The following is a 56,650-nucleotide window of genomic DNA, read 5'->3' as shown; positions in this document are numbered from 1 at the left end:
CCGCGTCGGCCGCCCCGCGCACCACCACCGTGCGGGCCGCCGCCGGCCCCGAACTCGCCTACGTCGTCAACACCAGGACGGACCGTCACACGATCTCCGCGGTGCAGCGGGCCATCACCGCGGCCGGCGGCACGGTCGTGGTGACGTACGACAGGATCGGCGTGATCGTCGTCCACTCCTCGAACCCCGGGTTCGCACAGACCCTGCGCGCGGTCCGCGGGGTGCAGTCCGCGGGTGCGACCCGGACCGCGCCGCTGACCCCGGCGGGAACGACGGACGAGGGCGCCGCGCAGTATCTGACGAAGACCCAGGCGGCGAAGGCCCGGAGCGCCTCCGCCGCCGCGGGCGAGAGCGAGCCCCTCGAGGCCGACCAGTGGGACCTGCGGGCGATCGGCGCCGACAGGGCCGCGAAGATCGACCCGGGCAGCCGGAGCGTCACGGTCGCCGTCATCGACACGGGCGTCGACGACACCCACCCCGACCTCGCCCCGAACTTCTCCGCGGCGCAGTCCGCGAACTGCGTCGGCGGCAAGGCGGACACCTCGTACGGCGCCTGGCGCCCCGCGAACCCGGACCACTACCACGGCACCCATGTCGCCGGAGAGATCGCCGCGGCCCGCAACGGGATCGGCGTCGCCGGCGTCGCCCCGGGCGTCAAGGTCTCCGCCATCAAGGTCGCCGACCCGGTCAGCGAGCTCTTCTACCCCGAGAGCGTCGTCTGTGCGTTCGTGTTCGCCGCCGACCACGGCGTGGAGGTCACGAACAACAGCTACTACGTGGACCCGTGGCTGTACAACTGCATGGACGACCCCGATCAGCGGGCCATCGTCGACGCGGTCGACCGGGCCCAGCGGTACGCCCAGCGCAAGGGGACCCTCAACGTCGCCTCGGCGGGCAACTCCAACGACGACCTCGACTCCCACGCCCTCGTCGACGCCTCCAGTCCCGACGACTCGACCGCGGTCACCCGCACCGTCGACCCGCACGAGTGCTTCGACGTACCGACGCAGTTGCCGGGCGTCGTGACGGTCGGCGCGACGGGCGTCACCAAGGCCAAGTCGTACTACTCCAGCTACGGCGACGGCGTGATCGATGTCGTGGCGCCGGGCGGCGACAAGTTCCGGATCCCGGACACGCCCTCGAAGAACGGCCGCATCCTGTCCACGATGCCGAACGGCCAGTACGGCTTCCTGCAGGGCACGTCCATGGCGTCCCCGCACGTCGCCGGCGTGGCGGCGCTGCTGAAGTCCGCGCACCCCTGGGCCGGCCCCGCCGTCCTCACGGCGCTGCTGAAGGCGCAGGCGGACAACCCCGGCTGCCCCACGGCTCCCTACGACGGTGACGGCGACGGGGTCGCGGACGCTACCTGTGTGGGCGGCAAGCGCGTGAACGGCTTCTACGGCTTCGGCATCGTCAACGCGTTGCGAGCGGTCAAGTAGCCGTGGTGTACCGCCTGTTGACGCACGGCCTGGATCGAACCGCTCGTACCGCGAACGGAATTGGAGACATAATGACCGCACCTCTGAAGCGCTCCCGCCGGCTGGTCGCCCTTCCCCTCGGGATGGCGACGGCGACCGCCCTCGCCTTCCTGCCGAACGTCACCGCGTCCGCCGCGGAGACGGCCCCCAGAGCCACGGCGGCCGACACCGTCCCGCTCAGCTATGTCGTCAACGTCCGCCCCGGGCACGGCGTCTCGTCACATGTGAAGCGGGCCGTCGCCGAGGCGGGCGGCACGATCGTGGTCGCCTACGACAAGATCGGCGTGATCGTCGTCCACTCCTCGAACCCCGACTTCGCCAGGACCCTGCGCAGGGTGCCCGGAGTGCAGTCGGCGGGTGCCACCCGCAACGCGCCGCTTCCCGCGCAGTCGACCACCGATGTCGGAACGCCCAAGGTGCTCACCTCCGAGGAGGTGGCGGGCGCCCGGGCGGCCGGCGGACAGGACCCGCTGGAGCCGTTGCAGTGGGACCTGCCCGCCATCAAGGCGGACAAGGCGCACGAGAAGACGCTCGGCAGCCGCGACGTCACCGTGGCCGTCATCGACACGGGGGTGGACGACACCCACCCGGACATAGCACCCAACTTCGACCGCGGCGCCTCGGTCAACTGCGTGTCCGGCAAGCCCGACACGGCCGACGGAGCCTGGCGGCCGAGCGCGGCGGAGAGCCCGCACGGCACACATGTCGCCGGTGAGATCGCGGGCGCCAAGAACGGCGTCGGCATCACCGGTGTCGCGCCCGGCGTGAAGGTCGCCGGCATCAAGGTCGCCACGACGGCGGGCTACTTCTACACCGAGGCCGTGGTCTGCGGTTTCGTCTGGGCCGCCGAGCACCACGTCGACGTCACCAACAACAGCTATTACACCGACCCCTGGTACTTCAACTGCACCGGCGACCCGGACCAGAGGGCGCTCGTCGACGCCATCACCCGCGCCTCGCAGTACGCGGAGCGCAAGGGCACCGTCAATGTCGCCGCCGCGGGCAACGAGAACTACGACCTGGACGCGGACTCGATCACCGACCCGGTCTCCCCGAACGACGGCACGCCCAGCGACCGGGTGGTCGACCCGCACAAGTGCTTCGACATCCCGACCCAGCTGCCGGGCGTGGTCACCGTCTCCGCGACCGGGGCGAAGGGCATCAAGTCCTCGTTCTCCAACTACGGCCTCGGCGTCATCGACGTCGCCGCTCCCGGCGGCGACTCCACGGCCTACCAGACCCCCGCCCCGCCGGCCACCAGCGGTCTGATCCTCGGGCCGCTGCCGGGTGGCAAGTGGGGCTACATGGCGGGTACGTCGATGGCGACCCCGCACGTCGTGGGGGTGGCAGCCCTCATCAAGTCGACACACCCGCACGCACCCGCCGCCCTCGTCAAGGCGCTGCTGTACGCCGAGGCCGACGCCACGCCGTGCACGGACCCGTACGACATCGACTCGGACGGCAAGATCGACGCCGTGTGCAAGGGGTCGAAGAACCGCAACGGGTTCTACGGGTGGGGCACCGTCAACGCGCTGAAGGCCGTGACCCGGTAGCCGTTCCGGTGTGAGGCCGCACAGGGAGGGGCCGGGCTTCGCCGGGCCCCTCCCCCATGTTGATCCGGTACACGCTGCATAGTGCCCCCATGACGGACATGGACGTGGCATGGGCGGCACTGGGCGGCGACCCCGCACTGGTGCCGAAGGTCTCGGCCGTCGTGCGGGACGGGGCGCTGCCCTCGCGCCTGCCCGTGCGGGAGGTGGCACGGGCCTGTGTCGGGGTGTGTGCGCTGGCCGCGGCCGAGTGGGGGGCACGGCGGGCCGGACTGACCTCCGTGCCCGAGGTCCGGGTGGACGACGGGGCGGTCGCCACCGCCTTCCGCAGCGAACGGCACCTTCGGGTGGACGGCCGGGAACCGGTCTCCTTCGCACCGCTCTCCCGTTTCTGGCGCACCGCGGACGGCTGGGTGCGCACCCACGCGAACTATCCCCACCACCGAAAGAGGCTGCTCGCCGCGCTCGGCCTGCCGGCCGGGGCGTCCGCGGACAGCGTGGCCGGCGCGCTCGGCGAGCGGTCGGCCGTGGAGGTGGAGGAGAGCGTGTACGCGACCGGAGGGCTCGCCGTCGCGCTGCGCACGCCCGAGGAGTGGGCCGCCCACCGGCAGGGACGCGCCCTCGCCGCACACCCGCTGGTGGAGCGCGAACGGCTCGGCACGGCGCCCGGCCGACCGCTCCTGCCACTCGCCGGTGACCCCCTGCGGCCCGCGGCGGGCATCCGCGTCCTGGACCTCACCCGGGTCATCGCGGGCCCGGTCGCCACCCGCACCCTGGCGCTGCTGGGCGCGGACGTGCTGCGGATCGACAGCCCGCGTCTGCCCGAACTCCCCGACCAGCACGCCGACATGGACTTCGGAAAGCGGTCCGCAACGCTCGATCTGACGGCGGCCGAGGACCGGCGGACCCTCGAGGATCTACTGGCGACGGCGGACGTGGTCGTCACGGGCTATCGGCCCGGCGCGCTGGACCGCTGGGGGCTGGCCGCCGAGGAACTGGCCGGGCGGCGGCCCGGTCTTGTGGTGGCGCAGTTGTCCGCGTGGGGCGCCTACGGGCCATGGGGTGAGCGGCGGGGCTTCGACAGCCTGGTCCAGGTCGCCACCGGGATCGCGGCGACCGAGGGGGAGGCCGAACGACCCGGGGCACTGCCCGCCCAGGCCCTGGACCACGGCACGGGGTATCTGCTGGCCGCGGCGGTGCTGAGGGCCCTCACCGAGCAGACGGAGCAGGGCGGCAGCCGTGTCGTGCGGCTGGCGCTGGCCCGGACGGCGGCCTGGCTGACGGAGGGGACCGCACGGGAGGCCGGGCAAGCGCACGCTCCGTACGAGGGCCCCGACCCCTGGCTGACCGAGACCACCGGCGCACTCGGCCGGCTGCGGTACGCCCTGCCGCCGATCCGGTTCGCGGGCGGACCCGTGGACTGGGCCCGACCGCCGGGGCGGTGGGGCGGTGATCCGGCGCGTTGGGCGCCGGCTGCCGGCAGGGGCTGAGCCGCTCGCCGGGCCCGCTCGGCCCATGGCGTGATGCTGCACCGGGGGCGGAATGGCGCTCCCTCAGTTGTTTTCGGGTGGTTGCCCGTTCTGTCATGACTGGCGAAGATCGTGAGGTGAGTTCGAGCGGATCCACGGCCGGGACGGACGGCGACGCGGCGGACGCAGCCCGCATACCCTTGGCGGTCGCCCCGCCCCGCGGCCCCTCGGCCCGCCGGGCCGTCGCCCTGCTCGCCCTTGTGACGGCCGCCGCCCTGATCCCTTCGCTCGGCGCCCCGGCCACGCTGCACGGCACGGGTGAGGCGGCCGCGCCGGGGGCCGGAGGCATCGGCCTGATGCGTGCCGTGCTGTTCGCGGCGCTGTGCATACCCGCCGGCGAGTTCTTCGTGGCCCGGCTCGTCCGCAGGGTGCCGGGCGCACCGGTCGCGGACCTTCCGCGCAGCCTGGCGCCCCATGCGGCGGGCGCGGGCTTCGTCGCCGCGCTGGTGCTCGCCTCGGTCGTGGCCACCGGCAATCTGGTCCCCCACCGGCTCTCCGAGATCGACCCGGGCGGGCTGTACCGAACCCGGGACGGCGCGCTGGCCCTCCTGGAGGTCAACGGGTTCCTCGCGGCCGGACTCTGTGCTCTCTCCCGCCGTCCCGCCTGCCGGATGTGGCCACCGGCCGCGGTGGCCGTCGCGGAGGCGCTGCGCGCCCACCCCGCGACGGAGCACTCCCCCGCGCTCGGCTCGGCTCTGACGCTCGTGCACCTCGTCTGCGCCTCCCTGTGGGCGGGCGGGCTGCTGCACGTCCTGCGCACAGTGCGGCACTGGCGCACTGACCCCCGGGCGGGCGGAGCGCTGCTGGGGCTGTACGCGCGCGGAGCGGCCGTGCTGCTGGCCCTGATCACCGCCACGGGGCTGTGGAGCTCGCTGCGCCGCATGCCCGCGCACACGGTCCTCGACCAGCTGACCACGACGGCCTACGGCCGCACCCTGCTCGCCAAGGTGCTGCTCGTGGCCGTCGTCGCCCTGCTCGCGCTGATCGCGCGGATACGGCTGCGGCGCGCCGCCGACCCGCTCGCCGCCTGCGCCCCCGCCCGCGCCGAGGTGGCGCTGCTGGGCCTGGTCGTCGCCGCGTCGGGGCTGCTGACGGCGCTGCCGTTGCCGATCCGCTGGTCCTGATCAGCCGTGGGTGACGAGCACCTTGAGGGCCGTGCGCTCGTCCATCGCCCGGTATCCGTCGGGCACGCCCTCGAGGCCGACCGTGCGGTCGAAGACCGGCGAGGGGTCGATGGTGCCGTCGAGGATGTCGGGCAGCAGCTCCGGGATGTACGTGCGCACCGGGGCCACACCGCCGCGCAGGGCGATGTTCCGGTCGAACATGACGCCGAGGTCGAGTCCGGTGCTGCTGCCGTGCGGGACACCGACAAAACCGATGGCGCCGCCGTCCCGGGTGGCGTTCACGGCGGTGCGCATCGACTGCTCGGTGCCGACGGCCTCGACGACGGCGTGCGCGCCCCGGCCGCGGGTGAGTTCGCGGACGGCCTCGACGGCCGCTTCCCCGCGCTCCGCGACGACGTCCGTGGCCCCGAAGCGCCGGGCGATGTCCGTACGGGCCTCATGGCGCCCCAGGGCGATGATCCGCTCGGCGCCGAGCCGCTTGGCCGCCAGGACGGCGCACAGTCCGACGGCCCCGTCACCGACCACGGCGACGGTGGCGCCGGGGCGGACTCCCGCGCCGAGGGCGGCGTGGTGACCGGTGCCCAGCACGTCGGAGAGCGTCAGCAAGGCGGACAGCAGCCGGCCGTCGGAGAGTGCCTCCTTCGGCAGCCGGACCAGGGTGGCGTCGGCGAAGGGCACGCGCACGGCCTCGCCCTGCCCGCCGTCGGAGCCGACCGAGCCCCAGAAGCCGCCGTGCTCGCAGGAGGTGGTGAGCCCCTCGCGGCAGTAGTCGCAGACGCCGTCGGACCACACGAAGGGCGCGACGACCAGGTCGCCGCGCCGGACGCCGGTCACCTCGGAGCCGGTCTCCTCGATCGTGCCGAGGAACTCGTGCCCGATGCGCTGCCCGGGCTTCCGGGACGACTCACCGCGGTACGCCCACAGGTCGCTGCCGCATATACAGGCCTGCACCACCCGCACGACCGCGTCGGTGGGCACCTGGACGACGGGGTCGGGCACGTCCTCCACCCGCATGTCGAAGGGGGCGTGGATGGTGGTGGCGCGCATGTGAGGGTCCTTCTCCTGCGAACGGTCGTACGAGTGCTCAGGGGGTGGTCGAGCACACCTCACCGTACGTCGCCGCCGGTGCGTCACTCGTCGAGGGGCCCCGGCCGACGCCGTCTGCGCAGCTCCGGCGCCCACCGCCGGCTCTCAGGCGGCGGGCTCCTCGGCGGGCCGCGCCGCCGCGAGCGGCGCCGCGGCCACCGGCTGCCAGCCCGGCCCGCGGAACATCCGTCCGGCCCGCTCGCCCCAGCTGCCCGCCGCCCTGACGTCCCTGGCGATGGCCGCGTACTCGTGGGTGGCGACCTTCAGCGGGTTGTGGGTGCCGATGTTCTTCGTCAGCCCGTACACGGGCCGCTCCGTCTCGGCGACGAACGAGCCGAGCATCCGGTCCCAGAGGATCAGGATGCCGCCGAAGTTGCGGTCCAGGTAGCCGCCCTGGGAGGCGTGGTGCACCCGGTGGTGCGACGGCGTGTTGAACACGAACTCGAACCACCGGGGCATCCTGTCGATCCGCTCGGTGTGGATCCAGAACTGGTAGACCAGGTTCACCGAGGAGCAGAACGCCAGCGCGGCCGGATGGACTCCGGCCGCGATCAGGGGCAGGTAGAAGGGCCAGGAGGTGACGGACGTCCAGGGCTGGCGCAGCGCGGTGCTGAGGTTGAACTTCCGGCTCGAGTGGTGGACGACGTGACAGGCCCACAGGATCCGGATGACGTGGTGCCCGCGATGGGACCAGTAGTAGAAGAAGTCCTGCGCGAGGAGCATGAGGAGGACGGTCCACCACAGCAGGGGGACGCGCAGCGGCGTGAGTGCGTAGAGCGCCGCGTAGACCGCGACGATCGGTGTCTTCCACAGGAAGTCGAAGAAGAGGCTGCCCAGTCCCATGCCGATGCTGGTCGCCGCGTCCTTGGCGTCGTAGCCCGCCGCGTCCTCGTCGGGATGTATGCGTACGCTCACCGTCTCGATCACGGTGAGCAGCACGAAGGCGGGTATCGACCACATCACGACATCGGGCAGGTTCGGCATGGGTGCACCGTAGAACCGCGCGCCGCCTACGGCCAGGGGTTGTTACCGACAAGTATCGGCGAATCCGCGCGGCCGTCCGCCGGTGCCGCCGCCCACGGGCCGGGCACAGGCGGATCGCGGGAGCCGGTCTCCTCCTGCCGGGAGCGTCATGTCCTCGGTCCGGTGCCCCTCACACCCCCGCCGCCCCCAGCAGCGTCCCGGCGGCGTAGGTGACCCCCATGGCCAGCGCCCCGCCCACCACGTTCCGCAGTACGGCCCGTCTCGGCGCGGCCGCGCCGAGACGGGCACTGGTCCAGCCGGTGAAGACCAGGGCCGCGAGGACGGAGAGCACCGTCACCCAGAGCCTCAGCGAGGCGGGAGGAAGCACGATCGCCAGCAGCGGGAGCAGTGCGCCCACCGTGAACGCCAGGAAGCTCGCCGACGCCGCGTGCCAGGGGTTGGTGAGCGCGTCGGGGTCGATGCCGAGCTCCACCCGGGCGTGGGCGCGCAGCGCGTCCCGGGCCGTCAGCTGGACCGCCGCCTCGCGGGCCACCTCCCGGGACAGGCCCCGGTCCTCCAGCAGCCCCGTCAGCTCCTCCAGCTCGGCCTCCGGCTGCTCACGCAGCTCCCGCCTCTCCATGGCCAGCGCCGCCTTCTCCGAGTCGCGTTGGGTCGACACCGACACGTACTCGCCGGCCGCCATCGACATCGACCCGGCCAGCAGACCGGCCAGACCGGCCGTCAGAAGGGTCGCGCGGGCCGTCGTCGCGCCGGCCACGCCGACCACGAGCCCCGCCGTGGAGACGATGCCGTCGTTCGCGCCTAGGACCGCGGCCCGCAGCCAGTTCAGGCGGGAGCCGAGGGCGCCCGCGTGGGCCTCGTCGTGCGTGGGTTCCGTCACACCCGGAGGATGACACCTGCGGCACGGCCCGTGCCGCACCGACCCTCACCGCCGGAACTCCCCGCTCGCCGCGCCCGCCTGAGACCGTGGCAGGCTCGGGGGCCCGCGTGAGCGCCGGGCCGTCCCCGGCGGGGTCCGTGAACAGGGCGTGCCGGAACCCGTGTTCGTGCGCGCCCGGGGAGCGAACGCGCGCGAGACGCACACGGCGGGGCACGGACGACGTCGCACGCCCCGGCGAACTCACCTGGGGGCACACCGCGTTGTGCACGCCCCCGAGCGAGGGCGCCGCGCTCCGACTGCCGGACGCGGGCGCGCTCGGGACTGTCGGTCACGCCCCGTATCCTCAGTGACCATGCTCGAAGACCGTACGACCACAGCGTTCCCGGCCCCTTGGCCGGCCGCGTATCCCGAGGGGTACGCGGTCGTGGACGTGGAGACCACCGGCCTGGCCCGGCACGACCGGATCATCTCGGCCGCCGTCTACCGGGTGGACGCACGCGGTGAGGTCGAGGACCACTGGTACACGCTGGTCAACCCGCAGCGCGACCCGGGCCCCGTGTGGATCCACGGCCTCGACAGCGAAGCACTCGAAGGGGCGCCGCTCTTCGGGGACATCGCGGACGAGTTCGCCGACCGGCTCGCCGGCCGGGTCCTCGTCGCGCACAACGCGGTCTTCGACTGGTCGATGATCGCCCGCGAGTACGCGCGCGCCGAGCGCGAGGCGCCGGTCCGTCAGCGGCTGTGCACCATCGCGCTCTCCAAGGAGCTGGGCCTGCCGCTGGCCAACCACAAGCTGGAGACGCTGGCGGCGCACTTCGGTGTCGTCCAGCAGCGCGCCCACCACGCGCTGGACGACGCGCGCGTGCTGGCCGAGGCGTTCCGGCCCAGCCTGCACGCCGCGGCGCGGGGCGGCGTTCGGCTGCCACTGCTGGAGTGCCGCCCGCTCACCGAGTGGTCCGCCTCCCCGACGATCGGCAGGCAGTCCTCGGTGGGCTACCGGCCCGGCACATGGCGCCCCTCCCGCAGGCGCCCGGCCTGCCCGTATCCCAATCCGGGGCGCTACGAGGACGGCGAACGCCTCAAGCAGGGCATGCGGGTGGCGTTCTCCGGCGACACCTCGGTCGAGCGGGACCTGCTGGAGGACCGGGCCGTCGAGGCGGGCCTGCACGTGGCCACGAGCCTGTCCCGGCTCACCAGTCTGCTGGTCACCAACGACCCCGACTCGGGCACCTCGAAGACGGTCAAGGCCCGCCAGTACGGGACGCCGGTGGTGGACGAGGCCGCCTTCGGACAGCTGCTGCGGGACGTGGCACCCGCGGACCCGCAGCCGGCGGGGAGAACGGGGTCCCCGGCGCCGGAGCGGCGCTGACGGACGTACGGGTGATTGCCGGGCGACTCGCCTCGCGCCCGCTCGCCCGCGCGGCGGCGACGGCACACGCTGTGGCGCATGGCGAGATGTGAAGTTTGCGGCAACGACTACGGAATGACCTTCGAGGTGCACGCGCAGGGCGCGGTGCACGTCTTCGACTGCTTCTCCTGCGCCATCCACCGTATGGCGCCCATCTGCGAACACTGCCGTGTCCAGATCATCGGCCAGGGAGTCGAGGTCGACGGTCACTGGTACTGCGGAGCCCACTGCTCCCGCGCCGAGGGGAGGGTGGGGATCGTCGACAACGCGTGAGCCGGTACCCGCCTGAATGCACCCCACGACCGAGTTGTACGGTCGTGGGGTGTACCGCTTCCTGTTGACCCGCCAGTGGGTGATCCTCACCCTCGTGGCCCTCTTGCTCATCCCGACGATGATCAGGCTGGGTGTCTGGCAGCTGCACCGCCATGACCACAGGCAAGCGCTGAACAAGGTGATCGACGACTCGCTGGCGGCGCAGCCCGTGTCCGCGGAGTCCCTCACCTCGGTCGGCGGATCGGTCCGGCACGAGGACCTCTACCGCCGGGTGACCGCGAAGGGCCGCTTCGACACGGCGCACGAACTGGTCGTGCGCCGTCGTACGAGCACGGACGACCAGGTCGGCTACCACGTCCTCACGCCGTTCGTGCTGGACGACGGCAGGACTCTGCTCGTCAACCGGGGCTGGATCCCCTCCCCCGGCTCGCAGACCGCCTTCCCGAAGATCCCCGCGCCCGTCGAGGGCGAGATCACCGTCACCGGCCGGCTGATGCAGGACGAGACGACGGCCGCGAGCGGCATCAAGAACGTCAAGGGGCTGCCGGACCGCCAGATCATGCTGATCAACAGCGGGCAGATCGGCACACTCCTGCGCGACGGGGGCGACGGCTCCGCCAAGGACGTGCTCGGCGGCTACATCGAACTGACCTCCCCCGCCCCCAAGGGCGGCAGCCCGGAGCTGATCCCGTCGCCCAAGGAGGACAGCAGCTGGATCGGCCTCGGCGACATCAACCTGCCGTACGCGGTCCAGTGGTGGCTGTTCGCGGCGGCGGTCCCGATCGGCTGGGTGATCCTGGTCCGCCGTGAGGCCCGGGAGCGGTCCAGGCGCACCGAGGAGCGGCACGAGGAACCGGCACCCGCCGCGGTGGGCTGACCTCGACCCGGCGCGCCACCGTCCGGCGACCCGGAGGAACAGGGTCCGGGCGACGGGAGGATGTGCGAGACGCACAAAACAGGGAAGACGGACAACCTGCGGGGCGGGCGCGGACGTCGGGGCTGGGCGACGCGCCCGTCCCGCGGCCCCGGTGCCGGGCTGCGGGACCGCCCCGGTCCTCCGGCCGGCACGGCCCGTCGGGTACCGCACTCGCCCTTCCGGGTGACGAGACGGCAGGATAGGGGCCATGGATCTTGGACTGAAGGACCGTGTGTACGTCGTCACCGGCGCCACTCGCGGGCTGGGCAACGCTGCCGCGCGGGAACTCGTCGCCGACGGGGCGAAGGTGGTCGTCACCGGCCGCGACGAGAAGCGGACCGCCGATGCCGCCGCCGAACTGGGTGCCAACGCCGTGGGCGTGGCCGTCGACAACTCCGACCCCGGGGCGCCTGCCCGGCTGATCGCCACGGCACGTGAGCACTTCGGCGGTTTCGACGGCGTCCTGATCAGCGTCGGCGGCCCGCCGCCGGGCCGGCTCGCCGACAACACGGACGAGCAGTGGACGGCCGCCTTCCAGTCCGTCTTCCTCGGTGCGGTACGGCTGGCCCGCGCCGCCGCCGCGGAACTGGCCGAGGGCGGTGTCATCGGCTTCGTCCTGTCCGGTTCCGTGTACGAGCCCATCCAGGGCCTGACCATCTCCAACGGTCTGCGGCCCGGACTCGCGGGCTTCGCCAAGTCCCTCGCGAACGAGCTGGGCCCGCGCGGCATTCGCACCGTCGGGCTCCTCCCGGCCCGGATCGACACGGACCGGGTGCGCGAGCTGGACGCCCTCGCCGCCGATCCGGACGCGGCCCGGACGGCCAACGAGGCCTCCATCCCGCTGCGCCGCTACGGCACCCCGGAGGAGTTCGGCCGCACGGCCGCCTTCCTGCTCTCACCGGCGGCGTCGTATCTGACCGGGATCATGGTTCCGGTGGACGGCGGGGCCCTGCACGGCTTCTGACCCCTGGGCACGGTCCCGGGGGCCGTCCGTTCACGGCATCAGCTCACGCGCCCCGCGCGGTACTTGGCTCCACGCAGCCGTACCTCGGTGGGCAGTGCGGCGAGTCCCGCCGACTCGCGGGCGTGGGCCAGGGACCCGGTGGTGAGCCGGTGCAGCGCGTCCGCGGGATCCACGTACGGTTCGAGCAGGAGCCGTACCCGTGCCCGAGGCGCGCTGCGTCGCCCGGTCAGCAGCACCCGGGCCTCCTGGACGCCGTCCAGCCGCCCCGCGTCCTCGGCGAGGACGCCCTCCATGGCGCGCCCGCGCAACAGGGCGCCCGCACCGTCCCCGGTGTCGACGAGGACCTCGCTGAGCCGGCGGCGTCTGAGCACTGCCGACAGCCACCACACGGCGAGCAGCACAAGGACGGTGAGGGCGCCGATGACGGTCGGCCACCACCAGCCCTCCTGACGCCACCGGGTCCGTTCGGCATCGCTGAGCAGGACGTCGTGCGGCCCGTGATGGACCCACCACGAGGGCGGAGCCGTCCCCAGGCCGACGGCGAGGACGGAACCGCCGAGGACGACGAGGCCGAGTCCGGCCAGCCCGATCAGTACACGGTTGATGATCCGCAGCACCGCGCCTCACCCCTTCCGTCCGGTTCGCCGTACATGCACCGACAGACCGGGCCTGCGGTCGAGCCCGAGGCCCCGCACGGCGTCGGCGAGGGTGGCGTCCAGGTCGGCCCGCACCTCGTCGAGTTCCCGGAAGTGCGAGACCGCCCGCACGTCCGCCCTCCCGCGTCCCATACGGACGCGCACGGACTGCACACCGGACACCTCCATGGCACGGTCGCGCAGCACGCTCGCGGCGGCGGCACGGTGCAGCCCGGCCTCCACGTCGGCGTGAGTCGGACGCATCGTCAGCACGCCGCGCAGACCGGGCGTCACGGCGAGCGCCAGCAGCCACAGGCCGAGGACCACGGCCACGGCGGCTCCGGCCAGCACCCAGATGTCGTCGAGGGGCCGTCCGGCGAGCTCCCGGACGAGGACCCTGCGCGCGTGCAGGGCGGACCTGTCGGCCCTCACGGCCGTGATGTCGTACAGCAGCAGGACCGCGCCGGTCAGTACGACCAGCGCCACGACGCCCGCCGGGACGCGGCGCGCGGACCAGAAGCGGCCGCCGCTTCCATGCGCACCGTCCACGGGCTCGTACGCCGCGGCGGACGCGGACTGGCCCAGCCCGCCCTCCGCGGCCTTCTCGATGACCGGGAGCCTCTGCGTACTCTCGCGGCCCTGGGCCTCGCTCATTGCGTCCTCCCCTGTGCCGGGCCTGGATGCAGCCGCTCCACCTGGACGGCGACCTCGTGCACCTCCATCCCCGCCAAGGCGCCTACCCGCTCGACGACCCGGCGACGCACCGCACCGCACCGGCCGCCGATGTCGCAGGGGTAGCCCAGTTCGAGGCTGATGCCGACGCGCGCCGTACCGGTCGGGCTCGCCCCTCCCCCGGCGGTGTCGGTGGCGTGGTGCAGTACGACGACCGTCGCGTGCGGAGGTGCGGCCTCCGGTGGCAGCGTGCCGAGCGCCTCCTGCGCCGCCTGTGCGGCGATCTTCGCGACGACCAGGTCGGCGATCACGGTGGCGCCGCGCTCGGCCGGAGCCACCGCTCCTGCCGCCCTCCGGCTCCCTCCGCTCCGCTCACCCTCCACGGTCCGGTCACTCACGCGTTCACCGCTCCCGGTCTTCGCGGGTGCGGAAGAAGTCGTCGACGTCCAGATCCCCTTCCAGGAAGCGGCCGACGACAAAGCCGACGGCGCCGAGGGCCGCCACGAGCAGGAACGCGCCGAAGCCTCCGAAGTACCCGGCGAAGCCCAGCGCCATCCCGGCGATCATGCCGATCACGGCCAACCCCATGCTGCGCTCCTCAGCTCACGGCGACCCGGCTACTGGAGCCGCGTCTCCGGCTCGTCGTCCCGTTCGTCGGGCAGTTTCACATCGCCGACCGCGATGTTGACCTCGACGACCTCCAGCCCGGTCATCCGCTCGACCGCCGCGATGACGTTCTCGCGCACGGCGCGCGCCACATCCGCGATGGACACCCCGTACTCCACGACGATCTCCAGGTCGAGCGCGGTCTGCACCTCGCCGACCTCGGCCTTCACGCCCCGGGTCGCCTTCGAGCCGCCGGGGACCCGGTCGCGGACGGCGCCGAAGGTGCGGCTCAGGCCGCCGCCCAGGTCGTGCACGCCGGGCATGTCACGCGCCGCGAGTGCGGCGATCTTCTCGACCACGCCGTCCGCGATGGTCGTCCTTCCCCGCGTGGCGGGATCGCCGCCGCCCCGCCGGGTGGGCTTGCGGGTCTGTATCGGCTCCGCACCCCCGGAGGCCGCCGCCGGCCTGTTCCGCTCGGTCATCTCGGTCATCGCCGCGTGTGCCCTTTCGGTCGCCCTCCCTCACCCACCGTAAGGGCGCGGACACGGCTGCGCCCGTGGACGGGACGGGCTGGATCGATGGCGGCGGACGCACGGCCGGTGACGGCGCGGAGCCCCGGCGCGGCTGCCGTACGACGGCGCCCGGATCACCTGGCGGGCGGCTCGGCGGCGGGGGCCCCGGATCACGCTCGTGGCTCCGGCCGCGTGCGGGTGCACGCGGCCGCCCTGGCCGTTGCGGATCGGTACGGAGCGCGCGGTCGTGGCACCCCACCGCGCGGGACGCCGAACCGGTCACCTGGCAGCCGCCCGCCTCCGCCGGTCGCGGAGCCACGGCCGGAACCCGATCCGCTCCTCGCAGCCGACGACGAGTCGGGCGTGGTCCGGTCCGCGCAAGGAACCGGCACCCAGGGGTGTGCCGGGCACGTCCACGAGCGGCGGGGCGGCACGTCCCTGCCCCGCCGCGATGTCCGGGTGCGGCCAGCGGTCGCGCCGGCCCCACGGGCGCAGCATGGCCCGGGCCGTCCGGGCCGCGGCAGCGCAGGCGGCGCTGCCCGGGCCGTCCGTCGGTCGCCGTCCTCGTGACGGCCGCCGAGCGCGACCCGGGTCCCGACGGTCCGACGTCCGCTACTCGCCCACTCCGGCCAGGTCCCGGATCCGGCGGGCCTGGGCGGCCCGCTCGGCGGCACGCTGCTCGTCGTACGTCCGCCCCGACGCCCCGACCAGCAGTGCCTTGGTCTCGATCACGGCGTCCCGGGGGGCGGCCAGCAACGCGGACGCCAGGTCCCGCACCGTGTCGTCGAGCTGCTCGCGCGGCACGGAGATGTTCGCGAGCCCCGTGCTCACGGCCTCCTCGGCCGCAACGAACCGGCCCGTCGCACAGATCTCCAGTGCGCGGGCACGGCCGACGAGGCCCACCAGCGGATGCGTGCCGGCCAGGTCCGGAACCAGGCCGAGGCTCGTCTCGCGCATGGCGAACTGCACGTCGTCCGCGACGACGCGCAGATCACAGGCGAGGGCGAGCTGGAACCCGGCTCCGATCGCATGCCCTTGGACGGCGGCGATGGACACGATGTCGTTGCGCCGCCACCAGGTGAACGCCTCCTGGAATCCGGCGATGGCGGCGTCCAGCTTCGCATCGCTGCCACGCGCGAGGTCGGTGAAGGACGGTTCGCCTTCGATGCCCTCGGGCGTGAACATCCGTCGGTCGAGCCCCGCCGAGAACGACTTGCCCTCGGCACGCAGCACGACCACACGGACCGAACCGGGCAGCGCGCTCCCGGCCTCCGCCAACGCCCGCCACAGAGCGGGACTCTGGGCGTTGAGCTTGGCCGGATTGGTCAGCGTCACCGTGGCGATCGTCTCGTCCACGGTGAGCCGTACGCCGTCCTTGTCGAGTACCGGGTCGAGCGAAGCCATGGGGCGCCTCCGATAGGTGCGGTCAGAAAAGGACACCGTGCGACGGCGTCCGTAAGTGACTGCACAGTAACCACCCAGCCGGTCAACCGACCGACCGGGTGGCCACCATCGAATCCGAGGGGCCGCCCGGCGTCAGGCCGACGTGGCCTTCTTGCCCCGCGTCGCCCCGCCACGCCCTCGAAGCGTGACGCCCGACTCGCTGAGCATCCGGTGGACGAAGCCATACGAGCGGCCGGTCTCCTCGGCCAGTGCCCGGATGCTCGCACCGGAGTCGTACTTCTTCTTCAGGTCTGCCGCGAGCTTGTCGCGCGCGGCGCCGGTCACCCGGCTGCCCTTCTTCAGAGTCTCGGCCACCCGTGCCTCCTCATGGGAAGTGCGCTCTGGTCTCCTCATGATCACCCCTCGGAGGCGCGATGGCCACCCATTCGGCAAGGTCCGTGCGACACGGTTCTGACGACGGGAGCACATCCCCACGAGTGGAATTCCGCATTCCGCCCTGCGCCGTCCGTACGGCCGAACGGGTTCTTCCGGGAAGGGCCAGGTCAGCGACGCACAACGGCCGAGCCCTTGAGGCGAAAGGGCTCGGCCGGGAAATCGGTGTATGACACACCCCGGTACGAGGAGATCTCACACAGATGATGGATCACGGATCGGCCGAATGATCCATACGCAGTGGATCAGTCATTCGATCAACCGGCGCTGACGGCTCGGCGCACGGGAGTGCTCAGGCGAGGGTGACGAGGTCCGCGTAGTCCGCGCCCCACAGGTCCTCGACGCCGTCGGGCAGCAGGATGATCCGCTCCGGCTGGAGCGCCTCGACCGCGCCCTCGTCGTGCGTGACCAGGACGACCGCACCGGTGTAGGTGCGCAGCGCGCCGAGGATCTCCTCGCGGCTGGCCGGGTCGAGGTTGTTGGTCGGCTCGTCCAGCAGCAGCACGTTCGCGGACGACACCACGAGGGTGGCGAGGGCGAGACGGGTCTTCTCACCGCCGGACAGCACACCGGCCGGCTTGTCCGCGTCGTCCCCGGAGAACAGGAACGAGCCGAGCACCTTGCGAACCTCGACCAGGTCCATGTCGGGCGCCGCGGAGCGCATGTTCTCCAGGACCGTGCGGTCCGGGTCGAGGGTCTCGTGCTCCTGCGCGTAGTAGCCGAGCTTGAGGCCGTGACCGGGGACGACGGAGCCGGTGTCGGGCTGCTCGGCGCCCGCCAGCAGCCGCAGCAGGGTGGTCTTGCCGGCGCCGTTGAGGCCGAGGATGACGACCCTCGAGCCCTTGTCGATGGCCAGGTCGACGTCGGTGAAGATCTCCAGGGAGCCGTACGACTTCGACAGGCCCTCGGCCGTCAGCGGGGTCTTGCCGCAGGGCGCGGGCTGCGGGAAGCGAAGCTTGGCGACCTTGTCGGACTGGCGCACCGCGTCCAGGCCGGAGAGCAGCTTCTCGGCACGGCGGGCCATGTTCTGCGCCGCGACCGTCTTGGTGGCCTTGGCGCGCATCTTGTCGGCCTGGGCGTTGAGCGCGGCGGCCTTCTTCTCGGCGTTGGCGCGCTCCCGCTTGCGGCGCTTCTCGTCGGCCTCGCGCTGCTGCTGGTAAAGCCGCCAGCTCATGTTGTAGATGTCGATCGCGGAACGGTTCGCGTCCAGGTAGAACACCTTGTTGACGACCGTGTCGACCAGGTCGACGTCGTGCGAGATGACGATGAAGCCGCCGCGGTAGGACTTGAGGTAGTCGCGCAGCCAGACGATCGAGTCGGCGTCGAGGTGGTTGGTCGGCTCGTCGAGCAGCAGCGTGTCCGCGTCGGAGAAGAGGATGCGGGCCAGCTCGATACGGCGGCGCTGACCGCCGGAGAGCGTGTGCAGGGGCTGGCCCAGCACCCGGTCGGGCAGGTTGAGCGCGGCGGCGATGGTGGCCGCCTCGGCCTCGGCGGCGTACCCGCCCTTGGTGAGGAACTCCGTCTCCTGGCGCTCGTACTGCTTCATCGCCTTGTCGCGGGTGGAGCCCTTGCCGTTGGCGATGCGCTGTTCGTTCTCGCGCATCTTGCGGATCAGGACGTCCAGGCCGCGCGCGGACAGGACGCGGTCGCGGGCGAGCACGTCCAGATCGCCGGTGCGCGGGTCCTGCGGGAGGTAGCCGACCTCGCCGGAGCGGGTGACGGTGCCCGCGGCGGGCATGCCCTCGCCGGCGAGGACCTTCGTGAGGGTCGTCTTGCCGGCGCCGTTGCGGCCGACCAGACCGATGCGGTCGCCCTTGGCGACGCGGAAACTGGCGTTCTCGATGAGGATGCGGGCACCGGCGCGCAGCTCGATACCGGAGGCGGAGATCACGGACAGACTCCAGGGCGGAGGAAGGGCGGGATGGACGGCTGAGGGCGTTCCCGCCGTCTAATGCGCGAGGAGAATGGCCATGGAGCCAGTCTAACGGGGTCGTGCAAGCGCTTTTTCGATGTGCGGACGTTCGGCACTGTGATGCTCGTTGCCCTCGCCGGTCGCCCCGGCCGTGCGGTCCGGCGCAGCGCAGTGGTGGCAACGGGTCGCCGCCCGGCTGTCCCTCGTTCGTGGAAGAGCCGGGCGCGGCGGCCCGGGTCGGTACGAGGATGTCTCCCGCGGACGGCGCACGTCGCGTCCGGGGCCGCGCCCCATGACACCGTGGTACCTCGTCCGTCCGCTCGGTGCCGGGACCGTTGTCAGTGGCGGGTGCGAGACTGCACGGCGGCCGAGGTTCCGGCCGGGACACCGGAGGGAGTGATCGGAATGGCGGGCATGGACGGCAGGCGTCCGAGCATCTACCCCACTCTGCTGTACGCGGACGCCAAGGCGGCGATCAGGCAGCTGACGGAGGCGTTCGGCTTCACGGAGCTGTCGGTGTACGAGGGGGAGGACGGCTCGGTGCTGCACGCCGAGCTCGTGCAGGGCAACGGCGCGGTGATGCTCGGCTCGAAGGGCCGGGGAGGACTCTTCGACGAGGCGATGAAGGGCGCGGGCCCCTGCGGGGTGTACATCGTCGTGGACGACGTCGACGCACACCACCAGCGGGCCGTGGAGCACGGTGCGGACATCCTGATGCCGCCGACGGACCAGGACTACGGCTCTCGGGACTACATGGCCCGGGACGCCGAGGGCAACATCTGGAGCTTCGGCACGTACGCCCCCGAGACAGCGGGCTGACCGGCGGTCAGCTGCCTCCCGTGTGGACATGGAACGCGGCGCGGCGCACGGCCTTGGCCAGCGCCGGGTCCGGGTGGGCGGCGGCGAGCGCGACCAGTACCTGCACCGTGCGCGGATGCCCGACCGCGCGCACCTCGTCGAGGAGCGCCGGGATGGTGGGCTGCACGGCGGACTCCAAATGGCGCACGAGCAGCGGGGCTTCGCCGTGGTCGGCGACGGCCGCGGCGGTGTCGACCCACAGCCAGGTGGCCTCTTCGCGGGTGAGCACCTCGTGGGCGTCGTCCGGATCGGTGCCGTCGTGTTCGGCGAGCCAGAGCAGCGCATAGGGGCGCAGCGGGGTCTCCTCCGCTGCGGCCCGCACCTCGGCCTCGGCGGCGGCGCCGACCACGCGCAGCGCCTCGAAGGCCAGGCCGCGCAGGAGGGCGTCCTCACCGCCGGCGGCCGCGAGCAGCTCGGTGACGGCGCTGCCCACGGTGCGGGCCGCGAGCCAGGCGCGGTACTCGGCGCGCGCCGCGTTCGGGCGGAGCTGGGCGCAGCCGCGGAGCATGTCCTCGGCGTTCTGCTCGATGTTCCCGGCGGGGCTCTGCGCGGCGACGCAGATCTGCTCGAGTTTGACCCAGACCGCCCAGCTGCCGATCGGGGTGAGGGTGGCCTGCCCGTCGGCGCAGGTGAGGGCGCCGACATAGGCGAGCGCGTCCAGGGCCCAGTCGAGCAGGGGGGCGAGGTCGGCGTCCTCCGCGACGGCGTGGACGGGGGCCTCCACCGGGGCCGGCTGCGGCCCGTAGGGGACCTCGCAGCGCTCGGTACGCAGTTCGGTGACCCGTTGTCCGAGGAGGTCGAGAAGCTGCTCGACGGGGACGGGTCCCGCGGACAGCTGCAGGAAGGAGAGCACCTGCGGCATGGCCGAGACGACCTCGGCGACGGCAGCGTGCTCCCGGTCCGCGGGCTCGGGACAGGCGAGCGACCAGGCGTCGAAGAGGGCGACCCAGCCGCGCAGCACGGCGGAGTCGTCACGGTTCCAGGCACGCAGCCGCCAACCGGGGCGGGCGCTGTCGCCGTGCACCTCGACGAGACCCGCCAGCCGCGCGGTGTCCCAGTCGGCACGGGCCTGAGCGACGGTCAGACCGAGGTCGGCTGCCGCCTGTTCGGCGGTTGCGTCCGCAAGCGTGCCCCGGCCCTGGGCGGTCGCGCCGTCGCGGCCCGGACGGAGCGCGGTGTCGGCCCAGCGGGCCACGCGGGCCGCGCCGGCCAGTCGGGCGCGGGCCATCCTCGCCAGTTCCGCGGGCGGAGGTGTGCCCTCGGGCGGCCTGGGCGCGGGGCGGCGCGAGTGGTGCTGGGTCACCGCCCGGGGAGCGGCGGCGAGCGGCCGCGGGCGGACGAGTCGGAGCCTGGAGTCGCGCGGGGTACGGGACGTCACGGGTGCAGTCTTCCGGTTGACGGTCCGAAAACCCAAACGGAATGTCACGGCGAGCGACGGGCCCCGCCAACGCATGGGTCCCGGAAAGGGCGTGCGCACACGGAAAGGGCTTGTCAAAGCCGCTAACCGGAAGGGTCCGGACGCGCGGGGCGCGGGGCCGGCCCGACGGTGCCGAGCCGGCCGCCCCGGATGCCGTCCCGCTACATGAGCGGGGTGAGGAAACGCCGCATCGCCTCTTCGTAGGTCCCCGGGTCCACGTTCCACATCGCGCCGTGCGGGGCGTTCCGCACGGTGTGCAGGGTGACCAGGTCACGGCGGCGTTCGGCGAGGCGCCGTGAGGGACCCCAGGGGGCGACCGTGTCGTCGGGGCCGTGGAAGATCAGGGTCGGCACCCGCAGCAGGCCCGCTTCCGCGGCGTCCCGGACACCGTCGCCGTACAGACCGGTGCGGCCCTGGGCGGCGCGAACCGCCAGCGGCAGCAGGGCGCCGGGGGTGCGGCGGGCCGCGGCGAGGGCGCGCAGCGTGGCCTCCCAGCTGAGCACCGGCGAGTCGAGGACGAGCCCCGAGATCCGCTCGCGCAGCGGCGAATGCGTGGCGGCGCGCAGCGCCATGGTGGCGCCGGTGGACCAGCCGTGCAGGACGACGCGCTCGGCCCCGTGGCGCACGGCGTAGCGGATGGCGGCGTCCACGTCCCGCCACTCGGTCTCGCCGAGGTGGTTCAGCCCGTCCGGGGGCCGGGGCGCGCCGCGGTCGCCGCGGTAGGTGATGTCGAGGACCGGGAACCGGAGCCGCCGGAGGAATCCCAGAACGTTCATGGGGTGTTCCCGGGTGGCACCGAGCCCGTGCACGGTGATCACCCAGGTGTCCCGGATACCCGAGAGGAACCAGGCCGGCATGGCTCCGAGTTCCCCGGGGACGTCGACGTCGGCGTGATCCAGACCGAGGGCGGTCCTCGGATCGCCGATGTGCAGGGTCGGGGTGAGCCAGGCCTTGTCGCCGGGTTCGAGCGTGCCATGGGTGACCCGTTCCAGGCGGCGGACGACGCTGTCGGGGGAATGGGGCGCCGTCTCGAGCACGGGGCCCACGACCGCGTGCGAGCCGTGTCCGGAGAGGCCGTAGGTGCCGGGGCGCCGGGAGGCCAGATCGCGGGTGAGCACGATCCGGCCTGCCGCCAGGGAGTGCACGGTGAGGCGGGGTTCGGTGGGCAGCGGGCGGCCCGGGGGCGCCTTGAGCGCGGCATCGCTGGCGAAGCGGCCCGCGACGACGCCTGCCGCGCCCGCTGCTATGGCTACGGTGACGGCCGCGGCCGCCGCTTTGACAGTGCGCACCCGTCCAGTCTCCCGGTGGAGCCCACGCCCGGCCAGTGGACCGGCTCCGCCCGTGTGGGCGAGGGGGGCGCACGGCGGTCCGCACCCGCACTTCGAGCCGGCCGGCTACGCGCGGCCCTGTCCGTACCCCCGCAAGCGCTCCGCCACCTCGGACACCTGCTCGGGGGTGAGCAGCGCGGGCGACAGGCCCGGCACCGACGACGCCGTCAGCCACAGGCGGCACATCCACTCCAACTGGGCCGTGCGGTCGTAGGCCTGGGTCAGCGAGGACCCATGGGCGACCGTGCCGTGGTTCTGCAGCAGGCACGCGGTGCGGTCGGTCAGGGCGCGCAGCATGTTCTCGGCCAACTCCGCGGTGCCGTACGTGGCGTACGGGGCGACCCGGACCGCGCCGCCGAGCGCCGCGGCCATGTAGTGGACCAGGGGCAGTTCCGCCACCAGCGTGGAGACGGCCGTGGCGTGCACGGCGTGCGTGTGGACGACTGCCCGCGCCGTCGTCGTGCGGTAGACCGCCAGGTGCATCGGCAGCTCGCTGGTCGGCCGCAGTGTGCCGAGCACCTGCCGCCCGTCGGGATCGACCCCGACCGCGTCACCCGGCTCCAGCCGCTCGTACGGCACACCCGTGGGCGTCACCAGCACGATGTCGCCGACCCGTACGGAGACATTGCCGGACGTGCCTACGACCAGGCCGTCGGCCACGGTCCGGCGTGCGGTGGCGACGAGTTCGTCCCACGCGCGCGCGACCTCGCCCGCCGCCTCGGGTCCGCCCCGCCCCCGTCCGTCCCGTCCGGCATCTTCCGCGTCCCGTGCGCCGCCTCGCTGTTCAGCCATGCCGCGATCCTGCCAGGCGGGTGACCGGCCGACCGGTGACCGGCGCGAGCAGGGCGGAGGACACACACCCACCGCGGTCCAAATATGGGCATACCGACCGCCTCACAAACAACCGGCTCGCATTCGACCAAGTCCCACCCTCCCTTCGTAACCCTTGGTCGAAATGCCCGATTCATTGACACTCGAGAAGAAAAGGGGTGTATGGCAACGAACCACATCACGGTCATACCCGCACCGCAGGCCGTGCGTTGAGCGTGACGGCGCTCACCCCCGAGTGGGGTGACCGCCGGGTGACCAAAGTCTCTCCGGCGGCCCATGAGCCGGCCGCCGAGGTCCACGAAGGACCGGTGGGGACCCCTAGAGGGCATACGGAGCCCGGAATTCCGCCTTCGTTCGAAGACTTGACTGCCATCGGCCCGCCGCGCACGGCGTCACATCAGGCCGTTTGATACACCCTCAAGACCTCCTCAGTTCACCTTCCGTTCATTCAGGTTTCCTACGTTCAACGCGCCACTGACCTCCCACAGAAGCCTGGGTAAATGGAACACATCACGCTCCTCCTCGGAATCGTGATCGTCACCGCTCTCGTGTTCGATTTCACGAACGGTTTCCACGACACTGCCAACGCGATGGCTACGACCATCTCGACCGGCGCCCTGAAGCCCAAGGTGGCGGTGGCGATGTCCGCCACGCTGAACCTCGTCGGCGCCTTCCTCTCCGTCGAGGTCGCCAAGACCATCTCCGGCGGCATCATCAACGAGCAGGGCATACGCGTCGAAGTGATCTTCGCGGCGCTGGTGGGGGCCATCCTGTGGAACCTGCTCACCTGGCTCCTCGGTCTGCCCTCCAGTTCCTCCCACGCCCTGTTCGGCGGTCTGATCGGCGCCGCCGTCTCCTCCGCCGGATGGTCCGCGGTGAACGGCTCGACGGTCGTCACCAAGGTCCTGATCCCAGCCGTCGCCGCGCCGATCGTGGCGGGCCTGGCGGCCATGCTCGCGACGCGCCTGTCCTACGTCATCGGCAGCCGCACCGACGACAGGGCCACGGCGAAGGGCTACCGGGCCGGCTCGATCGCCTCGGCCGGACTGGTGTCCCTCGCCCACGGCACCAACGACGCCCAGAAGACGATGGGCATCATCACCCTGGCGCTGGTCACCGGTGGCGTCATCGCCCCCGGCTCCAACCCTCCCACCTGGGTCATCGTCTCGGCCGGCCTGGCCATCGCCCTCGGCACCTATTTCGGCGGCTGGCGCATCATCCGCACCCTGGGCAAGGGGCTGACCGACCTCGCGCCGCAGCAGGGCTTCGCCGCCCAGACCAGCGCGGCGGCCGCGATCCTCGCGTCCTCGCACATCGGCTTCTCGCTCTCCACCACCCAGGTCTGCTCGGGCGCCGTCATGGGCGCCGGCCTCGGCCGCAAGGGCGGCGTGGTCCGCTGGTCCACCGCGACCCGGATGTTCGTCGCCTGGGGCCTGACGCTCCCGGCGGCCGGCCTCGTCGGTGCGGGCGCCGAATCCCTCACCAAGCAGGGCACGTGGGGCACGATCACCACGGGGGTGCTGCTTGTGGCGGGCGCCGGCGTCATCTGGACGCTGTCCCGGCGCCGGCCGGTCACGGTCGACAACGTCAACGACGTAGAGAGCGAGTCCGCGGGCGTCGTCACGACGGCGATCGCCGCGGTGATCCCCCCGCCGGCGGGCCCGGTCGTGACGGCCCCCGCCCCGGACCGGAACTCCGGCCCCACCGCCGAACCGACCAGCCACGCCACGGTTTAAGGAAACGCGTTCATGAACATCGACTGGGCAGCACTCGGCTCCGTCTTCGGCGTCAGCCTCGTGGTCACCGTGGCCCTGGTGGGCCTGTTCACCCTGGGCGTCGTGAGCCTGACGAAGAAGGAATCGGCCCGGGGCGGTACGGCCGCCCTGGCGGTCACCGGCGCGTACGCCTGTTTCGCGGCGTGCGCGGCGGCGGTCGGATACGGGATCTTTCTGATCGTCTCCTGACCCCACGCACCTCATCCGCCCGCTCGGGCCCGTACGGGTCGGACCCTCGCAGTGAACTTCACTGCGAGGGTCCGATTTTTTGTTGGGCATATGGCGGTTTGCTACGTTCTACACCGCATCGCGACCACGTCGAAAAGACAGGTGGCAGACAGCGAGCGGTCTGGCCGCCCTCCTCCAACTCACCTAGTCTATTGGGTGAGTTGCTGCTCGACGTCGGCCGCCCGACCTGACGAAGACGACGTGTGGCAGGGAGCGACATGGCCAGGGACATCGATCCGAGCCTGAACCGACGCAGGCTCCGCATCGAGTTGCGCAAGGCGCGCGAGGACGCCGGCCTCACACAGCGGGAGGCCGCCGACGCGCTGGAGTGGTCCCTGTCGAAGCTGATCCGGCTGGAGGCCGGGACGGTGAGCCTGAGTGTCACCGATCTGCGGGCCCTGCTCCAGCTCTACACCGTCACCGATCCCGCGCTGGTGGCCGAACTCGAGGAGGCCGCGCGCGGCTCCAAGGGGCCGTCCTGGTGGGCGGCGTACAGCGACATGGTGCGGCCGCAGTTCGCCCAGTACCTGGGGTACGAGAGCGCCGCGACCTCGATCCGCTTCTACCACCCGTCGGTCGTCTACTCGCTGCTGCAGATCGAGGACTACACCATGGCCCAGCTCGCACCGCGTGAGGCGGGCGAGCGCACCCGGCGCTCGGCGGAGCTGCGCGCCACCCGGCAGGAACGGATCTTCGACGGCGAGCACGGGCCGGACGTGAGCATCGTCCTGGACGAGGCGGTCCTGCGACGGGTGGTCGGTGGCCCGGGAGTGATGCGCCGGCAGCTGGAGCACCTCAAGACGATGTCCCGGCACCCCAGAGTCACCCTGTGCGTACTGCCGTTCAGGGCCGGCGCGCACTACAGCATGGGCGGCTCGTTCACGCTGCTCGGCTTCACGGACGGCGACGACCTGCTCTATCTGGAGGGCGCCACCGGCAGCGTGGCCAACCGTGACGACCTCGCTCTCACGGCCCGCTACCAGGAGTGCTTCGAGGACATCAGCAACAAGGCGTACGACGGCGACCGGCTCGTCGAGCTGATCGACGCGGTCAAGGAGAGTCTCGACAACGGCTGACACCCGGGACGGACGGCCCGGGCGGACAACGGGGAGGAAGACCGATGGCGGTCCTCGGGTTCCTTGAGTGGTGCAGGCAGTTGCGTGCGCTCCGCTTCGCGGCGGCGGGCGATCCGCCGCAGACCCCTCCGGAGCCCGCCCCCGCGGAGGACGCGGACACCCCGACCGCTGCGGCCGGCCCCCACGACCGGGACCAGGGTGCGGGGCCGGCGACCCGTCTGCTGCTGGGCACCACGTGCGGCAGCGTCCTGCTGTTCGCCGTCGCCCTGTCGGCCCGGGTGGCGGCCGGCCTCGGTCTGGGGGTCCCGTCCCCCCTGACCGTGTCCGTGCTGGGGGTGCTGGGGGCAGCGGTCGTCACCGCCCTGGCGGCGGGTGTCGGCCGTGCCCTGCGCCGCCGCTCGGCGGCGGCACGCCTCACCGGGATCAGCGGGATTCCGAACCCCGTGGACGAACCGTCGCCACGGCCCGGTCGAGAGCACGGAGACGCTCCGGGACCGGGGTGAGGCCCCACCACAGGCCCGCACAGGACGCCGCGGCGATCGTCACCACCAGCCAGACCAGGGCCCGCGCCAGGGACCCCGGGACGAGCAGTGCGGCGAGCGCACCGACGCCCACCGCGAACACCCCCGTGGTGAGGGAGAAGAGCGCCAGCGGGGCCGCCGCCGACAGCACGTTCCGTGGAGTGCGGGGGCCTCCCGCACGCGCCGATGCTTCCCTGGCCCCGTCCCCCATGTGGGTCCCTCCCGTCCCTCGGACGGACCGTCAGAAACCGTCCACCGCCGGGTCCTCGAGTCCAGCCAGCAAACCACACCAGGCGGTACGGCGAAAGACGAGCACCGGGCCGGTGCGCCGTTTCGAGTCACGCACCAGAATGCGCGCCCCCTCCACGGCGACCTCGACACAGTCGTTGTTGTCGTCGCCCGAGTAACTGCTCTTGCGCCAGAACCGCGCAGCCCTGCCGATCACACCGGCCCTCCGTCCCACCCCGTCAGCGAAACCGGCCCGGCTTCCCCGGCGCAGCGCCCCGGAGCGCCGAGCCACCACCGCTGCCGCATGCAACAGAGGCCCGGCCGCACCGGGTTCGTCTCCCCGCGACGAATCACCCGTTGCCGCTCGTCGGCGCTCTCCGCGTTCTTCGTGCCGTATCCGCTTGTTCTGCCGTTCCCTAGTCTTCCCAGGTTCCCCGCCCGGAAAGAGCACAGAAGGCGCCGATTCGGGCGGCTGACGATATTTCAGCGGTGTGGGCCTCCGCACACCGCAGCTTCGCAGGTCAAGAGCAAGTTGACGGGTGTTCCGGGGCCGTGGTGGACTGCCGGGGCCAGTACGGCGGCAGGAGAGGAAGCCGGTGCGAATCCGGCGCGGTCCCGCCACTGTCACCGGGGAGGAAACCCCGGGAGCCAGGAACTCTCGCCGCCGATCTCGTCGAACCAGGGCGTGGACACCCTGAGTGAGGACATATCGCCATGCGCGGCTGCCGTTCGAGGTTCAGCAACCGGATCCTGCCCCGCCCCGCGGTCGGCTGAGCCGGTGGGTGCCGATCGCCACTTCGCGTACGGCGCCGCCGCCGGCCTCCTCGGTGACCACCTCTTCGGCGATCCGCGCCGAGGGCATCCGGTCGCCGTTTTCGGGCGGGCCGCCGGCGCCGTGGAACGGATGCTGTGGCGGGACCACCGCGGGTGGGGCGCGCTGCACACCGCCCTGTGCGTGGGGGGCGCCGTCTCGCTCGCGGCCCTCGCCGCCGCGGCCGTACGCCGGTCTGCCGCCGCCTCCGTCGCCCTGACCGCCGCCACCACCTGGACGGTCGTCGGGGGGACCTCGCTCGCCCGCGAGGCCCGCGCCGTCGGGCGCGCCCTGGAGGCGGGGGACGTCGAGGCCGCCCGTGCCCGGCTGCCCCGTCTGTGCGGGCGGGATCCGCAGGCGCTGGACGCCGACGGGATCGCCCGGGCCGTGGTCGAGTCCGTCGCCGAGAACACCTCGGACGCCGTGGTGGGCGCGCTGGTGTGGGGCGCGGTGGGCAACGTGCCCGGGCTCGTCGGCTTCCGGGCCGTCAACACGCTCGACGCCATGGTCGGCCACAGGTCGCCCCGCCATCTGCGCTACGGATGGGCCTCGGCCCGCCTCGACGATCTCGCGGGATGGCCGGGCGCACGCCTGACCGCCGCCCTCGCTGCGGTGTCGGGTCCGGATCCGCGGGGGGCCGTGCGCGCCTGGCGCGCGGACGCCACCCGGCACCCGAGCCCCAACGCCGGCCCCGTGGAGGCCTCGTTCGCGGGAGCCCTCGGGGTGCGGCTGGGCGGGACGCTGTCCTACGGGGGACGGGTGGAGCACCGGCCGGTGCTGAACGGTGCGGGACGCCAGGTCCGCACCGACGACGTCGAGCGGGCCGTACGGCTCTCCCGTCGTGTCTCCGTGCTCGCGCTCGGCGTCACCGTCGCCGGGCGGGTGCTCGGCCGAAGGCTTCTCGCGAAGGGACGTACGTCATGAACGGCGGACTGCTCGTCGCCGGTACCACCTCCGACGCCGGCAAGAGCGTGGTGACCGCCGGGATCTGCCGCTGGCTCGTACGCCAGGGCGTGAAGGTCGCGCCCTTCAAGGCGCAGAACATGTCGCTGAACTCCTTCGTCACCCGGGAAGGTGCCGAGATCGGGCGGGCACAGGCCATGCAGGCCCAGGCGTGCCGCATCGAACCGACCGCGCTGATGAACCCCGTCCTGCTCAAGCCGGGCGGCGAGCAGAGCAGTCAGGTCGTGCTGCTGGGCAAACCGGTCGGCGAACTGAGCGCGCGCGGGTACCACGGAGGGCGGCAGCAGCGGCTCCTCGGCACCGTCCTCGACTGTCTCGCCGAGTTGCGGGGCACATATGACGCGGTGATCTGTGAGGGGGCCGGCAGTCCCGCCGAGATCAATCTGCGGCGGACCGACATCGTCAACATGGGGATCGCGCGGGGCGCGCGCCTGCCCGTGCTCGTCGTGGGCGACATCGATCGCGGCGGAGTGTTCGCCTCGTTCTTCGGCACGGTCGCCCTGCTCTCGCGTGGGGACCAGGAACTCGTCGCCGGCTTCCTGGTGAACAAGTTCCGCGGTGACGTCTCCCTGCTGGAGCCGGGGCTGGACATGCTGCACGGCCTCACCGGGCGCCGGACGTACGGGGTCCTGCCCTTCCGGCACGGACTCGGGATCGACGAGGAGGACGGGCTGCGGGTGTCCCTGCGGGGCGCCGTACGCGAGTCGGAGGTCTCGGCCCCCGTCGGTGCGGACGTGCTGCGCGTCGCCGTCTGCGCCGTCCCCCTCATGTCCAACTTCACCGATGTGGACGCCCTCGCCGCCGAACCCGGGGTCGTGGTCCGGTTCGTGGACCGGCCGGAGGAGCTGGCCGACGCGGATCTGGTGGTGGTCCCGGGCACGCGCGGCACCGTGCGGGCCCTCGACTGGCTGCGCGCACGCGGTCTCGCGGACGCGCTCGTCCGGAGAGCGGCCGAGGGACGCCCGACGCTCGGTATCTGCGGCGGCTTCCAGATCCTCGGCGAGCACATCGAGGACGAGGTGGAGAGCCGCCGGGGCCGCGTCGACGGACTCGGGGTCCTGCCCGTCAGGGTGCGGTTCGCCCGGGAGAAGACCCTGACGAGGCCCGTCGGACGGGCCCTCGGCGAGCCGGTGCGGGGCTATGAGATCCACCACGGGGTCGCCGAGGTGACCGGCGGAGAGCCCTTCCTGGACGGCTGCCGGGTCGGAGCGGTGTGGGGCACCCACTGGCACGGCTCCCTCGAGTCGGACGGTTTCCGACGGGCGTTCCTGCGCGAGGTGGCGGCCGCCGCGGGCCGCCGATTCGTGCCGGCCCCCGGCACGTCGTTCGCCGCGCTGCGCGAGGAGCAGCTCGACCGGCTCGGCGATCTGATCGAACAGCACGCGGACACGGACGCGCTCTGGCGGCTCATCGAGTCGGGCGCGCCGCAAGGACTGCCTTTCATTCCACCGGGAGCGCCCGCATGAGCACAGTGTTGTTGTTGTCGACCGCCGACACCGATCTCCTGGCGGCGCGTGCCTCCGGTGCGCCCTACCGGATCGGCAACCCGACCCGCGTGGACGTCGCGGAGGAGCTCGGATCGCTGATCGCGGGCGCGGACATCGCCGTCGTGCGGCTGCTGGGCGGAAAGCGCGCCTGGGAGGACGGGCTCGCCGCCCTCAAGGCCGCCGGCGTCCCGACCGTGCTGCTCGGCGGGGAGGCGGTGCCGGACGCGGAGTTGATGGCCGAATCGTCGGTGCCCGCGGGTGTCGTGGCGGAGGCCCTGCGCTACCTCGTCGAGGGCGGACCCGCCAACCTCACCGAGCTGGCGCGCTTCCTGTCCGACACCGTGCTGCTGACCGGCGAGGGGTTCGCGGAGCCGCAGAAGATGCCCGAGTACGGCATCCACGGGGAACGGGAGTTCGTCGAGGGCCGCCCCACCGTGGGCGTGCTCTTCTACCGGGCCCATGAACTCAGCGGCAACACCGCCTTCGTGGACACCCTGTGCGACGCGATCGAGGAGCGGGGCGCCAACGCCCTCCCGGTGTACTGCGGTTCCCTGCGCGGCGCCGACCCCGCGCTGTACGCGATGCTCTCGAAGGCCGACACACTCGTCGCCACCGTCCTCGCCGCGGGCGGCACGCACGCCTCGCACGCGTCGGCGGGTGGGGAGGAGGAGTCGTGGGACATCGGCGCGCTCGCCGACCTGGACGTCCCGGTGCTGCAGGGTCTCTGCCTCACCTCGTCGCGGTCCGCGTGGGACGCGTCCGACGCGGCCCTGACCCCCATGGACGCGGCGATGCAGGTGGCCATCCCGGAGTTCGACGGCCGTCTCGTCACGGTCCCGTTCTCCTTCAAGGAGCAGGGCCCGGACGACGTCCCGGTGTACGTGGCCGACCCGGAGCGGTCCGCGCGTGTCGCCGGGATCGCCGTGCGCCACGCCCTGCTGAGGCACAAGCCGAACGCGGAGAAGCGGCTCGCGCTCGTCTTCACCGCCTACCCGACGAAGCACTCGAGGGTCGGCAACGCTGTCGGTCTCGACACCCCCGCTTCGGCCGTACGGGTCCTGGACGCGCTGCGGGACGCGGGATACGGGCTGACCGAGTACCCCGGGGGCGGCGACGAGCTCATCCACCGGCTCATCGAGGCCGGCGGCCACGACGTCGAGTGGCTGACCGAGGAGCAGTTGGCGTCCGCACCCGCGCGGGTGCCGCTGGCCGACTACCGGGCGTGGTTCGACGCGCTGGACCCGGAGCTCAGGGACGCGATGCTGGAGGCCTGGGGGGAGCCGCCGGGCGGTCTGTACGTCGACGGGGACGACATCGTGCTCGCCTCGCTCCGCTTCGGCAACGTCGTCGTGATGATCCAGCCGCCGCGCGGCTTCGGCGAGAACCCCATCGCGATCTACCACGACCCCGACATGCCGCCCTCGCACCACTACATGGCGGCCTACCGGTGGCTGGAGAACACCTTCAGGGCCGACGCGATCGTGCACATGGGCAAGCACGGCACGATGGAGTGGCTGCCGGGCAAGGGGCTCGGGCTGAGCCGGGGCTGCGCACCGGACGCCGTCCTCGGCGACCTCCCGCTGATCTACCCCTTCATCGTCAACGACCCCGGCGAGGGCACCCAGGCCAAACGGCGCGGGCACGCCACGGTCGTCGACCACCTCGTACCGCCGATGGCGCGCGCCGACACCTACGGCGACCTGGCGAAGCTGGAGCAGCTGCTCGACGAGTACGCGCTGGTCTCCGACCTGGACCCGGCCAAGGCACCCGCGGTGCGTGCGCAGATCTGGACCCTCGTCAAGGCCGCCGAGCTGCACCACGACCTGCACGTGGACGACCAGCCGGACGACGAGGCCTTCGACGCGTTCGTCATGCACATCGACGGCTATCTGTGCGAGATCAAGGACGTCCAGATCAGGGACGGCCTGCACATCCTGGGCGGTGGTCCGGTCGGCGAGCCGCGCGTGAACCTCGTACTCGCTGTGCTGCGCTCCGCGCAGGTGTGGGGCGGGCAGGCGAACGCGATCCCGGGGCTGAGGGCGTCACTGGCCGAGCACTTCGGCCTGGTGGAGAAGGAGCTGCTCGCCGAACCGGGCGCGCCGGTGAAGGTGCCCGCGGAACTGACGGATCTGGTGGAGGGCCCCGCACGGAGCGCCGCCGACGCCGTCGACCTGCTGGAGCAGCTGTGCCGGCGGATGGCGGAGGGCATGGAGGAGCGTGCCTGGGCCGCGGCCGCCGTCCCCGCCCTGGTACGGGACGTCCTGGGTACCGAACTGCCCGCCGCCGTGGCCGTCCTGGAGTTCGCCTGCACGCAGGTCGTACCCCGGCTCGCCCGGACCACCGACGAGATCGGCCACATCCTCAAGGCGCTCGACGGCGGTTACGTCCCGGCCGGTCCCTCCGGTTCCCCGACCCGCGGGCTCGTCAACGTCCTGCCGACGGGCCGCAACTTCTACTCCGTCGACCCCAAGGCCATTCCCTCGCGGCTGAGTTGGGAGGTCGGGCAGTCGCTCGCCGACTCGCTGGTCGCGCGGTATCTGAGCGACACCGGCGAGTACCCGAAGTCCGTCGGCCTGACCGTCTGGGGCACGTCCGCCATGCGCACCCAGGGCGACGACATCGCCGAGATCCTCGCGCTGCTGGGCTGCCGCCCGGTCTGGGACGACGCCTCCCGGCGCGTGACCGGTTTCGCGATCGTGCCCCCGGCCGAACTCGGCCGCCCGCGCATCGACGTCACGGTCCGTATCTCGGGCTTCTTCCGGGACGCGTTCCCGCATGTCGTCGCGCTCATCGACGACGCCGTGCGCGCCGTCGCCGAGCTGGACGAGCCGGTCGAGCAGAACTTCGTCCGCGCGCACGCCGACGAGGACACCGCCGAACACGGCGACCGGCGGCGCGCGACGGCCCGTATCTTCGGCTCCAAGCCGGGTGCGTACGGCGCCGGGCTGCTGCCGCTGATCGACGCCCGCAACTGGCGCAGCGACGCGGACCTCGCGGAGGTGTACGCGGTGTGGGGCGGCTACGCGTACGGACGCGGGCTCGACGGGCGGGCGGCGCGCGGGGACATGGAGACCGCCTTCCGGCGGATCGCCGTCGCCGCCAAGAACGTCGACACCCGCGAGCACGACCTCGTCGACGCCGACGACTACTTCCAGTACCACGGCGGAATGGTCGCCATGGTCCGGCACCTGACCGGCGACTCCCCCGAGGCGTACGTCGGCGACTCGGCCGTGCCCGACCAGGTCAAGACCCGCACGCTGGGCGAGGAGACCCACCGGGTGTTCCGCGCGCGTGTCGTCAACCCGCGCTGGATGGCGGCCATGCGGCGTCACGGCTACAAGGGCGCCTTCGAGATGGCGGCGACCGTGGACTACCTCTTCGGCTACGACGCCACGGCCGGCGTGGTCGACGACTGGATGTACGAGAAGCTCAGCGCCGAGTACGTCTTCGACGCCGAGAACCGGGACTTCATGAAGAAGTCCAACCCCTGGGCGCTGCGCGGCATCACCGAGCGGCTGCTGGAGGCCGCCGAGCGCGGCCTGTGGGCGGAGCCGGACGCGGACACGCTGGAGCGGCTGCGCGCCACCTATCTGGAGCTCGAAGGCGACTTGGAGGGCGACGAGAAGTGAGTACCCCCTTTCCGTTCACGGCGGTCGTCGGCCAGGACGACCTGCGGCTGGCACTGCTGCTGAACGCCGTGTCCCCGGCGGTCGGCGGTGTGCTGGTGCGCGGCGAGAAGGGCACCGCCAAGTCCACGGCCGTACGGGCGCTCTCGGCGCTGCTTCCGGCGGTGGACGTAGTCCCCGGCTGCCGTTTCTCCTGCGCCCCCGCGGCACCGGACCCGGGCTGCCCGGACGGTCCCCACGAGCCGGGGGCCGGCGCACGGCGGCCGGCCCGCATGGTGGAGCTGCCGGTCGGCGCCTCCGAGGACCGGCTCGTCGGCGCCCTCGACATCGAACGGGCGCTCGCCGAGGGCGTGAAGGCCTTCGAGCCGGGCCTGCTCGCCGAGGCGCACCGCGGGATCCTGTACGTCGACGAGGTCAACCTCCTCCACGACCACCTCGTCGATCTGCTGCTGGACGCGGCCGCGATGGGCGCCTCGTACGTCGAGCGCGAGGGTGTCTCCGTGCGCCACGCGGCCCGCTTCCTGCTCGTCGGCACCATGAACCCCGAGGAGGGCGAGCTGCGGCCGCAGCTGCTCGACCGCTTCGGGCTGACCGTCGAGGTGTCCGCCTCGCGGGAGCCCGATCAGCGGGTGGAGGTCGTCCGGCGGCGGCTCGCCCACGACGACGACCCCGAGGCGTTCGCGGCGCGCTGGGCCGAGGAGGAGGCGGCCGTCCGGACCCGGATCGTGGCCGCGCGCGAACTGCTGCCCTCCGTGCGGCTCGGGGACGGGGCGCTCCGGCAGATCGCGGCGACCTGTGCCGCGTTCGAGGTGGACGGTATGCGGGCCGACATCGTGATGGCCCGTACGGCCACCGCGCTGGCGGCCTGGGCCGGGCGCACCGACGTGCTCGCCGAGGATGTGCGGCAGGCCGCGCTGCTCGCCCTGCCGCACCGGCGGCGGCGCAACCCCTTCGACGCTCCGGGACTCGACGAGGACAAGCTCGACGAGACGCTGGAGGAGTTCGGCGACCCGGACGACGACCCGGATCCGGATCCCGGTGGTCCCGGCGGCGGTGGCGGTGACGGGCAGCCGTCTCCGGACGACGCCCCGCAGGGCGGTGACACGGCCGCACGGCCCGAGGCCGGGGAGAGCGGGCAGCCGGCGGCCTCCGGTGCCGGGGAGCAGCAGGCCGTTCGGGCCGCCCAGCCGTTCCGCACGAAGGTGCTGACGGTGCCCGGACTCGGCGACGGCGCGGCGGGGCGAAGGTCCCGGGCGCGCACCGAACACGGCCGGACCACCGGGGCCCGCCGGCCCCGGGGCGCGCTCACCAAGCTGCATCTGGCGGCGACGGTGCAGGCGGCGGCGCCGCACCAGCGGGCGCGCGGCCGGTCGGGCCGCGGACTCGTGGTGCGGCGGGACGATCTGCGGCAGGCGACGCGGGAGGGCCGCGAGGGAAACCTCGTCCTGTTCGTGGTCGACGCCTCCGGTTCGATGGCGGCGCGGCAGCGGATGGCCGCCGTCAAGGGCGCCGTGCTGTCGCTGCTGCTCGACGCCTACCAGCGCCGGGACAAGGTGGGGCTCGTGACCTTCCGGGGTTCGGCCGCCGAGGTCGCGCTGCCGCCGACGTCGTCGGTGGACGCCGCGGCGGCCCGGCTCGAGTCGCTGCCGACGGGTGGCAGGACACCGCTGGCCGCCGGGCTGCTCAAGGCCCATGACGTGCTGCGGATCGAACGGCTGCGGGATCCCGCGCGACGGGCCCTGGTCGTGGTGGTGACCGACGGGCGGGCCACGGGAGGTGCCGAACCGGTGGTGCTCGCGGGCCGGGCCGCGGGGCTGCTGGCCGCCGAGGGCGTCGCGTCCGTGGTCGTGGACTGCGAGTCGGGGCCCGTGCGGCTGGGACTCGCCGGGCGGCTCGCCGAAGAACTGGGCGCTGCGGCGGTGACGCTGGACGAGTTGCGCGCCGACAACATCACCGGACTCGTACGGGACGTGCAGGGGACGCAGAGGACCGCGAGGAGGGCCGCCTGATGCCGCAGGGACAGCCGAGCGTCGTGCCGGACGACGGACTGACGACCCGTCAGCGCCGCAACCGCCCCCTCGTCGTCGTGCACACGGGCGTGGGCAAGGGCAAGTCGACCGCCGCCTTCGGGCTCGCGCTGCGCGCCTGGAACCAGGGCTGGCCGATCGGGGTGTTCCAGTTCGTCAAGTCGGCCAAGTGGAAGGTCGGCGAGGAGAACGCGCTGCGGGTGCTCGGGGCCTCGGGCCAGGGCGGGACCGTCGACTGGCACAAGATGGGCGAGGGCTGGTCGTGGGTCCAGCGCGACCTCCAGGGTGACAACACGACGAACGAGGAGAAGGCCCGGGAGGGCTGGGAGCAGGTCAAACGGGACCTCGCCGCCGAGACGTACCGGCTGTACGTGCTCGACGAGTTCGCCTACCCGCTGCACTGGGGCTGGGTCGACATCGACGAGGTCGTGGACGTCCTGCGCAACCGGCCGGGGACCCAGCATGTCGTGATCACCGGCCGCAACGCGCCCGCGAAGCTCGTCGACCTCGCCGACCTCGTGACCGACATGTCCAAGGTCAAGCACCCGATGGACGCGGGGCAGAAGGGCCAGAAGGGCATCGAGTGGTGACGTCCTCCCCGTCGTCCGTCCCCCGGCTGGTCATCGCCGCGCCCTCCTCGGGCAGCGGCAAGACGACCGTGGCCACGGGGTTGATGGCGGCCTTCGCCGGGCGGGGACTCACCGTGTCGCCGCACAAGGTGGGGCCGGACTACATCGACCCGGGGTACCACGCGCTCGCCACCGGGCGCCCGGGGCGGAACCTCGACGCCTACCTGTGCGGGCCGGAGCTGATCGCACCGCTGTTCCTGCACGGGGCGCGCGGCTGCGACCTCGCCGTCGTCGAGGGCGTCATGGGGATGTTCGACGGGGCCGCGGGCGAGGGCGAACTGGCGTCCACCGCGCACGTGGCGAAGCTGCTGCGGGCCCCCGTGGTACTCGTGGTCGACGCCTCGTCGCAGTCGAGGTCGGTCGCCGCCCTGGTGCACGGTTTCGCCTCCTGGGATCCGCAGGTACGCCTCGGGGGCGTCATCCTGAACAAGGTCGCCTCGGACCGGCACGAGGAGTTGCTGCGCGAGGCGCTGGACTCGGCCGGGACGCCGGTGCTGGGCGTGCTGCGCCGGGTGGCACAGGTGGACACGCCGTCGCGCCACCTCGGGCTGGTACCGGTCGCCGAGCGTCGGACGGAGGCGGTGGAGGCCGTCGCCGCCATGGCCGCACAGGTGCGCGAGGGGTGCGATCTCGAAGCGTTGCTGGGGCTGGCGCGAAGCGCGGCGGCGCTGCCCGGTCCGGCCTGGGAGCCGCCCGTCACCGGCGCCCGCGAACGCCCGGTGGTCGCCGTGGCCGGTGGCCCGGCCTTCACCTTCTCCTACGCGGAGCACACCGAACTGCTCACCGCCGCCGGGGCCGAGGTCGTCACCTTCGACCCCCTGCGCGAGGAGCGGCTCCCCGACGGAACGGGAGGGCTGGTGATCGGGGGCGGGTTCCCTGAGGTGTACGCGCCGGAGCTGTCCGCCAACGAACCCCTCCGCGAAGCCGTCGCCGCTCTCGCACGGGACGGAGCGCCGGTCGCGGCCGAGTGCGCCGGACTGCTGTACCTGTGCCGCGAACTGGACGGACGGCCGATGTGCGGGGTGCTCGAGGCGGACGCCCGGATGAGCGAGCGGCTCACCCTCGGCTACCGGGACGCCGTGGCTCTCGGCGACAGCGTCCTCGCGGCGGCCGGGACCCGGATGCGCGGGCACGAGTTCCACCGCACCGTCGTGGAGCCCGGCGCGGGGACGGCTCCCGCCTGGGGGGTACGCGCTCCGCGGCGGCGCGTCGAAGGTTTCGTTCAACAGGGTGTGCACGCGAGTTATCTGCACACGCACTGGGCCGCCGAGCCCGGTGCGGCCCGTCGGTTCGTGGAGAGGTGCCGGACGTCATGAGCAGCAGGCTGATCGGAGTCGGGGTGGGCCCCGGCGACCCCGAACTGGTGACCGTCAAGGGCGTCAACGCGCTGCGCGCCGCCGACGTCGTCGTCGTACCCGTGATGGACACCCTGGAGCGCGGGCGCGCGGAGGCGACCGTGCTGCACTACGCGCCCGAGGAGAAGGTCGTGCGGGTGGTGTTCGCACTGAACGAGCGCAGCGACCACGCACGGCGCGAGGCGGCCTGGGACGCCGCCGGGGAGCGTGTCGCCGGGCTGCTGGAGCGGCACGGTGCCGTCGCCTTCGCCACCATCGGCGATCCCAACGTGTACTCGACGTTCACCTATCTGGCGCAGACCGTCCAGCACCTCTTGCCCGGGACGGTCGTCGAGACGGTGCCCGGCATCACCGCCATGCAGGACCTCGCCGCCCGGTCGGGCGCCGTCCTGACCGAGGGCACCGAACCGCTCACGCTGGTTCCCGTGACCGCCGGCTCCGCCGTGCTCAAGGAAGCGCTCGGCGGACCCGGAACGGTCGTCGCCTACAAGTTCGGCCGGCAGGCGCAGGAGGTCGCCCGGGCACTGCGGGAGACCGGGCGCCTGGAAGACGCGGTGTGGGGATCCGCACTCGGACTGCCCGGGGAGTCCATCCGGCCGGCCGCCGACCTCGAGGACGGTCCGCTCCCCTATCTGTCCACCCTCATCGCTCCCGCCCGCCGCGACGGCACCCGCGGCGGCAAGCTGTGACCAGCGGCAGATCAGCCCGCGAGGCCCACCACCAGCCAGATGAAGCCGGCACCCGCGACCGTGCACAGCAGGGTCGAACGGGCGGGGTGGACGTGGTGCGCCTCGGGGAGGATCTCCGCCGCGGCCAGGTAGAGCAGCGCTCCGCCGAACAGGCCGAGATAGCCGCCGAGCAGCGGCTCCGGGATCGTGAAGGCCAGGGTCGAGGCCGCTCCCACGACCGGCGCGACCGCGTCCGCGAGCAGCATCGTGACCGCCTTGCGGCGGGCGTTCCCGTACAGGCTCGTGATCGTGTACGTGTTGAAGCCGTCCGCGAAGTCGTGCGCGACGACCGCCAGGGCGACCGCCGCACCCATGCCGCCGCCCACCTGGAACGCGGCACCGATCGCGACGCCGTCCATGGCGCTGTGCCCGACCATCGCGGCGGCCGCCGTCAGACCCACCTCGGGCGCACGGTGGTTGTGCTCGTCCGCCCCGTGCGCGGCACGGCGCGCGGCCAGCAGCCGCTCCACCAGGTGGGCCAGCAGGAAACCGGCCACGAACAGCAGCAGCGCGGCCGGCACGCCGAACACCTCGCCGCCCGCCGCGTGCAGTGCCTCCGGCAGCAGGTCCAGACCCACCACCCCGAGCATCAGTCCACCGGCCAGGCCGAGGACCAGATGACGGCGGTCGGTCACGCGCAGTGCCGTCCAGCCGCCCGCCAGCGTCATCAGGAACGCGCCGAGCGCGACGAAGACCGCCATTTGACCTTGCTATCCAATCGATCCCGGTGTGCACAGGACCGGCGGCCCTGCGCGCACCGGTGTTTCGCACTGCTCGAACTTTCGTAGGAGAGGAAACATTCCCATGGCCGATGCCACCACCGGCAAGGTGACCTTCGTGGGTGCCGGCCCGGGCGCCGCCGACCTGCTCACGTTCCGCGCCGCGCGCGCCATCGCCGAGGCCGACGTGGTGATCTGGGCCGCCAGCCTGGTGCAGGCGGAGGTCCTGGAACACGCGCGTGAGGGCGCCGAGATCCTGGACTCGGCGACCATGTCCCTGGAGGACGTCGTCGCCGTCTACCGGCGCGCCCTCGAGGAGGGCCTGCGTGTCGCCCGTATCCACTCCGGCGACCCGGCCCTGTGGGGCGGGACACAGGAGCAGCTGGACCGGTGTGCCGAACTCGGCATCGGGACGGAGGTCGTTCCGGGTGTCTCCTCCTTCTCCGCGGTCGCCGCGCTCGCCCGGCGGGAGCTGACGATCCCCGAGGTGGCGCAGTCCGTCGTCCTCACCCGGCTCGGCGGCGGCAAGACGCCGATGCCGCCCGGCGAGGAGGTGCGCGAGTTCGCCCGGCACGGCACCACGATGGCGATCTTCCTGTCGGCGGCCCGCAGCGGGCAGCTCGTCCGTGAGCTGCTGGAGGGCGGCTACCCGACCACCACCCCCGTCATCGTGGCCCATCAGGCGACCTGGCCCGAGGAGCTCGTCGTGCAGTGCACCGTCGGGACGCTGGAGGAGACGGTCAAGGAGCACAAGCTGTGGAAGCACACGCTGTTCCTGGTCGGGCCGGCGCTCGCCGCACACGGCACGCGCTCGCACCTCTACCACCCCGGACACTTCCACGGCTACCGCAAGGCCGACCCCGAGGCCCGCAAGGCCCTGCGCGCACGGGGCGCGAGCACATGATCACGGTGGTCGGTACGGGCACGGGAGCACCCCTCGACGACGACGTGACGGCCGGTGCCGACCTCGTGGTGGGCGCACAGCGGCATCTTCGGGCCGCACGGCTGCCGCAAGAGGCCGAGCGCGTCGTGCTGGGGGCGCTGTCCCCCGCACTCGACACGGTCGAACGGTACGTCGACAAGGGGCGCCGGGTCGTGGTCCTCGCCTCCGGGGACCCCGGCTTCTTCGGGATCGTCCGGGCGCTGGCCGAACGGTTCGGTCCCGGGCTGCTCGACGTACGGCCGGGTGTGTCCTCCGTGGCGACCGCCTTCGCGCGGCTCGGACTGCCGTGGGACGACGCGGTGGTGGTCAGCGCGCACGGGCGCGAGCCGCGCACGGCGGTGAACGTGTGCCGGGCGCACCCCAAGGTCGCCGTCCTCACCGGCCCCGGTGCCGGTCCCGCCGAGCTCGGGGCGGCGCTCGCCGAGAGCTGCGCGGAGCGTGTGCTGGTGGTGGCGAGCGCGCTCGGCGACCCGGCGCGCGAGCGTGTGGAACGGATGACGCCGCAGGAGGCGGCGGCACGCGACTGGGGCACGGCGGTGAGCGTGGTGCTGTCCGTCGACCCCTCGCGGGTGCCGGGTCCCGCGCGCACGGTCGCCGGGCCGCGGCCCGGCCCGGTCGAGTGGGCCCTGGCCGAGGAAGCGTTCGAGCACCGGGACTCGATGATCACCAAGTTCGAGGTGCGCGCTCTGGCGCTGGCCCGGCTGGCGCCGCGCCTGGGCGACCTGGTCTGGGACGTCGGTGCCGGGTCCGGGTCGGTCGCCGTCGAGTGCGCCCGGCTGGGCGCCGCCGTCACCGCCGTGGAGCAGGCCGCCGACGGGGTGGAGCGGATCCTGGCCAACGCGGCGGCGCACCGTGTGGACGTCCATGTGGTGCACGGGACGGCACCGGCCGCCCTCGACGGTCTCGCGGACCCCGACGCGGTGTTCGTCGGCGGCGGCGGACGCGAGCTGCCCGCGATCGTGACCGCGTGCGCCGCGCGGGCCCGGCGGACCGTGGTGATCGCCATGGCCGCTCTGGACCGCGTACCGGCGGCGCGCAAGGCGCTCGTCGCGGCCGGGTTCTCCTGCGACGGGGTGCTGCTGCAGTCTTCGCGGCTCGCCCCACTGCCGGGGGACGTGACCCGGCTCGCGGCCACCAACCCTGTTTTCCTGCTGTGGGGCACGCGTCCCGCGGCGCACAGCGAAGGAGTTGCTCAGTGATCGGCCTCATTTCCGCCACCGCGGCGGGGGCGGTGGCACGGGACCGGCTCGCCGCGGCGTGGCCGGATCGCACGAGGGTGTACGAGGGGTCCGTCGGGGAGGCCGTACGGGCCGCCTTCGCGGAGTGCGAGCAGCTCGTCTGCTTCCTGGCGACGGGGGCCGTCGTGCGGCTGCTCGCCCCCCTGCTCGGGGACAAGGCCTCCGACCCCGGGGTGGTGTGCGTCGACGAGGGCGCGCGGTTCGCGGTGTCCCTCGTCGGCGGGCACGCGGGCGGCGCCAATGAACTCGCCCGTGAGGTGGGCGAGTCGCTGGGGGCGGTCCCGGTGGTGACGACGGCGACGGACTCCGTGGGGCTGCCGGGCCTCGACACGCTCGGGTTCCCGGTGGAGGGCGATGTCGCCGGGGTCTCGCGGGCGCTGCTGGACGGCGAACCGGTCGCCCTGGAGACGGAGGTGAGCTGGCCGCTGCCCCCGCTGCGGGTCGCCGCCGAGGGCGCGTACACGATCCGCGTCACCGATGCGGCCCTCGAGCCTGCCGAGCGGGAGGCGGTGCTGCGGCCGCCGACCCTCGTGGTCGGCGTCGGCGCCTCCAAGGGCTCCCCCGTCGAGGAGATCCTCGAACTGATCGATGGTGCGCTGCGAGAGGCCGGGCTCAGCGCGAGATCGCTCGCCGAGCTGGCCACCGTCGACGCCAAAGCGGACGAACCGGGCATCGTCGAGGCGGCACGGCGGCTCGGGGTGCCCCTGGTGACCTACTCTTCCGCACTGCTCGCCGAGGTGGACGTGCCCAACCCCTCGGACGCACCGCTGGCCGCCGTCGGCACGCCTTCGGTGGCGGAGGCGGCGGCCCTCGTGCGGGGCGGCGAACTGCTCGTGCCCAAGCGGAAGTCGGCCGCCCGTCCCGCGACGGCGACCTGTGCCGTCGTCCGCCGTCCCGGGCGCGGCCGACTGGCCGTCGTAGGCCTCGGACCGGGCGCCCGGGACCTGCTGACGCCGCGCGCGAAGCAGGAGTTGCGGCGCGCGTCGGTCGTCGTCGGCCTCGACCAGTACGTCGACCAGATCCGCGATCTGCTGCGCCCCGGCACCCGGATCCTGGAGTCGGGCCTCGGCGCCGAGGAGGAACGTGCGCGCACGGCCGTCGCCGAGGCCCGCAAGGGGCATGCCGTCGCACTGATCGGCAGCGGCGACGCCGGTGTGTACGCGATGGCGTCGCCCGCGCTGGCCGAGGCGTCCGACGACATCGACGTGGCCGGGGTCCCGGGTGTGACGGCCGCACTGGCGGCGGGCGCGATCCTCGGAGCCCCGCTGGGCCATGACCATGTGTCGATCAGCCTCTCCGACCTGCACACCCCCTGGGAGGTCATCGAGCGCCGGGTACGGGCGGCCGCCGAGTCGGACCTCGTCGTGACCTTCTACAACCCGCGCAGCCGGGGCCGCGACTGGCAGTTGCCGAAGGCGCTCGCGATCCTCGGCGCCCACCGGGCACCGTCGACGCCGGTCGGTGTCGTACGGAACGCGTCACGACCTGACGAGTCCAGCCGTCTGACGACACTGGCCTGCCTCGACCCGGCGACGGTCGACATGATGACGGTCGTGACCGTGGGCAACACGGCGACCCGAGAGATCGCGGGGCGCATGGTGACGCCGCGTGGCTACCGCTGGCAGAACGACAGGCAGGAGGACGCCCGGTGAACCGAGTGGTCCACCCGATCGAGCAGGAGTCCTTCCGGCGGCTGCGCGCCCGGCTCGACACCTCGCACTTCCCGCCGCTGACCCGGGCCGTGGTGGAGCGCGTCATCCACTCCGCGGCCGACCTCGGCTACGCGGACGACCTCGTGACGGACGAGGGCGACCTGGCGGCCGCGCACACCGCGCTGCACGGCGGCGCACCGGTGGTCGTGGACGTCGAGATGGTCGCGGCCGGGATCACCCGCAGAACGACCGTCTGCCGGCTCAAGGACGCGAGGTCCGGCCCCGGGCTGACGCGTTCGGCGCATGCGATCCGGCTCGCGTACGAGGACGTCGGCCCCGGAGCGCTCTGGGTGATCGGCTGCGCTCCGACCGCCCTGGAGGAGCTGCTGAGGCTGGACGCCTCGCCCGCGCTCGTGATCGGTCTGCCCGTCGGCTTCGTGGGCGCCGCCGAATCCAAGGCCGCGCTGCGCGAGAGCGGACTGCCGGCCGTGAGCAACGTGTCCGAGAAGGGCGGTTCCGCGGTCGCCGCCGCGGCGCTCAACGCCCTGCTGTACCACCCCACTTCGAAGGAGACCCCGTGACCACCCCGTCGCCCGCCCTGCTCATCGCCGGCCATGGCACCCGGGACGAGGCCGGAGCCGAGGCGTTCCGCGCCTTCGTACGGGAGCTGCAGCGCCGGCGCCCCGAACTCCCCGTAGCAGGCGGCTTCATCGAACTGTCGGCGCCGCCGCTGGGCGAGGCGGTGAGCGGGCTGGTGGAGCGCGGCGTCCGCCGTTTCGCCGCGGTACCGCTGATGCTGGTGTCCGCCGGGCACGCGAAGGGGGACATCCCGGCGGCCCTGGCCCGGGAGAAGGAGCGCCACCCGGGGATCTCCTACGCCTACGGCCGCCCGCTGGGCCCCCATCCGGCACTGCTGGACGTCCTGGAGCGGCGCCTCGACGAAGCGCTCGGGGGCACGGCCCGCAGGCCCGCCGACCGGTCCGATGTGACCGTGCTGCTGGTCGGGCGCGGCTCGACCGACCCGGACGCCAACGCCGAGGTGCACAAGGCCGCGCGTCTGCTGTGGGAAGGGCGCGGTTACGCCGGGGTCGAGACGGCGTTCGTGTCGCTGGCGGCGCCGGACGTGCCGAGCGGTCTGGACCGGTGCGCGAAGCTGGGCGCGAGGCGGATCGTCGTCCTGCCCTACTTCCTCTTCACGGGCGTGCTGCCCGACCGGGTGCGCCGCCAGGCCGAGGGCTGGGCGGAGGCGCATCCGGAGACCGAGGTTCGCACGGCGGACGTCATCGGGCCCGAACCCGAGCTGCTCGACCTGGTGCTGGAGCGCTACGAGGAGGCCGTCAAGGGTGATCTGCGGATGAACTGCGACTCCTGCGTGTACCGGATCGCGCTGCCCGGCTTCGAGGACAAGGTGGGCCTGCCGCAGCAGCCGCACTTCCACCCGGACGACGACGGCCACCACGGTCACGGCCACCACCACGGCGGACACACACACTCCCATGCGCACTGAACACAACGGTGGGCAGCACGACCTGCGGCACCACGGGGACGCCGAGGTCCGTGACGGCGGCGCCGCACTGACGGACCTGGCGGTGAACGTGCGCGCGGACACGCCTCCGGCATGGCTGCGCGATGTCATCGCCGGGTCCCTGGAGGGGCTCGCGGCCTATCCCGACGGGCGGGCCGCCCGTGCGGCCGTGGCGGAACGGCACGGTCTGCCGACCGGACGCGTGCTGCTCACGGCGGGTGCCGCCGAGGCCTTCGTCCTGCTGGCACGGGCCCTGAAGGCACGTCACCCGGTGGTCGTGCACCCGCAGTTCACCGAGCCCGAGGCGGCGCTCGCGGACGCCGGGCACGTGGTGGACCGGGTGCTGCTGCGGCAGCGGGACGGCTTCCGCCTCGACCCCGCGCTGGTTCCCGAGGGCGCGGACCTGGTGGTGATCGGGAACCCCACGAACCCGACCTCGGTGCTGCACCCGTCGGCCCTGATCACCGAACTCGCCCGCCCCGGGCGGACCCTGGTGGTCGACGAGGCGTTCATGGACGCGGTTCCGGGGGAACGGGAGGCACTGGCGGGCCGGACCGACGTGCCCGGGCTGGTGGTCCTGCGCAGCCTGACCAAGACCTGGGGCCTGGCGGGCCTGCGCATAGGCTACGTCCTGGCGGACCCGGGGACGATCGCCGAGCTGGAGCGGGCGCAGCCCCTGTGGCCGGTGTCCACACCCGCGCTGGTGGCCGCCGAGGCCTGTGTGGCGCCCCGCGCGCTCGCGGAGGCCGCGCACGCCGCCCATCGGGTCGCGTCCGACCGGGCCCATCTGGTGGCGGGACTGCGGGAGTTCGGACCCGACGGGCTGTACGTCGCCGAGCCCGCGGACGGGCCGTTCGTCCTGGTCCGCCTGGAGCAGGCCCCGGCCGTGCGCCGCCATCTGCGCGACCTCGGCTTCGCGGTGCGGCGCGGGGACACCTTCCCGGGACTGGGCAGGGAATGGCTCCGGATCGCGGTCCGGGACAGGGTGACCGTGAACCGCTTTCTGCAGGCTCTGGACCGGGCGGTGACGCTGGCGGCGGGGTGAGCGATCACCGCCCCGCCGGCATCACCGCCCGGCCCTGCTCAGGCGGCAGGCATCAGCCGCGGCGGCGGCGTGCCACTCCCAGCACACCCGCGCCCGCCACCAGCAGTACGACCGCTCCGCCCACGACATAGGGCGTGGCAGAACTGCCGCCGGTCTCCGCCAGGTCGGCCTTCGCGGGCGCCCCCTGCGGTTTCACGTCCCCGGGCGGTTCCGTCGCAGGCGCGGCCGTCTCCTGCGGTGCGTCGGACGCGGGGGCCTGCGACGCCGGGGCGGCGGGGGTCTCGCACGTGGCTCCTCCCAGGGTCACGGTGCCCTTCACCTCCGCCACGTTCAGGTTGAGCGGGTTCACGGACACCGTGAGCACCAGCGCCGACGCCGCCGCCGTCCGGGACGTCGTCCGGGTCGGCGACACCTCCAGCCGCACCTCGCCGACTCCAGGCGCCTTAACCCTCGTCGGTCCGGCCGCCGACACCGTGACCTTCCGCCCGAGCACGGTCACCGCGCCCAGCACGTTGGCCGTGGCGACGGGCCTCTTCCCCACCTCGCACACCGCCTTGGACGTGACGCCGTCGACCTCGATCAGGGAGAGCATCGGCAGCCCGGGCACATGGACCCGCGCACGGGTGAGGTTCGTGGACGCCTCCGCGCCCGACTCGGACACCGTCGCCCGCGCCGTGGCGGCGTCAGCCCGCACCACGTCGAAGGGGCGCCCGCCGGCGACTCCCTTCAGACGGGCCGACAGCGCGGTCTGTTCGGCGCTCCGCGGTGCCTGCACCTCGTTGAGGGAGACCGCGAGCGGGACGTTCACGGTCTTCTTGAGCAGGGACACGTCCAGTCCGGTCCGCAGCACGACGGCGCTCGCGCGCCCTTGGTCCTCAGTCGCGCCGGCGGACCCGGCGCCCGCCAGCGCGGCGGGACCGGCGGCCAGTGCGGTGGCCACCGCGACGGTGGCCAGTCGGTGTGCGGGCATACGGAAGGTGGTGCCGTTCATGGTGGTGGGACCCCCAGAGGAGACAAGCTCGGGACCCGGAAAGAATTTCGTACCGGGAGTGAGCCGTCAGCAACACCGCGTGACTTCACTCCATCGTGGATCGCTCGCAAGGATCTTCGAAACCGGCGGCACGCTTGTTCCCCCGCGTCACCCACGCATCCCCCGCACCGGGGGCGCGACCGGAGCGCGGGGAGATCCCTAACCGACCACGCGTCCGTTCAGCACCACCCGCCGCGGCACCGCGAGCACCCGTACGTCCGCCCGCGGATCCGTCTCGTACACCACGAGGTCCGCGGCGGCCCCCTCCTCCAGACCGGGCCGGCCGAGCCACCGCCGGGCACCCCACGCCGCCGCCGACAGGGCCTGCACCGGCGGGATCCCGGCGGTCACCAGTTCCGCCACCTCGGCCGCGACCAGCCCGTGCGGCAGGCCGCCGCCCGCGTCGGTGCCGACGTACACCGGGATGCCGGCGTCGTAGGCGGACCGCACGGTGTCGTAGCGCCGCTCGTGCAGCCGTCGCATATGCGCCGACCAGCGCGGGAAGCGGGACTCACCGCCGTCCGCGAGCTTCGGGAAGGTCGCGATGTTCACGAGGGTGGGCACGATCGCGACACCCCGCTCGGCGAACAGCGGGATCGTCTCCTCGGTCAGGCCCGTCGCGTGCTCGATGCAGTCGATGCCCGCCTCGACCAGGTCGCGCAGCGAGTCCTCGGCGAAGCAGTGCGCGGTGACGCGTGCACCCAGGCGGTGCGCCTCCGCGATCGCCGCCTGCACCGCGTCTCGCGGCCAGCAGGCGGTCAGGTCCCCGGCCTCCCGGTCGATCCAGTCGCCGACCAGCTTGACCCAGCCGTCGCCGCGGCGAGCCTCCTGGGCCACGTACGCGACCAGGTCCCCCGGTTCGATCTCCCAGGCGTAGTTGCGGACGTAGCGGCGTGTGCGCGCGATGTGCCGGCCCGCCCGGACGATCTTCGGGAGGTCGTCGCGGTCGTCGATCCAGCGGGTGTCCGACGGCGATCCCGCGTCACGGATCAGCAGGGTGCCGGCGTCCCGGTCGGTCAGCGCCTGCTTCTCGGAGACGTCCTCGGGCACCGGGCCGTGGGCGTCGAGACCCACATGGCAGTGGGCGTCGACGAGACCGGGCAGCGCCCAGCCCTCGACGGTACGGACGTCACGGGCGCCCTCGGGCCGGTCGTAGGAGATCCGGCCGCCGACCACCCACACCTCGTCGCGGATCTCCTCGGCCCCGACGAGCACCCGCCCCTTCACATGCAGCACCGCGTGATCGCTCATGTACTGCACCTTAGTTCGCCCGCTACCCGGCCTTGCCCACCTGGCCGGAGCTCCCCTCCTCCACCTCGGCCATCGCCGGATCGAGGAGCCGGGAGAGGAAGTGGCGGGTGCGCTCGTGCCGCGGGGCGCCGATGACCTGCTCGGGCGTGCCCTGCTCGACGACGACTCCGCCGTCCATGAAGACGACCCGGTCGGCGACCTCGCGCGCGAACGTCATCTCGTGGGTGACCACCATCATGGTCATGCCCTCGTCGGCGAGCATGCGCATCACGGCGAGGACGTCGCCCACCAGCTCGGGGTCGAGCGCGGAGGTCGGCTCGTCGAAGAGCATCACCTGCGGGCCCATGGCGAGCGCCCGGGCGATGGCGACGCGCTGCTGCTGGCCGCCGGACAGGGCGGAGGGGTACGCGTCCGCCTTCTCGGAAAGGCCGACGCGCGCCAGGTTCTCGGCCGCGGTCCTGGCGGACGCCGCCTTGTCCCGCCCGAGGACCCGGCGCTGCGGCAGGGTGAGGTTCTCGGTCACCGTGAGGTGCGGGAACAGGTTGAACTGCTGGAACACCATGCCGATACGGCGGCGGACGGCGTCGATGTCCACGTCCGGGTCGGTCACCTCGGTGCCGCCGACGAACACCTGGCCCCTGCCGGGTTCCTCCAGCAGGTTCACACAGCGCAGCAGGGTCGACTTGCCGGAGCCGGACGGACCGATGACACAGACCACCTCGCCCTCGCCGATCTCCAGGTCGATCCCGCGCAGCACCTCGTTCTCGCCGAAGGACTTGTGGAGGTCCCGGATCCGGATCTGTGCGGAACTGCTCACTTGACGGCCTCCCTGGCCTTCGACTCCAGGCGGCGCACGACGAAGCCGAGCGGGATCGTGACCAGCAGGTAGCACAGGCCGGCGACGAGGATGGGCGTGGAGTTGGCGGTCTGGCTGGCCAGGTCCCGCCCGAACTTCGACAGCTCGCGCTCCTCCAGGGTGACGCCCAGCAGCAGCACCAGCGAGGAGTCCTTGAACAGCAGTACCAGCTCATTGGTGAGCGGCGGGAGGATGATCCGGAACGCCTGCGGGACGACGATCGAGATCATGGCCCGGGCGGGCGAGAAGCCCAGCGAACGGGCCGCCTCCATCTGCCCCTTGGGCACCGCCTGGATACCGGCGCGGAACGTCTCCGCCATGTACGCGGCGCCCACCAGACCGAGCGCGATGGCCACCTTGCCGTAGGTTCCGCCGACGATCTCCGTACCGGGGAAGGCCAGGGGCACGGCCACACCGATGAAAACGAAGATCAGCAGGGCGGGCAGGCCGCGGAAGATCTCGATGTAGATGCCGGCGACCCAGCGGTAGGGACCCACCGAGGACAGCCGCATGAGCGCGAGGACCATGCCGAGGACCAGTCCGACCACAAAGCCGGACACGGTGTAGAGCACGGTGTTCCTGAGCGCCAGTGTGATGACGTCGGGGAACATCTGCCGGGCGATGTCCACCTGCGCGAACTGGTCCTGCAGCCGCCCCCAGTCCGCCGCGAACGCGAAGGCGATCACGGCGGCCACGAAGACGACGTACTGGGCGCCGCGCGACACCCTGCGCCTCTGACGTCGTGTCAGGCCCTTCGCGCGGGGCCGCGTCCCTGCGCCGGCCGGTTCGGTGACCCCGCTCATGAGGCGGAGGGCGAGGCGACCGACGCGTTGTAGGGGCCGATCCACTTCTCGTACAGCTTCTTGTACGTGCCGTCGGCCTTCGCGTCCTTGAGCGCCTTGTCTATGGCGTCGAGGAGCTTGCGGTTGCCCTTCTTCACCGTGAAGCCGTACTGCTCACCGGTGTTGAGGTTGTCGACCACCTGGAAGGCGTCGGCGTTGGCCTTGTCCTTGAGCCAGCCCTGGACGACCGGGTAGTCGATGACGACCGCCTGGACCTGGCCGGTGCGCAGGCCGTTGATCACGGCGTCGGAGGACTCGAAGGAGACCGGGTCGAAGCCCTGCTTCTTGGCGTAGTCCTCGCCGGTGGTCTGCGCCTGGGCACCGAGCTTCCTGCCCTTGGCCTTCACGTCGGCGAGCGAGGTGATGCCGCTCTTCTTGTCCACCAGGACGGCCTGGGTGGCGTCGAAGTACGGGTCGGAGAAGTCGACGTGCTTCTTGCGCTCGTCGGTGATCGTCATACCGGCGGCCGCGACGTCGCACTGCTCGGAGTTGAGGAACGCGCCGGTCTTGAAGTTCTCGAAGGGCGTGTCGAGGATGTCCTGCTTCACGCCGAGGTCCTTGGCGACCAGGTCGATCAGCGAGACGTCGAAGCCCTGCACCTTGCCGTCGATCTCCGACTGGAAGGGCGGGTACGGCAGATGCGTGCAGGTGGTCAGCCGGCCGGCCTTGGCGAGTTCCACCCCGCCGGCGGCCGTCTTGCTGCCGCCGTCACCGCTCGAGGTGCAGCCGGCCACGAATACCAAACCGGCCGTCGCGGTGGTGGCGGCCAGGATGCGGGCCCGGCGCCCGAGGAGCGAGTTCACGGGGGACCTCTCTATGGGGGAGCTATGAGTTCCGATTATAAGGAAAGGTTGGAGCCTCTCAAACCAATCCAATGGTCGAAAGGTCGATTCACCTGAGAATGTGCCGATAAGTGGCGCATCACACGCCCGGTTACCCTCGAATCGTCGAACCCATGAGTGAGGAGAGCGCCGCCGTGACCCACCCCTTCCTGGACCTCGCCCCGCTGAGCACCGACCGCTTCGCCTCGATCGAGGACCGGGTGGCACGACTGCTGTCCACCGGGCAGGACGTCGTGATCATGCAAGGCGAGGCGCTGCTCCCCCTGGAGGGTGCGATCCGCGGCAGTGCCGGGCCCGGCACCACGGCACTGAACGTGATCACCGGACCGTACGGGCAGACGTTCGGGGACTGGCTGCGGGACTGCGGCGCCACGGTGCACGACCTCGCCGTCCCGTTCCACACCGCGGCCACGGCGGCGCAGGTCCGTGAGGCGCTCGCCGAGCACCCGGAGATCGACTTCGTCTCCCTGGTGCACGCCGAGGCCGCAACCGGAAACACGAACCCGGTGGCGGAGATCGGCGCGGTGGTACGGGAGCACGGCGCACTGTTCTATCTGGACGCGGTCGCCTCGATCGGCGCCGAGCCGGTGCTGCCGGACGCATGGGGCGTGGACCTGTGCGTGATCGGGGCCCAGAAGGCGATGGGCGGACCGGCCGGCGTCTCGGCGGTGTCCGTGAGCCGGCGCGCCTGGACCCGGATGGCGGTCAACCCGCGGGCTCCGCGCCGGTCGTACCTCTCGCTCCTGGACTGGAAGGAGCGCTGGATCGACGCCGGCCGCAAGGCGCTGCTCCACGCCCCGGCGCAGTTGGAGATGCTGGCGCTGGAGGCATGTCTGGAGCGGATCGAGAACGCGGGCCTGGACGCCGTGATCGCCCGGCACCGGTCCGCCGCCGCGGCGACGCGGGCGGGCGTGCTCGCCCTCGGCGGGGGCCTGGAGCCCTATGTGCTCGAGGCCGCGGAGGCGGCGCCCGTCGCCACGACCCTGCGGACCCCCTCCGGTGTGGTCGCGGCCGAACTGGTCGCCAAGGCCCTGGAGTCGGGCCCCGCACTGCCGCTCTCCGCGGGTGGGGGTGCGCTGGCGAAGGAGATGATCAGGGTCAACCACTACGGGGCCGACGCGACCCCCGAGGTCGTCCGGGAGAGCCTGACCGCCCTGGGCACCGCGCTCGGCGACTTCGGGGCCGTCGTGGACACCGCGGCCGCCCGCGGGGCGGCCGACCGGGCGTGGGGCTGAACGAGGGCGCGCCGCGGGGGCCTCGGCGGTATGACCGGTGCCTGAAATCGGCATTGCTTTCCAGGCCCCTTCCGCGTAATTATCGAATTCCCCTCAGGGCAGCTGCCCATATTCGTCTGCCCGCTTTCTTCTGACCTAAACAACAAGATTCCGCGAACACCAACCGGCTTATTCCGGGCAGATCTCGCGAGGGTTGCAGTGATGTGACCGACTCCACACTGCGCCCCTTTTGTGCGGTATTTATCGGGCGTAGTCAGACAATTCCTCCACGCCTCGGTGGTCACTCACGCCCGCGTGATAACACAGGTGAGATGCTTCCGTAACCCCTTTCGGCGATGCAATTTTGAATTTCCGTGGGTAAATTCCATCGACATGACCGCCGCACAAGCAGACCTGCAAGCGGAATTCCTGGAAATGCCGGAGGGGCTGCGGATCGACCGTCCGGAGGTGGCGGACGGTGCCGCACTCTGGCGCATCGCCAAGGACTCCGGAACCCTCGACCTGAACTCCTCCTACAGCTACCTGCTGTGGTGCCGTGACTTCGCCGGCACCTCGGCGGTGGTGCGCGCCGGCTCCGACGGTCGTCCCGTCGGATTCCTCACCGCGTACCTCAGGCCCGACCGCCCGCACACCCTCCTGGTGTGGCAGGTGGCCGTGGACTCCGCCCACCGCGGGCAGGGCCTCGCGGCGCGACTGCTCGACGCGGTCACGGCACGGGCCGCCAAGGAGCACGCCGTGACCACGGTCGAGACGACGATCACCCCCGGCAACACCGCCTCCGAGCGCCTGTTCACGACGTACGCGCGACGCCATGGCGCGGCCGTGGAACGCGAGGTCCTCTTCGACGCCCGTCAGTTCCCCGACGGACCGCACGACCCCGAGGTCCTCTACCGCATCGGCCCCCTCGCCTTCTGACCTGCACGCACTTCTCCCCTCCCCCACGCATCGAGGAGCGTTTTCGCCGTGACCATCACCCAGCCCGACCTCAGCGTCTTCGAGACCCTGGAGTCGGAGGTGCGCAGCTACTGCCGCGGCTGGCCCACCGTCTTCGACCGCGCGCAGGGCAGCCGCCTCTACGACGAGGACGGCCACGAGTACCTCGACTTCTTCGCCGGCGCCGGTTCCCTCAACTACGGGCACAACAACCCCGTCCTGAAACGGGCGTTGATCGACTACCTGGAGCGGGACGGCATCACCCACGGGCTGGACATGTCGACCACGGCCAAGCGTTCCTTCCTGCGGACGTTCCAGGACCTCGTGCTGCGGCCGCGGGATCTGCCGTACAAGGTGATGTTCCCGGGCCCCACCGGTACCAACGCCGTCGAGTCCGCTCTCAAGCTGGCCCGCAAGGTGAAGGGCCGCGAGGCCATCGTGTCCTTCACCAACGCCTTTCACGGCATGTCCCTGGGCTCTCTCGCCGTCACCGGCAACGCCTTCAAGCGCGCCGGTGCCGGGATTCCGCTCGTCCACGGGACGCCCATGCCCTTCGACCACTATCTGGACGGGCAGGTCCCGGACTTCCTGTGGTTCGAGCGGCTCCTGGAAGACCAGGGGTCGGGACTCAACCGGCCCGCCGCCGTCATCGTGGAGACCGTGCAGGGCGAGGGCGGCATCAATGTCGCCCGCGCCGAGTGGCTGCGGCGGCTCGCCGATCTGTGCGCACGCCGCGACATGCTGCTGATCGTCGACGACATCCAGATGGGCTGCGGCCGTACCGGCGCCTTCTTCTCGTTCGAGGAGGCCGGGATCGTGCCCGACATCGTCACCGTGTCCAAGTCCATCAGCGGCTACGGACTGCCGATGTCGCTGTGCCTGTTCAAGCCCGAGCTCGACATCTGGGAGCCGGGCGAGCACAACGGCACCTTCCGCGGCAACAATCCCGCGTTCGTCACGGCCACCGCCGCACTGGAGACCTACTGGACCGACGGGTCCGCCATGGAGAAGCAGACCCGCACGCGCGGCGAGCAGATCGAGCAGGAGCTGATCTCGATCACCGAGGAGAACCTCGCCGACATCAAGGAGTACCGCGGACGCGGGCTGGTCTGGGGACTGGAGTTCCACGACAAGGAACGTGCCGGACGTGTCGCCCACCGTGCCTTCGAGCTCGGGCTGCTGGTGGAGACCTCCGGCCCCGAGAGCGAGGTCGTCAAACTGCTCCCCGCCCTCACCGTCACCCCCGACGAGCTGGACGAGGGCCTCAGCACCCTCGCCCGGGCCGTCCGCGAGACCGTCTGAACAACCCCCAGAAGGAGGCACGCACCACCGTGATCGTCCGTTCGTTCAAGGAGATCGAAGGCACCGACCGGCACATCAAGTCGGCGTCCGGCACCTGGGAGAGCAAGCGCATCGTCCTGGCCAGGGAGAAGGTCGGCTTCTCCCTCCACGAGACGATCCTGTACGCGGGCACGGAGACGTCCATGTGGTATGCGAACCACATCGAGGCCGTCGTCTGTGTCGAGGGCGAGGCCGAACTGACCGACCAGGAGACCGGGAAGGCGTACACCATCACTCCCGGGACCATGTACCTCCTGGACGGGCACGAGCGGCACACGCTGCGGGTGAAGAAGGACTTCCGCTGCATCTGCGTCTTCAACCCGCCCGTGACCGGCCGGGAGGACCACGACGAGAACGGCGTCTACCCGCTGCTCACCGAGGAGGTGTGAAGCACATGACCACCGTCACCGATCTCTACCCGAGCCGGGGCGCGACCGAGGTGTCCGTCCCCCGGCAGGACCCGGTCGTCTGGGGCGCTCCCGGAACGCCGGGGCCGGTCTCCGTGGATGACCTCCAGGCGTACGAGCGCGACGGCTTCCTCTCCATCGACCAGCTCATCGGTCAGGACGAAGTCGCCGTGTACCAGCAGGAGTTGGAGCGGCTCGTCAGCGACCCGCGGATCCGCGCCGACGAACGTTCGATCGTGGAGCCGAAGTCCAAGGAGATCCGGTCCGTCTTCGAGGTCCACAGGATCAGCGAGGTCTTCGCGAAGCTCGTCCGCGACGAGCGCGTCGTCGGGCGGGCGCGGCAGATCCTCGGCTCGGACGTGTACGTCCACCAGTCGCGGATCAACGTCAAGCCGGGGTTCGGGGCCAGTGGCTTCTACTGGCACTCCGACTTCGAGACCTGGCACGCCGAGGACGGACTGCCGAACATGCGGACGGTGTCCGTCTCGATCGCCCTGACCGAGAACCACGACACCAACGGCGGCCTCATGATCATGCCGCGGTCGCACCGGACGTTCCTCGGCTGCGCCGGGGCCACGCCCGAGGACAACTACAAGAAGTCGCTGCAGATGCAGGACGCGGGCACGCCGTCCGACGAGGCGCTGACCGCGATGGCGGGCGAGTACGGCATCCGCCTGTTCACCGGGAAGGCCGGCTCGGCGACCTGGTTCGACTGCAACTGCATGCACGGGTCGGGCGACAACATCACACCGTTCCCGCGCAGCAACGTCTTCATCGTGTTCAACAGCGTGGAGAACAGGGCGGTGGAACCGTTCGCGGCGCCGGTCCGGCGTCCGGAGTTCATCGGGGCGCGGGACTTCACCCCCGTGCGGTGACCGCACCGTGACCGCCGGGCCGGGGCCTCCTCGTGTGGGACATGAGGCCCCGGCCCGGTTCTGTTCAGCGGGACAGCGCATCCAGCAGGCGGTCGACGTCCGCGGGCGTGTTGTACAGATGGAAGGCGGCCCGCAGATGGCCCGCCCGGTCGGAGACCTCGAGCCCCGCGTCGCTCAACCCGCCCTGCCGGTGGCCGAGTCCGGGAACGGACACGATCGGCGAACCCGGCGCGGGGACCGGCTCGTGGCCGAGGTCACCGAGGCCCGCGCGGAAGCGGTCGGCGAGGGCGAGGTCGTGCGCGCAGACGGCCTCCACGCCGAGTTCCTCGAGCAGTTCGAGAGAGCGGCGGGCGCCCGCGTAGGAGAGCAGCGCGGGACTCTCGTCGAAGCGGCGTGCCGAACGGGCGAGTTCCTCGACGGGGCCGTAGCAGCTGTCCCAGGGCCGCTCGCCGGCGACCCAGCCGGCGAACAGCGGGGGGATGCCGCCGAGATCCTCAGGGACGACCAGGAACGCCACGCCCCGCGGGCAGAACAGCCACTTGAAGGCGACGGCCGCGACATAGTCGTGGGCGTCCGCGTCGAGGTCCAGCCAGCCGAGGGCCTGCGACGCGTCGATGTACGTGCGCGCCCCGTGCTCCCGCGCGGCGGCACGGATCGCGGGCAGGTCGGCCACGCGTCCGTCGGCGGACTGGGCGGCGCTCACCGCCACGAGCGCGGTGCCCGGGCGCACCGAATCGGCGAGACGCTCCAGCGGCACGGCGCGCACCTTCAGGTCCCCGCGCATGTGGAAGGGGTTCACCACGGAGCTGAAGTCGGCCTCGGCGGTCAGGACTTCGGCGCCCTCGGGCAGCGAGGCGGCGATCAGCCCGGTGTAGGTGGCCACCGAGGACCCGGCCGCCACCCGGCTCGCCGGAACACGGGTCAGCCGGGCGATTGAGGCCCGGGCCGCCTCCACGTCGGCGAACATGTCGGTGGGCTGCCCCGCGGCGACCGACTCCACGGCCGTCCGCAGGGCGTGCACGGCGCGGGAGGGCAGCAGCCCGACCGCGGCGGTGTTCAGATATGTGTTCTTCGGGGCGAACTCGGCACGGACGAGGCTCTCGAAGGTCTCCATGGGACCACTGTGCGGCCCCATGAAGTCACAGTCCATTGCCGATGTGTACGTGGTGTCCTCAAGCAACGCTTATACATCCGCGCCGAGCTGCCGCTTCTCAGTTCTGCGGGACCGCGCACCCGTCCGGGCCGCAGGCCTCCGCGCCGCCGTCCTCGATCAGCTTCAGCGGCGGGCGCTCGCCCCAGGCCTGGGTCAGCGCCTGGGTGAAGACCTCCGCGGGCTGCGCGCCGGAGACGCCGTACTTCCGGTCGAGCACGAAGAACGGCACACCGTTCGCGCCCAGCTCGGCCGCCTCCCGCTCGTCCGCGCGCACGGCGTCGGCGTACGCGGCCGGGTCGGCGAGGACCGTGCGGACCGCCTCGGCGTCGAGTCCGGCTTCCACGGCAAGCTCCACCAGCCGCTCGTCGCCCTCGGTGAAGAGGGACCGCTCCTCGGCGAAGTTCGCCCGGTACAGGATCTGGATCAGCCGGTCCTGCCTGCCCTGCTCCTTGGCGAAGTGGAGCAGGCGGTGCATGTCGAAGGTGTTGCCGTGGTCGCGGCCCTGGGTGC

54 protein-coding genes and 1 riboswitch (2 of these 55 cut by a window edge) are annotated in these 56,650 nt (G+C 72.5%); of the genes, 31 read left to right on the top strand and 23 right to left on the bottom strand.

Translation table 11 applies throughout. The annotated features are described in order from the left end of the window. From RCR19_RS28645 to RCR19_RS28630, 4 genes are all read left to right on the top strand, one after another. Window positions 1-1,439, top strand: partial view of a S8 family serine peptidase gene (locus RCR19_RS28645; RefSeq protein WP_331267749.1) — the 3' portion only. It extends 88 nt beyond the left edge of the window; only the last 1,439 of its 1,527 coding nucleotides appear in the window; its start codon lies beyond the left edge, outside the window; it ends in the stop codon at window positions 1,437-1,439. 71 nt (window positions 1,440-1,510) lie between these two features. Beyond that, window positions 1,511-3,031, top strand: coding sequence for a S8 family serine peptidase (locus RCR19_RS28640; protein ID WP_331267748.1), 1,521 nt, complete (start codon window positions 1,511-1,513; stop codon window positions 3,029-3,031). Window positions 3,032-3,120: 89 nt separating this feature from the next. After that, window positions 3,121-4,518 carry a CoA transferase gene (locus RCR19_RS28635; protein WP_331267747.1) on the top strand — a complete coding sequence of 466 codons (1,398 nt, stop codon included), beginning with the start codon at window positions 3,121-3,123 and terminating at the stop codon, window positions 4,516-4,518. A gap of 116 nt (window positions 4,519-4,634) precedes the next feature. After that, on the top strand, window positions 4,635-5,681 hold the full coding sequence (locus RCR19_RS28630) for a CopD family protein (RefSeq protein WP_331267746.1): 1,047 nt from the start codon (window positions 4,635-4,637) through the stop codon (window positions 5,679-5,681). Here the strand turns inward: RCR19_RS28630 and RCR19_RS28625 are convergent, their stop codons facing one another. From RCR19_RS28625 to RCR19_RS28615, 3 genes are all read right to left on the bottom strand, one after another. Beyond that, a complete protein-coding gene (locus RCR19_RS28625) occupies window positions 5,682-6,728 on the bottom strand; it encodes a zinc-dependent alcohol dehydrogenase family protein (protein ID WP_331267745.1) in 1,047 nt (348 codons plus the stop codon). It abuts the gene before it with no gap. Between the two features lie 144 nt (window positions 6,729-6,872). Continuing rightward, window positions 6,873-7,751, bottom strand: a complete 879-nt coding sequence (locus RCR19_RS28620; protein WP_331267744.1) for a sterol desaturase family protein — start codon at window positions 7,749-7,751, stop codon at window positions 6,873-6,875. A gap of 169 nt (window positions 7,752-7,920) precedes the next feature. Next, window positions 7,921-8,631: a VIT family protein gene (locus RCR19_RS28615; RefSeq protein ID WP_331267743.1), complete on the bottom strand. Its 711-nt coding sequence runs from the start codon at window positions 8,629-8,631 to the stop codon at window positions 7,921-7,923. Window positions 8,632-8,983: 352 nt separating this feature from the next. On the opposite strand from RCR19_RS28615, the gene RCR19_RS28610 reads away from it, so the two are divergent. The 4 genes from RCR19_RS28610 to RCR19_RS28595 all read left to right on the top strand — a co-directional run bounded on the left by RCR19_RS28610 (window position 8,984) and on the right by RCR19_RS28595 (window position 12,192). Beyond that, complete coding sequence (locus RCR19_RS28610; protein ID WP_331267742.1) at window positions 8,984-10,000, top strand: DEDDh family exonuclease; 1,017 nt, start codon at window positions 8,984-8,986, stop codon at window positions 9,998-10,000. Between the two features lie 78 nt (window positions 10,001-10,078). Beyond that, complete coding sequence (locus tag RCR19_RS28605) at window positions 10,079-10,312, top strand: hypothetical protein (RefSeq protein WP_331267741.1); 234 nt, start codon at window positions 10,079-10,081, stop codon at window positions 10,310-10,312. Between the two features lie 49 nt (window positions 10,313-10,361). Continuing rightward, window positions 10,362-11,189, top strand: a complete 828-nt coding sequence (locus RCR19_RS28600; protein WP_331267740.1) for an SURF1 family protein — start codon at window positions 10,362-10,364, stop codon at window positions 11,187-11,189. Between the two features lie 247 nt (window positions 11,190-11,436). Then, window positions 11,437-12,192 carry an SDR family oxidoreductase gene (locus RCR19_RS28595; protein ID WP_331267739.1) on the top strand — a complete coding sequence of 252 codons (756 nt, stop codon included), beginning with the start codon at window positions 11,437-11,439 and terminating at the stop codon, window positions 12,190-12,192. 38 nt (window positions 12,193-12,230) lie between these two features. On the opposite strand, the gene amaP is transcribed toward RCR19_RS28595, so the two are convergent. The 8 genes from amaP to RCR19_RS28555 form a co-directional block, all read right to left on the bottom strand. After that, window positions 12,231-12,809, bottom strand: coding sequence for an alkaline shock response membrane anchor protein AmaP (gene amaP, locus RCR19_RS28590; protein WP_331267738.1), 579 nt, complete (start codon window positions 12,807-12,809; stop codon window positions 12,231-12,233). A gap of 6 nt (window positions 12,810-12,815) precedes the next feature. Then, window positions 12,816-13,481 carry a DUF6286 domain-containing protein gene (locus tag RCR19_RS28585; protein WP_331267737.1) on the bottom strand — a complete coding sequence of 222 codons (666 nt, stop codon included), beginning with the start codon at window positions 13,479-13,481 and terminating at the stop codon, window positions 12,816-12,818. Further along, window positions 13,478-13,897: an Asp23/Gls24 family envelope stress response protein gene (locus RCR19_RS28580; protein ID WP_331267736.1), complete on the bottom strand. Its 420-nt coding sequence runs from the start codon at window positions 13,895-13,897 to the stop codon at window positions 13,478-13,480. The genes RCR19_RS28585 and RCR19_RS28580 overlap by 4 nt, the downstream gene beginning before the upstream one ends. A gap of 4 nt (window positions 13,898-13,901) precedes the next feature. Further along, window positions 13,902-14,087: a hypothetical protein gene (locus RCR19_RS28575; protein ID WP_331267735.1), complete on the bottom strand. Its 186-nt coding sequence runs from the start codon at window positions 14,085-14,087 to the stop codon at window positions 13,902-13,904. Between the two features lie 29 nt (window positions 14,088-14,116). Continuing rightward, window positions 14,117-14,596 (bottom strand): Asp23/Gls24 family envelope stress response protein, encoded by a 480-nt coding sequence (locus tag RCR19_RS28570; RefSeq protein ID WP_331267734.1) that lies wholly within the window; start codon window positions 14,594-14,596, stop codon window positions 14,117-14,119. Window positions 14,597-15,229: 633 nt separating this feature from the next. Beyond that, on the bottom strand, window positions 15,230-16,021 hold the full coding sequence (locus RCR19_RS28565) for an enoyl-CoA hydratase/isomerase family protein (protein WP_331267733.1): 792 nt from the start codon (window positions 16,019-16,021) through the stop codon (window positions 15,230-15,232). Between the two features lie 132 nt (window positions 16,022-16,153). Then, window positions 16,154-16,375: a helix-turn-helix domain-containing protein gene (locus RCR19_RS28560; RefSeq protein WP_009337982.1), complete on the bottom strand. Its 222-nt coding sequence runs from the start codon at window positions 16,373-16,375 to the stop codon at window positions 16,154-16,156. A 370-nt stretch (window positions 16,376-16,745) separates the two neighbouring features. Next, window positions 16,746-18,344: an ABC-F family ATP-binding cassette domain-containing protein gene (locus tag RCR19_RS28555; RefSeq protein WP_331267732.1), complete on the bottom strand. Its 1,599-nt coding sequence runs from the start codon at window positions 18,342-18,344 to the stop codon at window positions 16,746-16,748. A 426-nt stretch (window positions 18,345-18,770) separates the two neighbouring features. Between RCR19_RS28555 and RCR19_RS28550 the strand changes: the two genes are divergently transcribed. After that, a complete protein-coding gene (locus tag RCR19_RS28550) occupies window positions 18,771-19,184 on the top strand; it encodes a VOC family protein (RefSeq protein WP_059128703.1) in 414 nt (137 codons plus the stop codon). A gap of 7 nt (window positions 19,185-19,191) precedes the next feature. On the opposite strand, the gene RCR19_RS28545 is transcribed toward RCR19_RS28550, so the two are convergent. From RCR19_RS28545 to RCR19_RS28535, 3 genes are all read right to left on the bottom strand, one after another. Then, the gene (locus RCR19_RS28545; RefSeq protein WP_331267731.1) at window positions 19,192-20,601 is read right to left on the bottom strand and encodes a hypothetical protein; all 1,410 of its coding nucleotides are present in this window, start codon (window positions 20,599-20,601) and stop codon (window positions 19,192-19,194) included. Between the two features lie 200 nt (window positions 20,602-20,801). After that, window positions 20,802-21,929, bottom strand: coding sequence for an alpha/beta fold hydrolase (locus tag RCR19_RS28540; RefSeq protein ID WP_331267730.1), 1,128 nt, complete (start codon window positions 21,927-21,929; stop codon window positions 20,802-20,804). A gap of 105 nt (window positions 21,930-22,034) precedes the next feature. After that, the gene (locus RCR19_RS28535; RefSeq protein ID WP_331267729.1) at window positions 22,035-22,760 is read right to left on the bottom strand and encodes a class II aldolase/adducin family protein; all 726 of its coding nucleotides are present in this window, start codon (window positions 22,758-22,760) and stop codon (window positions 22,035-22,037) included. A 539-nt stretch (window positions 22,761-23,299) separates the two neighbouring features. Here RCR19_RS28535 and RCR19_RS28530 point away from each other — a divergent pair. From RCR19_RS28530 to RCR19_RS28515, 4 genes are all read left to right on the top strand, one after another. Beyond that, window positions 23,300-24,535: an inorganic phosphate transporter gene (locus tag RCR19_RS28530; RefSeq protein WP_331267728.1), complete on the top strand. Its 1,236-nt coding sequence runs from the start codon at window positions 23,300-23,302 to the stop codon at window positions 24,533-24,535. A gap of 12 nt (window positions 24,536-24,547) precedes the next feature. Beyond that, complete coding sequence (locus RCR19_RS28525) at window positions 24,548-24,763, top strand: hypothetical protein (RefSeq protein WP_059128708.1); 216 nt, start codon at window positions 24,548-24,550, stop codon at window positions 24,761-24,763. 257 nt (window positions 24,764-25,020) lie between these two features. Further along, window positions 25,021-25,878 (top strand): helix-turn-helix transcriptional regulator, encoded by an 858-nt coding sequence (locus tag RCR19_RS28520; protein WP_331267727.1) that lies wholly within the window; start codon window positions 25,021-25,023, stop codon window positions 25,876-25,878. A 44-nt stretch (window positions 25,879-25,922) separates the two neighbouring features. Further along, entirely contained in the window at window positions 25,923-26,381 is a 459-nt protein-coding gene (locus RCR19_RS28515; RefSeq protein WP_331267726.1) for a hypothetical protein, read from the top strand. A 259-nt stretch (window positions 26,382-26,640) separates the two neighbouring features. On the opposite strand, the gene RCR19_RS28510 is transcribed toward RCR19_RS28515, so the two are convergent. Next, window positions 26,641-26,844 (bottom strand): DUF397 domain-containing protein, encoded by a 204-nt coding sequence (locus tag RCR19_RS28510; RefSeq protein ID WP_059128711.1) that lies wholly within the window; start codon window positions 26,842-26,844, stop codon window positions 26,641-26,643. 368 nt (window positions 26,845-27,212) lie between these two features. Continuing rightward, window positions 27,213-27,285: riboswitch (cobalamin riboswitch) on the top strand. A gap of 120 nt (window positions 27,286-27,405) precedes the next feature. Between RCR19_RS28510 and RCR19_RS28505 the strand changes: the two genes are divergently transcribed. Genes RCR19_RS28505 through cobI form a run of 7 tightly spaced genes read left to right on the top strand, consistent with a single transcriptional unit; the run spans window position 27,406 to window position 38,214 of the window. After that, entirely contained in the window at window positions 27,406-28,362 is a 957-nt protein-coding gene (locus tag RCR19_RS28505; RefSeq protein ID WP_331267725.1) for a cobalamin biosynthesis protein, read from the top strand. Then, a complete protein-coding gene (locus RCR19_RS28500; protein ID WP_331267724.1) occupies window positions 28,359-29,867 on the top strand; it encodes a cobyric acid synthase in 1,509 nt (502 codons plus the stop codon). Before RCR19_RS28505 ends, RCR19_RS28500 begins: the two co-directional genes overlap by 4 nt. Continuing rightward, complete coding sequence (gene cobN / locus RCR19_RS28495; protein WP_331267723.1) at window positions 29,864-33,517, top strand: cobaltochelatase subunit CobN; 3,654 nt, start codon at window positions 29,864-29,866, stop codon at window positions 33,515-33,517. The genes RCR19_RS28500 and cobN overlap by 4 nt, the downstream gene beginning before the upstream one ends. Further along, on the top strand, window positions 33,514-35,523 hold the full coding sequence (locus RCR19_RS28490; protein ID WP_331267722.1) for a putative cobaltochelatase: 2,010 nt from the start codon (window positions 33,514-33,516) through the stop codon (window positions 35,521-35,523). Before cobN ends, RCR19_RS28490 begins: the two co-directional genes overlap by 4 nt. Next, a complete protein-coding gene (gene cobO / locus RCR19_RS28485) occupies window positions 35,523-36,131 on the top strand; it encodes a cob(I)yrinic acid a,c-diamide adenosyltransferase (RefSeq protein WP_331267721.1) in 609 nt (202 codons plus the stop codon). Before RCR19_RS28490 ends, cobO begins: the two co-directional genes overlap by 1 nt. Next, on the top strand, window positions 36,125-37,486 hold the full coding sequence (locus tag RCR19_RS28480; protein ID WP_331267720.1) for a cobyrinate a,c-diamide synthase: 1,362 nt from the start codon (window positions 36,125-36,127) through the stop codon (window positions 37,484-37,486). Before cobO ends, RCR19_RS28480 begins: the two co-directional genes overlap by 7 nt. Next, window positions 37,483-38,214, top strand: a complete 732-nt coding sequence (cobI, locus tag RCR19_RS28475; RefSeq protein WP_331267719.1) for a precorrin-2 C(20)-methyltransferase — start codon at window positions 37,483-37,485, stop codon at window positions 38,212-38,214. The genes RCR19_RS28480 and cobI overlap by 4 nt, the downstream gene beginning before the upstream one ends. 11 nt (window positions 38,215-38,225) lie before the next feature. Here cobI and RCR19_RS28470 read toward each other — a convergent pair whose 3' ends face one another. After that, window positions 38,226-38,954, bottom strand: coding sequence for a ZIP family metal transporter (locus tag RCR19_RS28470; protein WP_059128719.1), 729 nt, complete (start codon window positions 38,952-38,954; stop codon window positions 38,226-38,228). A gap of 103 nt (window positions 38,955-39,057) precedes the next feature. On the opposite strand from RCR19_RS28470, the gene cobM reads away from it, so the two are divergent. The 6 genes from cobM to cobC are packed head-to-tail and all read left to right on the top strand — an operon-like array spanning window position 39,058 to window position 45,375. After that, window positions 39,058-39,876 (top strand): precorrin-4 C(11)-methyltransferase, encoded by an 819-nt coding sequence (cobM, locus tag RCR19_RS28465; protein WP_331267718.1) that lies wholly within the window; start codon window positions 39,058-39,060, stop codon window positions 39,874-39,876. Beyond that, window positions 39,873-41,114, top strand: a complete 1,242-nt coding sequence (gene cbiE, locus RCR19_RS28460; RefSeq protein ID WP_331267717.1) for a precorrin-6y C5,15-methyltransferase (decarboxylating) subunit CbiE — start codon at window positions 39,873-39,875, stop codon at window positions 41,112-41,114. The genes cobM and cbiE overlap by 4 nt, the downstream gene beginning before the upstream one ends. Further along, the gene (cobJ, locus tag RCR19_RS28455; protein ID WP_331267716.1) at window positions 41,111-42,805 is read left to right on the top strand and encodes a precorrin-3B C(17)-methyltransferase; all 1,695 of its coding nucleotides are present in this window, start codon (window positions 41,111-41,113) and stop codon (window positions 42,803-42,805) included. Before cbiE ends, cobJ begins: the two co-directional genes overlap by 4 nt. Next, window positions 42,802-43,386: a precorrin-8X methylmutase gene (locus RCR19_RS28450; RefSeq protein WP_331267715.1), complete on the top strand. Its 585-nt coding sequence runs from the start codon at window positions 42,802-42,804 to the stop codon at window positions 43,384-43,386. The genes cobJ and RCR19_RS28450 overlap by 4 nt, the downstream gene beginning before the upstream one ends. Further along, window positions 43,383-44,312, top strand: coding sequence for a sirohydrochlorin chelatase (locus RCR19_RS28445; RefSeq protein ID WP_331267714.1), 930 nt, complete (start codon window positions 43,383-43,385; stop codon window positions 44,310-44,312). Before RCR19_RS28450 ends, RCR19_RS28445 begins: the two co-directional genes overlap by 4 nt. Next, window positions 44,302-45,375 (top strand): Rv2231c family pyridoxal phosphate-dependent protein CobC, encoded by a 1,074-nt coding sequence (gene cobC, locus RCR19_RS28440; protein ID WP_331267713.1) that lies wholly within the window; start codon window positions 44,302-44,304, stop codon window positions 45,373-45,375. The genes RCR19_RS28445 and cobC overlap by 11 nt, the downstream gene beginning before the upstream one ends. Window positions 45,376-45,427: 52 nt before the next feature. Here the strand turns inward: cobC and RCR19_RS28435 are convergent, their stop codons facing one another. From RCR19_RS28435 to RCR19_RS28415, 5 genes are all read right to left on the bottom strand, one after another. Further along, window positions 45,428-46,366, bottom strand: coding sequence for an SCO1860 family LAETG-anchored protein (locus RCR19_RS28435; RefSeq protein ID WP_331267712.1), 939 nt, complete (start codon window positions 46,364-46,366; stop codon window positions 45,428-45,430). A gap of 198 nt (window positions 46,367-46,564) precedes the next feature. Then, window positions 46,565-47,656 carry an amidohydrolase family protein gene (locus tag RCR19_RS28430; protein WP_331267711.1) on the bottom strand — a complete coding sequence of 364 codons (1,092 nt, stop codon included), beginning with the start codon at window positions 47,654-47,656 and terminating at the stop codon, window positions 46,565-46,567. Window positions 47,657-47,678: 22 nt separating this feature from the next. Beyond that, window positions 47,679-48,473 (bottom strand): amino acid ABC transporter ATP-binding protein, encoded by a 795-nt coding sequence (locus tag RCR19_RS28425; protein WP_331267710.1) that lies wholly within the window; start codon window positions 48,471-48,473, stop codon window positions 47,679-47,681. Beyond that, complete coding sequence (locus RCR19_RS28420) at window positions 48,470-49,315, bottom strand: amino acid ABC transporter permease (RefSeq protein WP_331267709.1); 846 nt, start codon at window positions 49,313-49,315, stop codon at window positions 48,470-48,472. The genes RCR19_RS28425 and RCR19_RS28420 overlap by 4 nt, the downstream gene beginning before the upstream one ends. Then, a complete protein-coding gene (locus RCR19_RS28415; RefSeq protein ID WP_059128730.1) occupies window positions 49,312-50,157 on the bottom strand; it encodes a transporter substrate-binding domain-containing protein in 846 nt (281 codons plus the stop codon). Before RCR19_RS28415 ends, RCR19_RS28420 begins: the two co-directional genes overlap by 4 nt. 152 nt (window positions 50,158-50,309) lie before the next feature. Between RCR19_RS28415 and RCR19_RS28410 the strand changes: the two genes are divergently transcribed. The 5 genes from RCR19_RS28410 to thpD all read left to right on the top strand — a co-directional run bounded on the left by RCR19_RS28410 (window position 50,310) and on the right by thpD (window position 54,987). Then, complete coding sequence (locus RCR19_RS28410) at window positions 50,310-51,431, top strand: aminotransferase class V-fold PLP-dependent enzyme (protein ID WP_331267708.1); 1,122 nt, start codon at window positions 50,310-50,312, stop codon at window positions 51,429-51,431. 372 nt (window positions 51,432-51,803) lie between these two features. Beyond that, window positions 51,804-52,346: a diaminobutyrate acetyltransferase gene (gene ectA, locus RCR19_RS28405; protein WP_331267707.1), complete on the top strand. Its 543-nt coding sequence runs from the start codon at window positions 51,804-51,806 to the stop codon at window positions 52,344-52,346. 48 nt (window positions 52,347-52,394) lie between these two features. After that, the gene (ectB, locus tag RCR19_RS28400; RefSeq protein ID WP_331267706.1) at window positions 52,395-53,666 is read left to right on the top strand and encodes a diaminobutyrate--2-oxoglutarate transaminase; all 1,272 of its coding nucleotides are present in this window, start codon (window positions 52,395-52,397) and stop codon (window positions 53,664-53,666) included. Window positions 53,667-53,695: 29 nt separating this feature from the next. Further along, window positions 53,696-54,094 (top strand): ectoine synthase, encoded by a 399-nt coding sequence (locus tag RCR19_RS28395; protein ID WP_331267705.1) that lies wholly within the window; start codon window positions 53,696-53,698, stop codon window positions 54,092-54,094. A 5-nt stretch (window positions 54,095-54,099) separates the two neighbouring features. Next, complete coding sequence (thpD, locus tag RCR19_RS28390) at window positions 54,100-54,987, top strand: ectoine hydroxylase (RefSeq protein WP_331267704.1); 888 nt, start codon at window positions 54,100-54,102, stop codon at window positions 54,985-54,987. 64 nt (window positions 54,988-55,051) lie between these two features. On the opposite strand, the gene RCR19_RS28385 is transcribed toward thpD, so the two are convergent. Then, the gene (locus RCR19_RS28385; RefSeq protein ID WP_331267703.1) at window positions 55,052-56,101 is read right to left on the bottom strand and encodes an aminotransferase class V-fold PLP-dependent enzyme; all 1,050 of its coding nucleotides are present in this window, start codon (window positions 56,099-56,101) and stop codon (window positions 55,052-55,054) included. 97 nt (window positions 56,102-56,198) lie between these two features. Then, on the bottom strand, window positions 56,199-56,650 hold the 3' portion of the coding sequence (locus RCR19_RS28380) for a DsbA family oxidoreductase (RefSeq protein WP_331267702.1). Its footprint extends 265 nt past the window's final position; 452 of the gene's 717 nt are visible here — the last part of the coding sequence; its start codon lies off the right edge, out of view; its stop codon occupies window positions 56,199-56,201.

The sequence above is a fragment of the Streptomyces sp. WAC07094 genome (assembly GCF_036320405.1).
In the GTDB taxonomy this organism is placed as follows: Bacteria; Actinomycetota; Actinomycetes; order Streptomycetales; family Streptomycetaceae; genus Streptomyces; species Streptomyces lannensis.
Note: the sequence above shows the minus strand (reverse complement) of the source record. Positions and strands in the feature narration are given on the sequence as shown.

Bases quoted from the DNA above. Each gene is read 5' to 3' on its own strand.
- RCR19_RS28535 (WP_331267729.1), bottom strand. From the start codon at position 22,760: ATGGCTGAACAGCGAGGCGGCGCACGGGACGCGGAAGATGCCGGACGG.
- RCR19_RS28625 (WP_331267745.1), bottom strand. From the start codon at position 6,728: ATGCGCGCCACCACCATCCACGCCCCCTTCGACATGCGGGTGGAGGAC.
- cobC (WP_331267713.1), top strand. From the start codon at position 44,302: ATGCGCACTGAACACAACGGTGGGCAGCACGACCTGCGGCACCACGGG.
- RCR19_RS28420 (WP_331267709.1), bottom strand. From the start codon at position 49,315: ATGAGCGGGGTCACCGAACCGGCCGGCGCAGGGACGCGGCCCCGCGCG.
- RCR19_RS28620 (WP_331267744.1), bottom strand. From the start codon at position 7,751: ATGCCGAACCTGCCCGATGTCGTGATGTGGTCGATACCCGCCTTCGTG.
- RCR19_RS28575 (WP_331267735.1), bottom strand. From the start codon at position 14,087: ATGGGGTTGGCCGTGATCGGCATGATCGCCGGGATGGCGCTGGGCTTC.
- RCR19_RS28640 (WP_331267748.1), top strand. From the start codon at position 1,511: ATGACCGCACCTCTGAAGCGCTCCCGCCGGCTGGTCGCCCTTCCCCTC.
- RCR19_RS28410 (WP_331267708.1), top strand. From the start codon at position 50,310: ATGAGTGAGGAGAGCGCCGCCGTGACCCACCCCTTCCTGGACCTCGCC.
- RCR19_RS28515 (WP_331267726.1), top strand. From the start codon at position 25,923: ATGGCGGTCCTCGGGTTCCTTGAGTGGTGCAGGCAGTTGCGTGCGCTC.
- RCR19_RS28525 (WP_059128708.1), top strand. From the start codon at position 24,548: ATGAACATCGACTGGGCAGCACTCGGCTCCGTCTTCGGCGTCAGCCTC.
- RCR19_RS28385 (WP_331267703.1), bottom strand. From the start codon at position 56,101: ATGGAGACCTTCGAGAGCCTCGTCCGTGCCGAGTTCGCCCCGAAGAAC.
- RCR19_RS28585 (WP_331267737.1), bottom strand. From the start codon at position 13,481: ATGAGCGAGGCCCAGGGCCGCGAGAGTACGCAGAGGCTCCCGGTCATC.
- RCR19_RS28550 (WP_059128703.1), top strand. From the start codon at position 18,771: ATGGCGGGCATGGACGGCAGGCGTCCGAGCATCTACCCCACTCTGCTG.
- RCR19_RS28530 (WP_331267728.1), top strand. From the start codon at position 23,300: ATGGAACACATCACGCTCCTCCTCGGAATCGTGATCGTCACCGCTCTC.
- ectA (WP_331267707.1), top strand. From the start codon at position 51,804: ATGACCGCCGCACAAGCAGACCTGCAAGCGGAATTCCTGGAAATGCCG.
- RCR19_RS28570 (WP_331267734.1), bottom strand. From the start codon at position 14,596: ATGACCGAGATGACCGAGCGGAACAGGCCGGCGGCGGCCTCCGGGGGT.
- RCR19_RS28595 (WP_331267739.1), top strand. From the start codon at position 11,437: ATGGATCTTGGACTGAAGGACCGTGTGTACGTCGTCACCGGCGCCACT.
- RCR19_RS28520 (WP_331267727.1), top strand. From the start codon at position 25,021: ATGGCCAGGGACATCGATCCGAGCCTGAACCGACGCAGGCTCCGCATC.
- cobI (WP_331267719.1), top strand. From the start codon at position 37,483: ATGAGCAGCAGGCTGATCGGAGTCGGGGTGGGCCCCGGCGACCCCGAA.
- RCR19_RS28610 (WP_331267742.1), top strand. From the start codon at position 8,984: ATGCTCGAAGACCGTACGACCACAGCGTTCCCGGCCCCTTGGCCGGCC.
- RCR19_RS28565 (WP_331267733.1), bottom strand. From the start codon at position 16,021: ATGGCTTCGCTCGACCCGGTACTCGACAAGGACGGCGTACGGCTCACC.
- RCR19_RS28470 (WP_059128719.1), bottom strand. From the start codon at position 38,954: ATGGCGGTCTTCGTCGCGCTCGGCGCGTTCCTGATGACGCTGGCGGGC.
- RCR19_RS28435 (WP_331267712.1), bottom strand. From the start codon at position 46,366: ATGAACGGCACCACCTTCCGTATGCCCGCACACCGACTGGCCACCGTC.
- cobO (WP_331267721.1), top strand. From the start codon at position 35,523: ATGCCGCAGGGACAGCCGAGCGTCGTGCCGGACGACGGACTGACGACC.
- RCR19_RS28430 (WP_331267711.1), bottom strand. From the start codon at position 47,656: ATGAGCGATCACGCGGTGCTGCATGTGAAGGGGCGGGTGCTCGTCGGG.
- RCR19_RS28605 (WP_331267741.1), top strand. From the start codon at position 10,079: ATGGCGAGATGTGAAGTTTGCGGCAACGACTACGGAATGACCTTCGAG.
- cobM (WP_331267718.1), top strand. From the start codon at position 39,058: ATGGCCGATGCCACCACCGGCAAGGTGACCTTCGTGGGTGCCGGCCCG.
- cobN (WP_331267723.1), top strand. From the start codon at position 29,864: ATGAGCACAGTGTTGTTGTTGTCGACCGCCGACACCGATCTCCTGGCG.
- cbiE (WP_331267717.1), top strand. From the start codon at position 39,873: ATGATCACGGTGGTCGGTACGGGCACGGGAGCACCCCTCGACGACGAC.
- RCR19_RS28635 (WP_331267747.1), top strand. From the start codon at position 3,121: ATGACGGACATGGACGTGGCATGGGCGGCACTGGGCGGCGACCCCGCA.
- RCR19_RS28500 (WP_331267724.1), top strand. From the start codon at position 28,359: ATGAACGGCGGACTGCTCGTCGCCGGTACCACCTCCGACGCCGGCAAG.
- thpD (WP_331267704.1), top strand. From the start codon at position 54,100: ATGACCACCGTCACCGATCTCTACCCGAGCCGGGGCGCGACCGAGGTG.